This window comes from Bradyrhizobium barranii subsp. apii, from assembly GCF_011516635.5.
Classification (GTDB): Bacteria; Pseudomonadota; Alphaproteobacteria; order Rhizobiales; family Xanthobacteraceae; genus Bradyrhizobium; species Bradyrhizobium barranii.
This window is the reverse complement of record NZ_CP096256.1, coordinates 403,700-455,818: the sequence shown is the minus strand read 5'-3', so window position 1 is coordinate 455,818 and position 52,119 is coordinate 403,700. Positions and strand designations below refer to the sequence as shown.

The window sequence follows — 52,119 nt, the reverse complement described above, 5'->3', positions numbered from 1 at the left end:
CGTGGCTATCTGAACCGGCCGGAGCTAACGGCAGAGCGGTTCATCACCAGTCCCTTTGTGGACGGCGATCGGCTGTACAGGACCGGCGACCTGGCGCGCTATTTGCCGGACGGCAATCTGGAGTTCCTGGGCCGCAATGACGACCAGGTGAAGATCCGCGGCTTCCGCATCGAGCCGGGCGAGATCGCGGCACGGCTGGTCGAGCACGCCTGGGTGGGCGATGCGGTGGTGGTGGCGCGCGAGGATCACACTGGCGAGAAGCAGCTTGTGGCCTATGTGGTGACTGCGTCCGAGCCTGGATCGGACAAGGCAGATGGCGACGCACTGGCCGGCACCTTGCGCGCGCATGTGAGTGCGCAGCTGCCGGACTACATGGTGCCGTCGGCGTTCGTGCGGCTATCGGCACTGCCGCTGACGGTGAACGGCAAGCTCGATCGCCAGGCGCTGCCGGCGCCCGCTGACGATGCCTATGCGCGGGCCGCCTATGAGGCGCCGCGCGGCGCGACCGAGACGGCGCTGGCAGAGATCTGGGCGGAGCTTCTCGGGGTCGAGCGGGTCGGACGCCACGACAACTTCTTCGAGCTCGGCGGCCACTCGCTCCTGGCAGTGCAGCTCTTGAGCCGGCTGCGGCGGCTGTCGCTCGGGGTGGAGGTGCGCACCCTGTTCGCCACGCCGGTGCTGGCCGATCTTGCCGCAAGCCTTGGCCGTCCTCATGAGGTGGCGGTGCCTGCCAACCTGATCAGCGAGCAGAGTACGGCGATCACGCCAGAGATGCTGCCGCTGATCGAGGTTACGCAGGGCGAGATCGACCGGATCGTCGCCACGGTGCCGGGTGGCGTCCGCAACATCCAGGACATTTATGCGCTGTCGCCGCTGCAGGAGGGCATCCTGTTCCATCATCTGCTGGCCAGCCGGGGCGATCCCTATCTGCTGGTGTCGCAGATGGCGTTTGCCGACCGGAGCCTGTTGGAGCGCTATCTTGGTGCGGTTCAGCAAGTGGTGGACCGGCACGACATCCTGCGCACGGCCTTTGTCTGGGAAGGACTGTCGAGCCCGGCCCAGGTGGTGTGGCGTCGTGCGTCGCTGGAGGTGAGCGAGGTCGAGCTGGATGGCTGTGATGGCTCCGGTGCCGATGAGCTCCGGCGGCGGTTTGATCCGCGCCGGCAGCGCATCGATCTTGGCCGGGCCCCCTTGTTGCGGTTTGTGACCGCGCGCGATCCCGGCAGCGGGCGCTGGCTGCTGCTGGAGCTGCAGCATCATTTGATCGGGGATCACACGACGCTGGCAGTGATGCATGCCGAGGTGCGGGCCATACTGGCAGGGCGGGCCTATGAACTGGCCGCGCCGCTGCCGTTCCGTAATCTGGTGGCGCAGGCGCGTCTTGCCGTTGATGCCAAGGCGCATGAAGAGTTCTTCCGAGGGCTGCTGGCCGACATCGACGAGCCGACCATGCCGTTCGGGCTAAGCGAGGTCTACGGCGACGGCAGCGGCGTCAGCGAGGCGCATCGGATGTTGCCGCAGGCGCTCAACGCGCGGCTGCGCGAACAGGCGCGGCGGCTCGGGGTGAGCCTGGCCAGCCTGTGCCATCTCGCCTGGGGGCAGGTAGTGGCGCGCAGCAGCGGGCGAGAGCAGGTGGTGTTCGGCACGGTGCTGTTCGGCCGGATGCATGCGGGTGCGGGTGCCGACCGCACAATGGGCCTGTTCATCAACACCTTGCCTGTGCGGCTTGCCCTGGACGAGACCGGGGTTGCGGCGAGCGTGCGCAGCACCCACGCGCAGCTTTCCGAACTGCTGGCGCACGAGCATGCCTCGCTGGCGCTGGCGCAACGCTGCAGCGGCGTTGCGGCGCCGGCGCCGTTGTTCAGCGCGCTGTTGAACTATCGCCATAACAAGCCGGCGGCCACGTCCAGCTCCGGAACGGATGATGTCCTGTCGGGCGTGGAATGGCTCGGCGGCGAGGAGCGCACCAACTATCCCATGACCCTGTCGATCGAGGATTATGGCGAGGCGCTCGGCCTGACGGCGCAGGTGGCGGAGCCTGTCTCTGCGGATCGGGTCTGCGGCTATATGCAGCGGGCGCTCGAGCAATTGGCGGAGGCGCTGGAGCATGCCCCCAACACGCCGGTGCGCGAACTCGACATCCTGCCGGCCGACGAACGCAGCTATTTGCTGGAGGAGTTGAACCGGACGGCGGCGCCGTATCCGTCAGACAAGTGCATCCACGAGCTGTTCGAGCAACAGGTCCGGCGCGCACCCGAAGCGGTCGCGCTCGTCCATGAGGACGAGCGCCTGAGCTATGGCGAGCTCAATGCGCAGGCCAACCGGCTGGCGCATCATCTGATCGCGCTCGGGGTCAGGCCGGATCAGCCGGTGGCGATCTGCCTTGCGCGCAGCCCGGCGATGGTGGTGGGGCTCTTGGCGATCCTGAAGGCGGGCGGCGCCTATCTGCCGCTGGATCCGGCCTATCCGTCTCAGCGGCTGCGTCAGGTGCTGGGCGATGCCGCGCCGCAGCTGCTGCTTTGTGATGCGGCCGGCCGCGCCGCGCTCGGGACCGAGGCGCTGGCCGATGTGACGGCGCTCGATCTGGATGCGGCCACCCCGCCCTGGGCCGCGCTGGCTGTCTCTGATCCCGAGCCGCGCGCCCTCGGCCTCACATCGCGCCATCTCGCCTACATCATCTACACCTCTGGCTCAACCGGTACCCCCAAGGGCGTCATGGTCGAGCATGCTCAAATTGCTCGTCTGTTCGAGGCGACCCAGGACCGGTATCGCTTCACCGAACACGACGTATGGTGCCTATTCCATTCCATCTCGTTCGACTTCTCGGTGTGGGAATTATGGGGTGCACTGCGCTATGGCGGACGTTTGATTCTCGTGCCAAGTCATGCCGCCCGTTCTGCTCCCGAGTTTCATGAACTAATCTGCAAGTCTGGCGTCACGGTTCTCAACCAGACCCCGTCGGCTTTCAAAGCTTTCATCGAAGTAGAAGGTAAGAATGGAGCTGAAAATCGCCTTCGCTATGTGATTTTTGGTGGGGAGGCTCTCGAGCCATCCATTCTAAAGCCGTGGTACGCAAGGCATTCAGACAGCGTTCCGCAATTGATCAACATGTACGGCATCACGGAAGCTACCGTGCATGTAACCTATCGACCTCTTAATCAATCTGACACCTCCAAGTCGGCCAGTCCGATCGGAGAGCCCATCCCCGATCTTCGGTTGTACTTGTTGGATCAGTTCGGCCAGCCTGTGCCGTTTGGTGCGGTGGGTGAGCTTTACATCGGCGGAGCGGGGGTTGCGCGTGGCTATCTGAACCGGCCGGAGCTAACGGCAGAGCGGTTCATCACCAGTCCCTTTGTGGACGGCGATCGGCTGTACAGGACCGGCGACCTGGCGCGCTATTTGCCGGACGGCAATCTGGAGTTCCTGGGCCGCAATGACGACCAGGTGAAGATCCGCGGCTTCCGCATCGAGCCGGGCGAGATCGCGGCACGGCTGGTCGAGCACGCCTGGGTGGGCGATGCGGTGGTGGTGGCGCGCGAGGATCACACTGGCGAGAAGCAGCTTGTGGCCTATGTGGTGACTGCGTCCGAGCCTGGATCGGACAAGGCAGATGGCGACGCACTGGCCGGCACCTTGCGCGCGCATGTGAGTGCGCAGCTGCCGGACTACATGGTGCCGTCGGCGTTCGTGCGGCTATCGGCACTGCCGCTGACGGTGAACGGCAAGCTCGATCGCCAGGCGCTGCCGGCGCCCGCTGACGATGCCTATGCGCGGGCCGCCTATGAGGCGCCGCGCGGCGCGACCGAGACGGCGCTGGCAGAGATCTGGGCGGAGCTTCTCGGGGTCGAGCGGGTCGGACGCCACGACAACTTCTTCGAGCTCGGCGGCCACTCGCTCCTGGCAGTGCAGCTCTTGAGCCGGCTGCGGCGGCTGTCGCTCGGGGTGGAGGTGCGCACCCTGTTCGCCACGCCGGTGCTGGCCGATCTTGCCGCAAGCCTTGGCCGTCCTCATGAGGTGGCGGTGCCTGCCAACCTGATCAGCGAGCAGAGTACGGCGATCACGCCAGAGATGCTGCCGCTGATCGAGGTTACGCAGGGCGAGATCGACCGGATCGTCGCCACGGTGCCGGGTGGCGTCCGCAACATCCAGGACATTTATGCGCTGTCGCCGCTGCAGGAGGGCATCCTGTTCCATCATCTGCTGGCCAGCCGGGGCGATCCCTATCTGCTGGTGTCGCAGATGGCGTTTGCCGACCGGAGCCTGTTGGAGCGCTATCTTGGTGCGGTTCAGCAAGTGGTGGACCGGCACGACATCCTGCGCACGGCCTTTGTCTGGGAAGGACTGTCGAGCCCGGCCCAGGTGGTGTGGCGTCGTGCGTCGCTGGAGGTGAGCGAGGTCGAGCTGGATGGCTGTGATGGCTCCGGTGCCGATGAGCTCCGGCGGCGGTTTGATCCGCGCCGGCAGCGCATCGATCTTGGCCGGGCCCCCTTGTTGCGGTTTGTGACCGCGCGCGATCCCGGCAGCGGGCGCTGGCTGCTGCTGGAGCTGCAGCATCATTTGATCGGGGATCACACGACGCTGGCAGTGATGCATGCCGAGGTGCGGGCCATACTGGCAGGGCGGGCCTATGAACTGGCCGCGCCGCTGCCGTTCCGTAATCTGGTGGCGCAGGCGCGTCTTGCCGTTGATGCCAAGGCGCATGAAGAGTTCTTCCGAGGGCTGCTGGCCGACATCGACGAGCCGACCATGCCGTTCGGGCTAAGCGAGGTCTACGGCGACGGCAGCGGCGTCAGCGAGGCGCATCGGATGTTGCCGCAGGCGCTCAACGCGCGGCTGCGCGAACAGGCGCGGCGGCTCGGGGTGAGCCTGGCCAGCCTGTGCCATCTCGCCTGGGGGCAGGTAGTGGCGCGCAGCAGCGGGCGAGAGCAGGTGGTGTTCGGCACGGTGCTGTTCGGCCGGATGCATGCGGGTGCGGGTGCCGACCGCACAATGGGCCTGTTCATCAACACCTTGCCTGTGCGGCTTGCCCTGGACGAGACCGGGGTTGCGGCGAGCGTGCGCAGCACCCACGCGCAGCTTTCCGAACTGCTGGCGCACGAGCATGCCTCGCTGGCGCTGGCGCAACGCTGCAGCGGCGTTGCGGCGCCGGCGCCGTTGTTCAGCGCGCTGTTGAACTATCGCCATAACAAGCCGGCGGCCACGTCCAGCTCCGGAACGGATGATGTCCTGTCGGGCGTGGAATGGCTCGGCGGCGAGGAGCGCACCAACTATCCCATGACCCTGTCGATCGAGGATTATGGCGAGGCGCTCGGCCTGACGGCGCAGGTGGCGGAGCCTGTCTCTGCGGATCGGGTCTGCGGCTATATGCAGCGGGCGCTCGAGCAATTGGCGGAGGCGCTGGAGCATGCCCCCAACACGCCGGTGCGCGAACTCGACATCCTGCCGGCCGACGAACGCAGCTATTTGCTGGAGGAGTTGAACCGGACGGCGGCGCCGTATCCGTCAGACAAGTGCATCCACGAGCTGTTCGAGCAACAGGTCCGGCGCGCACCCGAAGCGGTCGCGCTCGTCCATGAGGACGAGCGCCTGAGCTATGGCGAGCTCAATGCGCAGGCCAACCGGCTGGCGCATCATCTGATCGCGCTCGGGGTCAGGCCGGATCAGCCGGTGGCGATCTGCCTTGCGCGCAGCCCGGCGATGGTGGTGGGGCTCTTGGCGATCCTGAAGGCGGGCGGCGCCTATCTGCCGCTGGATCCGGCCTATCCGTCTCAGCGGCTGCGTCAGGTGCTGGGCGATGCCGCGCCGCAGCTGCTGCTTTGTGATGCGGCCGGCCGCGCCGCGCTCGGGACCGAGGCGCTGGCCGATGTGACGGCGCTCGATCTGGATGCGGCCACCCCGCCCTGGGCCGCGCTGGCTGTCTCTGATCCCGAGCCGCGCGCCCTCGGCCTCACATCGCGCCATCTCGCCTACATCATCTACACCTCTGGCTCAACCGGTACCCCCAAGGGCGTCATGGTCGAGCATGCAAACGTATTGAATTTCCTATATGCTCTTTCGGACATATTAAGGATCACGGAGCAGGATGTATTCCTAGCCACTACGTCCATCTCATTTGATATCGCAGGACTGGAGCTATTTCTTCCATCGTGCACGGGAGCCACAATCGTCCTAGCCAGCCGTAAAGCTGTTACGGATGCTACGGCGTTGCATCACCTTCTGAATCAGCGCAAAATTTCTATGATGCAGGCCACGCCAGCAACGTGGGGTTTGCTGTTGGATGCCGGTTGGCAAGGAAAACCGGGCTTAAATGTATTGTGCGGAGGTGAAGCGCTACCTGCGAGTCAGTCGTCGCGGCTTAGGAGAGGGGTGGCGTCTCTAAGAAATCTCTACGGTCCGACCGAAACAACGATCTGGTCGTCCAGTTTTGTTATTGACGCGAGGCTCGGTGTTTCTCATCACAACATCCCGATTGGCCGTCCGATTGCCAACACGCGTGTGTATCTGCTGGACGGCCATGGCGCGCCTGTGCCGTTTGGTGCGGTGGGTGAGCTTTACATCGGCGGAGCGGGGGTTGCGCGTGGCTATCTGAACCGGCCGGAGCTAACGGCAGAGCGGTTCATCACCAGTCCCTTTGTGGACGGCGATCGGCTGTACAGGACCGGCGACCTGGCGCGCTATTTGCCGGACGGCAATCTGGAGTTCCTGGGCCGCAATGACGACCAGGTGAAGATCCGCGGCTTCCGCATCGAGCCGGGCGAGATCGCGGCACGGCTGGTCGAGCACGCCTGGGTGGGCGATGCGGTGGTGGTGGCGCGCGAGGATCACACTGGCGAGAAGCAGCTTGTGGCCTATGTGGTGACTGCGTCCGAGCCTGGATCGGACAAGGCAGATGGCGACGCACTGGCCGGCACCTTGCGCGCGCATGTGAGTGCGCAGCTGCCGGACTACATGGTGCCGTCGGCGTTCGTGCGGCTATCGGCACTGCCGCTGACGGTGAACGGCAAGCTCGATCGCCAGGCGCTGCCGGCGCCCGCTGACGATGCCTATGCGCGGGCCGCCTATGAGGCGCCGCGCGGCGCGACCGAGACGGCGCTGGCAGAGATCTGGGCGGAGCTTCTCGGGGTCGAGCGGGTCGGACGCCACGACAACTTCTTCGAGCTCGGCGGCCACTCGCTCCTGGCAGTGCAGCTGCTCAGTCGAGCGCTTAATCTTGGAATGAAGTTTAATGCCGCCGATCTCTTCCAGGCTCCTGCCCTGAAGCACCTTGCATCGAGGATTGAGTTGGACCCGCAAGGTCATACAGCTGGAGTACTACCCGTTCGGCCGACGGGAACGCAACCGCCACTCTTCTTTGTTCCGACAGGTTACGGAGATTATTCGTATGTCCTCACTTTGGCAAAAGAAATGGATGTGAACTGCCCGATCTATGCTTTGCCATGGCCATCTTTCATTGAACTTCGTCAACCAACTCTCGATGCGATCGCCGCGGAGGTAATCGTCGCGATTAGAAAGATCCAGCCGCAAGGTCCGTATCGCTTCGCTGGTTACTCCTCAGGGGCAATCTTGGCTTATGCGATTGCCAAACACCTGCTAAGTCGCGGGGAAGCTGTCTCGTTTATGGCGTTCATCGATGTCACGCTACCTGCAAATGCATCGAGTAGGTCCGATGCCCAAGTAGCATTGGATATGATATTCGAGCCCCTCGAGTCTTTAGATGATGAGCGGTTCAAATTGCTGGAGAAAACTTCTGAAAACAGTTCGGTTGCTGAGTTGTTTGAAAAGGCGCAGCAAATTGGGGCCATAGCTTCAGATCGCGATCTCTATGACAAAGCCTTGAGGTATGTCTATTTTCACAGGGCACTACGATGCTATCGAGCCCCGACCCTGCCAATTGAGATCCATCAGTTTTATGCAGCTGATGCTTTCCCAAATCGTCGTGTGCGGGGCAAGAACTCAATCGATCCAGAGGCAAGCTCGATCATGCGCGGCTGGGACCGCGTTTTGAGTGGGGCGGCCATTCATGCAGTTTCAATTCCAGGCAATCACGTAACGATGATGAGCAGCCCAGAAAACCGCGATGTTCTGGCACACATGTTATCAACAGCCTTGAATGATTCGCCAGCAAACACGCCGAACTGCACCTCGTTTTTACCGGACACCCGCGTTAGCCGGAGGAGCTAGGTCTGGCCTAGGCATACGCCTATGTCTGAGATGTTTTCGAAGGTGGAAGTCAACGCTGGCGTTGCCGTACTTGCGTCGGTTTACGATGGCCCACACCGAACTTTTATCCAGCCGAGTGTCGGAGATTGGTACGGCAAGTGACGCGGGCGGAGCAACGGAGATCGGCGGAGCTGGTCGATCCCGTGGCGATTTCGCAATCGACGCGAAGAACGAACCAACATATGGTCACGTCGTTGCGCGGAGTTTCCATTTCAGCTTTCTTGGGACCGATCGCGTGGATGCGATTGTATAGACCATGAGCCGTTTCCATATTGGCCCGCCGGTCGACGGTTTTCTCAACGTTCTCGCCTTCACCGGCCGCCACTGGAGCTGGCAGCCGGCCCGGGTCGCGACCATCATGATCTCGATGTTCGCCTGCACGTTGGCTGACGTGCTGACGCCGCTCTATACGGGCCGGCTGGTCGACGCAGTTGCCGACGGAGCTGCAACGCAGGACGTCGCATGGCAGGCCGCGCTTGCCGCCTTCTCTATGCTGATTGGCCTCGCACTTGGCGCCATCGTTATGCGTCACGTTGCCTTCACCTGCATCATCGAACTGACGCTGAAGATGTTGTGCGACATCTCGAGCGAAGCATTCGATCGGGTCCAGCGCTTTTCGACCGACTGGCATGCCAACAGTTTCGCCGGCTCGACGGTACGCCAGATCACGCGCGGCATGGGCGCGCTCGACCTATTGAACAGCACGATCCTTATCGCGTTGTTCCCCTCGCTCATCATGCTCATCGGTTCGGCCGTGCTGCTCGGCTGGCACTGGCCGATGATGGGCCTGATCACTGCCTGCGGCTCTCTCGCCTATGTCGGATTGACGATCACGCTAACACTCGAATATATCGCGCCGCCGGCGAGCCTTGCGAACAGCTGGGATAGCAGGCTTGGCGGCGCGCTCGCCGACGCGATCAGTTGCAACCCGGTGGTCAAAGGCTTCGCAGCCGAACAACGGGAAAACGAGCGCCTCGCGAAGACGCGATGCGGCCTGGCGCTCGAGTCCTCCCAATCCCGAAAGAACCGTAGCTCCCGAGGCACGTAGTCGAACCAGTCCGGGACCGCCTCGAGAAACGGGGTTTCGCGCGTCCCCCAAGGTCCGAGTTCGCGAATGACACGCCCCTCCATCTCGGGCCGCTTGGCTTCGCGTTTCTCGCGTTCGATGCGGCCGCAACGATCGAGAAAACTGCGAACGTGGATCACCGCGCCGCCAGCTCGGCCGAGAAGGCGATAGACCGTAAGCGTAGCGCCGAGGCCCGTCTGATTGTTTGTGCGGAGTCTTGAGAGCACCGTTAGAAGAGTCATCTTCTGGAAGGGTGCTCACAATGGACGACCATTCTGACGACATAAGACGACCGTTGTCACCGCGTATTGAAGTGTTCGCTGGCGCAGGTCGAAAGCGCTGGCCGGATGATTTGAAGGCGCAGATTGCGGCGGAAAGCCTCGAACCGGGGGCGGTTGTAACAGACGTCGCTCGTCGCCATGGCTGCCGGCCCCAGCAGGTGCATGATTGGCGGCGCCGGGCGCGTTTGGGCCAGTTGGTATTGCCGGCGTCGGCGGACACGCTGTCGTTCGTGCCGGTGGTGTCGGAATTAGCGTTGCCTGCGGCCGCAGAGCCCTCCGGTTCGCCGGAAGCAGCCATTGTTACGGTTGAGTTCCAGGGCGCGCGCGTGGAGGTGCGCGGGGCGCCTGGCCTTGCTGCGTTGAGCGATGTGTTCATTGCGCTGCGACGGACACGTTCATGCTGACGATGCCGGCGAGCCTCATGATCTACGTGGCGACGCAACCTGTGGACTTCAGGAAGGGTGCAGAGGGCTTGGCGCTGCTGGCGAAGGATACGCTGGGCCATGACCCGATGAAGGGCGTGGCGGTGGTGTTCCGTGCGAAGCGCGCCGATCGGGTGAAGATCGTCGTCTGGGATGGCAGCGGCCTTGTGATGTACTGGAAGCGGCTCGATGGCAGCGGCTTCAAATGGCCACCCATCGTGGCCGGTGTGATGCGGATGAATGGGGCCCAGCTGTCAGCACTGCTGGCCGGCATGGATTGGACGCGCATGCACGCGCCTCGGATCCCGCAGCCGAAAGCGCTTGCGTAAAAATGCAAATCATCGCTGCATCGTGACGCGAAGCATGGCAAGCTCGGGCCAATGAGTGATTTGCCTGATGAGCTACCGAGCGATCCAGCCGAGTTGCGTGCCTTTGCCGCGGCTCTGCTGGATCGCTGCGCCCGGCTCGAGCGGTTGCTCAAGCTTGCGAAAGATGCGCAGTTCGGTCGGTCCTCGGAAAAGCTGGACGCTGATCAGCTGCAGCTTGTTCTGGAGGATATCGATCAGGCCGTTGCGGCTCTCGAAGCCGCCGAGAATCGTGCCAATCCCAAAACAGGCGAGAAGAGAGCTGCCGCGCGCAGAGCCAACCGTGGTCAGCTGCCGGAGCATTTGCCGCGCGTCATCGAGACTATGATGCCGGCCGAGAGCTGCTGCCCGTCTTGTAAGGGCAACCTCTTCGAGATTGGTCAGGATGAGAGCCAGAGGCTCGACGTCGTTCCGGCGCAGTATCGCGTCATCATCACCCGCCGTCCCAAGCTGGCCTGCCGCGCCTGTCATGGCGTCGTCCTGCAGCACGCGGCTCCCGAGCGATTGATCAGGGGAGGATTGCCCACCGAGCGGCTGGTCGCGCATGTGATCGATGCCAAGTATCACTGGCATTTGCCGCTTTACCGCCAGGCGCAGATGCTGGCGACGCACGGAATAGCGCTGGATCGTTCCACGCTCGCCTTCTGGGTCGGCTATGCCGCCCAGGAATTGAAGCCCGTGTGGCATCGTCTGCGCCAGCTTCTGCTCGCCTCCTCGAAGCTCTGTGTCGATGAGACCCCGGCGCCGGTGCTGGATCCGGGGCGCGGCAGAACAAAAACCGGCTACTTCTGGGCGCTGTCACGCGATGACAGGCCTTGGGCCGGACCTGATCCGCCTGGGGTAGTCTATGCCTATGCACCGGGCCGCGGCGCCGTTCATGGCTTGCGGCTGCTGGAGGGCTATCGCGGCATCATCCACTGCGACGGCTATCAGGCTTACAAGACCATGACCCGAGAGACGCGTGCGGACGCCCTGTCCGGGACGCTCGCCTTCTGCTGGTCGCATCTGCGGCGCCAGTTTGTGAAGATCGAGCGGGAGGCTGCGCCTGCGCCAGCTCCGGTTGCCCGCGAGGCTCTTGAGCGCATCGCCCAGCTTTACGCGGTCGAGAAGGCCCTCCGCGGCCGATCTGCGGACGAGCGCCGTGCTGGCCGACAAGCGCATACCCGGCCTCTGGTTGCAGCCTTGAAGCAGTGGTTTGAGGCCAAGCTCGATCACCTTGCGCAGAAGAGCGACACGGCGAAGGCTTTGCGCTATGCACTACGTCATTGGGACGGCCTGACGCTCTATCTTGATGATGGGCGCATCGAAATGGACACGAATGCTGTCGAGCGTGCGATGCGACCGATCAAGCTCAACGCCAAGAACTCTCTTTTTGCCGGTTGCGACGAAGGCGCCGGGAATTGGGCATTGCTGGCTTCGCTCATTGAGACCTGTAAGCTCAATGGCGTCAGTGCCGAGCACTGGCTCGCTGACGTTCTCGCCAAGCTCGTCAATGGTTGGCCTGCAGCGCGACTGGACGAACTGCTTCCCTGGGCGTCGACCTATACGATGCATACACGCGATCCGAGGCTGGCGGCATGAGCCTGAACACGACCGCGGTCCGGATCAAGGTGACCCTCAAGGATGTGAAGCCGGAGGTGATGCGTCGCCTTGTCGTACCCGTCACCCTGCGCCTTGATCGGCTGCATCTGACGCTTCAGGAGGCATTCGGCTGGACGAACAGTCACCTCTTCGAGTTCTTTGCTGGTGAGGCACATTGGGGGATTCCCGACCCCGACAATGATTACGGTCACCAGCCCATGGATGCCCGCAAAGCGCGGCTGTGCGATATCGTTCGCGAGACCGGCGCCAAGACGATCCACTATCTCTATGACTTCGGCGACAGCTGGGACCATGTGATCAAGCTCGAAAAATGGTTCGAGAACACCACGACGGAGGGGCTTCCCTTCCTGCTCGAGGCCGCCGGTCGTTGTCCTCCGGAAGACGTCGGCGGTGCGCCAGGCTATGCCGAATACCTCGCCGCCATCAGCGACCCCGCCCATCCCGAGCACGGACACATGCGCCTCTGGGGCCCGGAGCGGTTCGATCCCAACGTCGTCGACCGGAAGGCACTCGAAGCCGCCGTCAACGCGTTGTCCGACACAAGGAAGCCGCGGCGACGCGCCACGCGAACAAAATAGGCGTCAAGCGCCATTCAAAAGGGCCGCAGAGCTACGCTTACGATAGACCGGACCGGCCAGGCGATCCAACTGAGGCGGCTGATCAGTGCGGGGCCAGCTCGGATCGAGCAGTTCCTCTTGGCCAAACGGGCGGTAGTTCGGATTGACGATCGGGCCGGCTCGCCATTCGATTTCTCGCCCGAGCGAGATCTGAACATAGTCGGCTGCGCCTGGCCCGGTCGGTGCGAAGACAAACGCGCTGGTGCCGCGCCACTCGGTGATCTGCAGGTCCGTCTCTTTCAGGCGGCGCCAAAGCGCATCGATGGCGCCGCCGTCCTTGGCGAACTCCGCCGTCATCCAGGGCCGCAGTTCGCCAATCCGCGTGCCATCCGGTCGAAATACCGAACGGGTGTCGCGCCAGTAGTCATCGTCGATGCGCGCGACGCTGAACTAAAAACCTTCGAAGGCGTGGGCGAGCGCTGGGACGAGGTTGTCGTCAGCCGAGGCCGGATCGAGGTCTGCGAGGACGGCCTCGATTGAACCAGCGTCAGGGAGACGGAGAGGGGAGGCGTTCATCGACTATTGACCATAAAAGCCGCCTCACACGCCGCGAGGGCCGCGCGCTTTTAGCGGGATTGCCGCGATTTCTGCATATTTCAGTGATCGTGAGCAGCGATTTCGCGCGATCATGAGCGCCGAATTCAGACGATCGTGAGCAGCCTCGCTCCGGCCGAGGCGGTGATAGGGTCAGCGTTCTGGCTGCTCGTCAAGGGTGATGGTTTTGGCGTTGCGTTTTCGCATGCTTTCGCCAGCAAGCTGGAGGCGGTGAGCGTTGTGGACGAGGCGATCCAGAATCGCGTCGCCTAGCGTGGGATCTCCGATAACTTCGTGCCATGTGTCCACAGGGAGTTGGCTGGTTACGATGGTGGAGGAGCGGCCATGGCGATCGTCAAGGATTTCCAGTAGATCGCGCCGCTCGGCAGCGGTGAGCACCGACAATCCCCAATCATCCAAAATCAGAACCTGGGCGCGGCCAAGGGTTTTGAGCAAGCGGGCATAACGTCCATCGCCCCGCGCGAGCCCCAACGCTTCGAACAATCTTGGGACGCGGTGATAGAGGACCGAGCGATTATCTCGGCAGGCCTTGTGGCCGAGGGCACAGGCTAACCAACTTTTGCCCAATCCGGTCGCCCCGGTTATGAGCAAATTCTCGTGGCGATCGATCCAGTCGCCGCTGGCGAGCTTGGCGAAGACGGCCCGGTCGATACCCCGCGGCGTGCGCAAATCGACGTCCTCCACGCAGGCATTCTGGCGGAGCGAGGCCAGCTTGAGGCGCGTGGTGAGCCGCCTGGTGTCGCGTTCCGCCGCTTCCCGGTCGACCAGCAGGCCGATGCGATCTTCGAACGGCAAGGCTTCGAGATCAGGCGATCGTCGCTGCTCCTCGAAGGCCTTGGCCATGCCGCTCAAGCCGAGCTCGATCAGGCGTTCGTGGGTGGGATGGTTGAGCATACAGGTCTCCTTGGCTTCAGTGAAAATAATCGCGGCCGCGGATGTTGCCGTGGCGCAGGGGTTGGTGTTCGGAGGGCTCGTCGAGAAAGGTACGATCCAGACCGTTCTGGAGGATGGAGCGGATCGAGGCGACGGATCGCGCCTTGATCAGAATGCCGCGCCGGCAGGCCGCTTCGACGCGCTCCGCGCTGTAGCTTTTGACCAGTGACAGAATGCCGAGGCAGGTGCGAAAGCCTTGCTCGGGATGCGGCCGGGCCGCGATCACGGCCTGGAAGAAGGCGGCGGTCGACGGACCGATCCGCTCGCCGGCGACGATCACTCCGGCGGGCGTCCATTGACCGTAGCGCCGATGGGCGCTGGGCATATGGTCGGCGATGGTGGTGTGGCCCCGCCGGTTGGGCGCGCGGGCGTGGCTGGCGATCCTGCGGCCGTTGTGGAAGATCTCGACCGTTCTGTCATCGATGCGTGCGTCGACAAGCTCACGGATGAGCCGATACGGCGCGGAATACCAGTGTCCATCGATCTCGATATGATAGTCGGGGCCGATCCGGCATCGCTTCCAGCGTGCGAAAGCGTAAGCCTGGTCCGGCAGCTTTGTAAGCTTGGGCTTGTCGAGCTCGGCGAACAGTTCGGCGCGACTGGCGCCAAAGTCGCGCATCTGCCTTGCATTGAGTTCGACGACGAGTGTTTTGATGGCTGCGTTCAGCTCCGCCAACGAAAAGAAGCGTTGGTTGCGCAGCCGCGCCAGAATCCATCGCTGGGCGACTTGCACCGCAACTTCGACCTTTGCCTTATCTTTTGGGCGCCGCGGCCGGGCTGCGAGAATGGCCGTGCCGTAATGGCTCGCCATCTCGGCATAGGTTCGGTTGAGGCCGGGATCGTGGCGGTCGGGATTGGTGACGGCGGCCTTGAGATTGTCGCAGACTACGAATGTCGGCACGCCGCCGAGGAAGGCGAAAAGATTGATGTGGACCCGGATCCAGTCGGCGAGCCCCTCGCTTGGACAGGCCTCGGCATAGGTATAGTTGGAGGCGCCCATCGCCGCGACGAACAGCTTCATCGACTGCACTTCCCCGTTTGAGGGATCGATGACGTCGATGGTGTCGCCGGCGAAATCCACGAAAACCTTCTCGCCGCCCAGATGCGTCTGCCGCATCGAAGGCCGGGCTCGCCCCTTCCAGGCCTCGTACGTCGTGCAGAACCAGGTGTAGCCGAAGCCATCGGGATGGGTGGCGCGATACTCGTCCCACAGCAGCCGACGGGTCACGTTGCGTCGGCGCAGCTCCTTGTCGACATAGCCCCAGTCGGGAACGGCCCGCTGGGGGCTCTGCGACGCAGGCCTCGGCGCCGGGAAAAGCAGCAGCTCCAGGTCCTCGTCGCTCATTCCGGCCGGCAACGGCCACTTCAGCCCGGCAGCCCCGGCTCGGCGTAGATAGCTGTGCACGGCGCCGTTGCTGATGCCCAAGGTGCGCGCGATGGCTCGCTCCGGCAAGCCTTGAACATGTTTTAAGCGGAGAACCTCTTTGATCCGGCGCATCGACAATCTCTGGGTGGGCATCGGCCTTCCTCGTTCACTGACGAGGCAGTTCCTAAGCCGGTTGAGTTGTCGGCCGAAGCGGGCTGAGTTGCTGAAAAGCTGCTCACGATCCCGCGAAATCCGTGCTCACGATCGTCTGAAATCTCTGCTCACGATCCCCTGAAATCCGTGCTCACGATCCCGCGAAACATGCAGACAAGCGCCGGATCTTTGATCTGGAACTCCAGCAAGCCCGGTACGATGCCACGCTTGCTGAGCGTCGCTACGCCGCCTGTGACCCCGATAATCGCCTGATCGCTGCGCAGTTGGAGAAGAACTGGGAGTACGCTTTGCGCCGTGTGCGTGAGCTGGAAAATCGCCAGAATGACCATCAGTCATCCGGCCACGCGGTCGATCCCGGCACCTTTGCCGATCTGGCGGATAACCTGTCCGTAGCCTGGAAATCCCCTGATGTGACGATGCGCGCGCGCCAGCAGCTGCTGCGAGCCTTGATTGTCGACATCATCGCGGACGTCGACGATGCGGTACGCGACGTTGTGCTCACGATCCATTGGCAGGGTGGGCAGCACTCCGAGCTTCGGATCCGCAAGCCGCGCTCCGGTGAACACGGTTCCTCCACGGCGGAAGATGCCTTGGCTGTTATCCGCAGCATGGCCGGGCGCTGGTCTGACGAGCACATCGCCGCCACGCTCAATCGGATGGGCTTGCCCACCGGCATGGGTAAGACCTGGACAGCACATCGGGTCAGCTCTATTCGCCGTGTGCGTGGCATCCATGCCTACCGTTCAGCGGAAAAAAACGGCGAATGGCTTACGCAGATCGAGGCCGCAAAAGCGCTCGGTGTCTCAAGTCATATGATCCGCCGCCTTGTCTCCAGCGGCGTTCTTCCTGCTGTGCAGGTTGTTCCGCGAGCGCCTTGTCAGATTCGAGCTGCCGATTTGGCGTCCGAGACGGTCAAAACAGCGATTGCCCGAAAGGGTCGCCCGTCTCGCGAAATTGACGCGGACACGCTTCCAATGTTTACAAGCACTTAAAGAAGGGGCGCACAATGACTCAAGGCTTGCCACGGCGCGCAGCTCGCGTTCGGCGGCGTTGTTGGTCATGCACAGCCGGCCATCGTCGATGAAGCGCGTGAACACGTCCCAGCGCTTGAGGCTGTAGTCGATCGCCTTGGCGGTCTCGCTCTTGCCGGAGAGCTTGGCGCGGCGCTCGCGCAGGAAGGTATGAAGCTCATCGACCAGCGGGCGGCTGCGCGCATGGCGCGCGGCTTTGCGCTCGTGCGGCGGCAGACCATTGATCTCGCGCTCGATCGCGAACAGCGCATCGATCTGCTTGACGGCCTCGATCGCGATCGGCGCCTTCTTCAGCCGCGCGATCTCGAAGAACTTGCGCCGTGCATGCGCCCAGCAGCCGACCTCGATGACCGGGCCAGGCTTGCGCGACGTCTCGTAAAGACGGTTGAAGCCGGCATAGGCATCCGCCTGCATCGGTCCGGCATAGGTCGCAAGATGCGCCTCTGGATGGGTGCCGGAGCGGTCGGGCGAGTAGAAGAACACGGCGGCCGGCGGCGCGTGGCCAGCGAAGGGACGATCGTCCCGCACATAGACCCATACGCGCCCCGTGCGCGCCTTGCCCTTGGCCAGAACCGGCACCGTGGTGTCGTCGGCATGGATGCGCTCGGCAGCGAGGACATGCGCCTTGATCGCCTCGACCAGCGGCATCAATGTCGCCGCCGCCGCGCCGACCCAGTCGGCCAGCGTGGAGACGTCCAGCATCACACCTTCATGCGCATACGTCGTGCTCTGCCGGTTGAGGGGCAGGTGCAATCCGTATTTGGCGAACAGGATGTGCGCGAGCAGACGCGGTCCAGCGCGCCCGCGCGAGATCGGATGGAACGGCGCAGGCGGCTGGCTGATCGCCTCGCAGGCGCGGCAGGAGAACTTCTCACGGACATGCTGGATCACCTTCCACTGCCGCGGTACGAGTTCCAGCGTCTCGGTCACGTCCTCGCCGATCTTGCGCAGCCTGTCGCCGCCGCAACACGGGCAATGGGCCGATGCAGGATGCACGATGCGCTCCCGCGGCAGGTCCTCGGGCAGCGGCCGCCGCGCCGGACGCCGCCGCTCGAATGGCTGCACGTCTATCTTCGCGGCCTTGGCGCGTTCGGCTGCCAGCTGCGCATCGGCTTCGGCTTCCGATGCATCCTCCTCGAGGTCGGCAAGTTCGAGCTCGAGCTGCTCGAGCACCGAGGCGCGCTCGGAGGATTGACCGTGCTGTTCGTGCTTGAGCTTGGCGATCGTGAACTTCATCTGCTCGATCAGCAGCGTGCGGGCGCGGACCTCGGCTTCGAGATTGCGTGCCTTGGATTCCGCTGCGAGCTGCGCCGCCTGGCCGGCGAGCACCAGCGCCTTCAGCGTCGCGACATCATCAGGGAGCGAATCGGCTGTGATCATCGTCAAGGATGGAATCACAGCTCCGCCCGGCACGCATCAGTGCCGTTACGTTCAAGCGCTCAACCAACAGCTTCCGGGCGCCACGTCCGCTGCGGATGCCGCCAGTCGATGCCTTCGAGCAGATAGCCGAGCTGTGCCGGCGTGATCGTCACCGCTCCGTCCACAGCCTGTGGCCAGATGAAGCGGCCGCGCTCCAGCCGCTTGGCGAACAGGCACATGCCCTGGCGAACACGAACAAATGGCCGCCATGCGGATCGCGCTTCAGCGTCACCTGGACCAGCAGCGCCAGACCATCGAAGCCCTTGCGCATATCGGTATGGCCGGTCGCCAGCCAGACCTGGGTGCCGGAGGGGATCGGGATCGTCATCGCGAGCCCGCCCGGAGTGCAGCGATCAACGCCGTCACTATCGCGGGATCCGCCGAGCCGCTGATCCGGATCTTCGTCTCGGCCCCGATCTCGACCTCGATCAGCCCTTGCGTGCGGGCGGTTGCCACGTGCGGATCGGCGGCGATCGTGACCGCGGCAAAGCCGGGCGACGGCGTCTCCTTCCCGCACAGCTGCTGGCGCCAGCGGAACACCTGGCTGGAATGCACCCCGAACGCACGCGCCACACCCAGGATCGTCGCGCCTGGCTGCAACGCTGCAGCGACGATCCGCTCCTTGTCAGCCCGCGACCAATGCCGCCGTCGCCGCTCCGACGTGATCACTTCCACTTCCGCTTTGGCCATAGGACTAGCTCCAGGACTAGTCCTATGGCTTCGCGAAGCCTCACTGCCGACGCAAGGCGGCCGTCACCGGGGGCTTACTGCGCACCAGGCGATGCCGTGGAGCAGGAGCTCGCCATTGCTAGGCGCGACGCAGGACTTGGGTTGTCGATCTGGATCGCGACGCAGCCGATCGATTTCCGTCGGGGGATGGACCGCCACCATCGATCGCCTGCTCGTCGATGTGAAGATCGCGGCGAGCGGCGTTCAGGCGGCGCCGTGCCGGATTCTATTCGGCAATCAGGCGCGAGGTCCCGATCCGCACGTTCGCTGACTGGAACAGCCCGGTGCCCGGCTTCGGCGAGGTCGACATGGTCGCCCATGGCGGCACGTCGGTGGCTGGCTCGTTCATCCAGACCCTCACGATGGTCGATGTCGCCACCGGCTGGACGGAGTGCCTGCCGTTGCTGACGCGGGAAGGTTCGCTCGTCGTCGAGGCGATCAACCGCGCACAGAGCCTATTCCCCTGGCTGTTGCGCGGCGTGGACTTCGACAACGACAGCGCCTTCATGAACGATGTCGTCGTGCCATGGTGTCGCGAACAGAAGCTCGAAGTAACTCGCTCGCGCGCCTACAAGAAGAATGATCAGGCGTTTGTCGAGCAGAAGAGTGGTGCCGTCGTCCGCGGGGATGTCCCGATCGCTGTTGAACTACGTCGGGTCGACGTTGCCGGAATGAATATTACGCAGCCCTCGTGACGTGGGCAACGGACTTGATTGTCATGCGATCGTGGTGAGCTTGAAGGGCCGCACGCAGAACCGACAATTGCTTATGCGCCTTCAATCGTCGGAAGCCCTTGTTGGCCTCGATCATACCGGCCGCGACCCATCGCAAGGCCATACCGGCATCCCGCCAGCGTTTAACGTTGCGCGTGACGCGGCGAATGGTGCCCATCATGTTCTCGGCGATATTGGTACAGGCGAGCGATCGGCGAAGCTCCTTCGGCAACTTCAACCGGACGACAGTCAGGATTTCGTCGAGGCCTTCGAGGATACTGGCCGCAACGCCGGGCCATTGCTGGTCGAGTCGACGCGCGAGATTGCGGATCAATTTTTCAGCCTTGTCGGCGTCATCGAGCTCCCAGGCCTGGCGCAGCACCCGGCGGGTGGCCGCATGATGCTCTTTCGGCAGGCGTTCCATGATGTTGCGCGCCTTGTGGATCTGGCAGCGCTGGATCGCAGCGGCCGAACCGAAGGTGCGGCGGATCGCCTTCGACAACGCCTTCGCGCCGTCGGCGATGAACAGTCTTGGCACCGTCGGGTCGAGCCCGCGCGAGACCAGGTTGTCCAGCAGGGCCTGAACCGTTGCTGCATTCTCGGTCGCCCCTTCCACCAGCGCCAGCGGATGCTTGTTGCCTTCGCCGTCAACCCCGATCGCGGCCACCAGCACGAGATCGTCGTCGAGATGCAGCCCGTCGATTTGGACCACCAGAAGGTCGAGCGCGGACAGATCGGCAGCCATGAAGTCGGCCAGCCGCGCCGCCGACAGAGCCACGAACCTCCGCGAGGCCGCCGACTTCGAAATCCCCGATCCGGGCGGTGCCGGCACGTCACCCTCGGGCAGCCGGACGGCGCGGCCGAACCGGCGCGTCGACACATTGATCAGCATCAGGTTCATCGCCCAGCGACCGAGCCAGTCCTCCTGCGCCGCCGTTTCCCAGCTCGGGATCGTGACCTCGCGGCCGTCCATGCCCCGGACCCGCGGGCGATCGACCTCGATCTTGCCGCCGTGGAAACCGATCCGCCCCCGCGTTCGGCCCCAACGGTGCGCCCGCCGCGCCGCATCACGACCGTGGCGCGGCCCGCAGGCCGCTGTCACATCCGCCTCCATCATCGTGCCGAGCGCCTCGATTCCTGCCGCAAGGCAGAACCGATCGAAGCTCGCTCGCACTTCCGCAAATGATTTCTCCACAGCCCCGGTCGCCGGCCAACCAGCCGGTGTGATATCTCTCGTCATGGCGTTGCTCTCCTTTGTGGAATCAGCACCCCGAGCCTACCGGCTCAAGGTGGGCAACGCCGACCTCTTCAGAAATTCAACAGAACCCGGGACATCCCCTCGTCCGCCGCCTCATGGGCTATGGCCGCTTCGATGGCGTCGAGACGGCGCGTATGATGGGCGACATCAACTTCTTCCAACCGTCGTTCAAGCTGAAGGAGAAGCGTCGCGAAGGAGCTAAAGTGATCAAGCGCTATCATCTCCCATCGACGCCCTAAGAGCGTGCCTTAGCGCATCCCAAGGTGACCGCGGCCGTGAAGAAACGGCTACGCGATCAGTATCGCTCGCTCGATCCGGTCGCGCTGTTGGCAGAGATTCGCGCGATCCAAGAGGAACTAGGCAATCGCGTCGATCGTCGTGCCGGACAGGCGCGCGGCCCGCAACCCGCTCACACTAGCATCCTGCCAGCGACCGCAGCGACGTTCGCGAAGACGCTCGGCAAGAGCGTGACGGTCGGCGAGCCGCGTGCTACACACCGGCGAACTCGTCGACCCTATAAGACCAGAGTTCGCATGCCGTCCAAGCTCGACCCGCATATTGCCGCGATCGAAGCGTGGCTCGCAGAGCAGCCGCAGCTGACGGCACTCGCAATTGTCGGCCGGCTGCGCGAGAAACACCCCGAGGAGTTCGGAAAGAGACAGCATTCGATTGTGCAACGTCTGCTGAGGGCGCTCAGACGAAGGGCTGCCGAACGGTTGGTCGCCCAGGGCCCGCTCGACGACGCCACAACCGCTGCCCCATGGCCCGGGGCTGTGGACGGCCCGGGCTATGTAGGGCCCGACCCGCCCACAGCCCCTCTCGTCGAGCAAGCCGGTCGTCGAGCAAGCCGGAAAAGCCACTTGGCGCGGCCAATCCTTCAAGGTCGTATCGACCAGTACGATGGCGCCATGAGGGTAACATTCGCTAATGCGGCAATACGCGAGCCAAAATTGGACACGATGACGTAATTGCGGTCGGCGCCCGCGGCTCGAAAGGTCCGCTATCTTCAAGCCTTCCCGCAATCTCGCGAATCGGAGGGGGCTATGAAGCAATATGTTGGGCTGGATGTCTCGCAAAGAGAAACGTCAGTATGTGTGGTCGACGAAGTGGGTCAGGTCTTGTTCGAGGGAAAGGCCAAGTCCGACCCGGGGGCGCTCACGGCACTGCTTCGCAAGCGGGCGCCACAGGCGGAGCGCATCGGATTTGAGACCGGGGCGATGGCGAGTTGGCTATGGCATGAACTTCGTAGGGTTGATCTTCCGGTGGTCTGCATCGACGCGCGGCATGCCCACGCGGCTTTGTCCGTACGCATGAACAAGAGCGATCGGAATGATGCTCGAGGTCTGGCCGAATTGGTGCGGGTTGGCTGGTATCGAGAAGTCAAAGTCAAGAGTGAGGAAAGTCAGAAGATCCGCGCGATACTCATCGCGAGATCTCGGCTCGTGGCCATTCGTCGAGATATCGAGAACCAGGTCCGCAGTCTAATCAAAGAATACGGCTTGCTCTTCCCACGCGCGATCGGACTGAAGTTTCGCAATCAGGTCTGCGAGCTATTGGGCGAAGATCATCAACTCCTCGGTGTGATCGCGCCGCTTCTGTCGATCCATGAGCAGATCTGCAAGCAGCAAAGCAAGTTCGACGACGAAGTCCGCCAGTTGGCGAAGTCGGATGAGACGACGCGCCGCCTGATGACGGTTCCTGGTGTCGGCGTGGTGACCGCCTTGGCCTTCCGCCATACGATCGACGACCCATCGCGCTTCCGATCGGCATCAAGCGTCGGCGCCTATCTGGGTCTTACGCCCCGACGAAACCAGTCTGGTGAAACTGACATCAATGGCAAGATATCACGATGGGGCGACCGTCTTCTCCGAACGTACCTGTACGAGGCGGCGACCGTCCTGCTTTATCGAACGAAGAAATGGTCCTCTCTCAAGGCTTGGGGCATGAAGCTCGCCAATCGGATTGGCATGCGAAAGGCAAAGGTCGCCATCGCGCGCAAAATCGCCATCGTTCTTCACTGTATCTGGGTCGACGGCACATCGTTCGACTGGGGCCAGGCGAAGGAAGCCTGATCCGATCTTGTAAAGTTCCTGGTCCGGGCTGCCGGACTGGCGATGTCCCGCTGGGACGGTGTTGTGGCGACCTCGGTCAATCGGCTGGTGGCGGCTCGTCCGCACTCCGCTGCAAACGTTGAGGCGCCCGACCCGGACATCATCATGAGGCGCTGCGCGACCTCGGAAAGGACCGTGACCCCAGCGAAGACATCAACCAGCCCCGGCGATCCAATGCCTGGCCGGCAAAGCACGTATCAGCCGCGCCCGCGCCGTCTCCGCAACCCGGACCAGCTCCGACGGCGCGAGCACTACCTCCGTGCCGTGGGCGAGTTCAGAAATGTAAGCTTGACAACAAACCGCAATTAAAGGGCCGATTGACATTCCTACGACAATGCTCTCGCCGAAACCATCAACGGTCTCTACAAGGCCGAGGTGATCCATCGGCGCGGACCGTGGCGAAGCTTCGAGGCCGTCGAGTTCGCAACCCTGGAATGGGTCGATTGGTTCAACAACCGAAGGCTCCTGGAGCCTCAGCTCGGACCGCGGCTCTGGCAGTGCCTTGTCGCTGTCCCGCTGGAGACCAATCCAATGGAGCCGGTCGGGCCTCTCATGTCGCCATGCAGTTGCGGTTGCCGAGAGCGGGCGCAACGGCGACCCGCATAGCTCTTTCAGGAGAGTCGCACCCGACAAGGCGGTGGGGCCGGGCCGGAAAAATCACTTTGACGTTCCAGGCTCCGCTTTTCTTTGCCCGGAACACATCAGGCGAGCTTCCAGAAGCCTTGTGCCGATTGTGTACGATATCCGGCGAGGTCGAATAAGTGACATAGCAGTGTTGGGGTTCAGACTCAATTGATCCAATAAGCGACGATGGCGGCAAGGTGGACGGCAGCCAAGAAATTTCTGGCAAGTTTGTCGTAGCGAGTTGCGACAAGCCTGAAACCTTTGACCAGACAGAAACAGCGCTCGATAACGTTGCGCCCTTTGTAGACGCGCTTGCTGAAGCTGTGGAGGGTTACCCTGTTGGATTTGTTTGGAATGACTGGCTTCGCGCCGCGATTGACGATTTCGGCGATCGCCTCTTCCTCGATGGAAAGGACAGTCGACTTGACTTCCTTGGGGCCTGTCGAACGATCGGCGACGGTCTCGCGCTGCTTCCACTTCGCGACAGTCTTCTGATTGATCCCGTAGCGCTTGGCGAGACCTCTCAGGTTCTCTTGACTATTTGTATTGCTCGACGGACTGCCTCCGTCGTACTGGCGCAGCCATGTAAAACTTATCCCATAGCGCATCCTTCGAATCGTGCGACAAAAATGCACCATCAAAGCGTGGGACTAAACAGCTAGGGCTAGCATACTGACAGAGAACGATTTCTCCTTTGGCACGATACATGCCTAGTCTCCTCTATAAAGGCGCATTGACTGAGGAGAAGTCGTCCGATGATCTCGCTCACCGGAAACTCAGACCAGGTTAAGGTGGGAGCTGCGATTCTGCCGGAGACGATATCTGAAGGCGCGGGGTCTGCCCGCGACGTGGAAGATCTGCGCGGCGGGCAAGAATTTCGGCACCGCCAATACCTCCCCCATACTGCGCAAGCGACTGTGGGCGCGGTTATCCCGAGCAAATTCGAACCAATGTGGCTGGTTTGAGTCACTACGTGGCGCGACTGGTGGGAATGCCCAGCTGATGGATGGACTGCAGGAGCGGTGAAGATGACATATCGGGCATCTCCGGCGCGCGGGAGCGCCTGCCAACCAGGCGATCAGAACAGGCCACCTGAAGCGCGATCGATCTCCCCTACCGTCATTGTCGGCAGTGGTACGCTCGCTATCAGATGCGCGCAGCTGGCAATTGAGATGGGCCACGTCATTGGTGCGACGTTGTGTGCCGGCGGCGTATTCCGCGATTGGGCCGTTCGCTCGAACATCCCGTCTGTAGCAAGCGTTGAAGAGCTCTCTTCTTTTTTGAAGGCTGAGCCGATGGATTGGATTTTCTCCGTTGCCAATCCGTTCATACTGCCACCGGACGTGTTTGGGCGAGTGCATCGAGGTGCTTTCAATTACCACGACGGACCATTGCCACGATACGCGGGAACGCACGCGACGTCTTGGGCGCTGCTGGCGCAAGAGACCGAATATGCCATCACGTGGCATCGGATCGATGATGGTGTTGATACCGGCGACGTCGTGGTTCAGCGCCAAGTGCTGATTGCGCCCACCGATACGGCACTGACCCTGAACCTTAAATGCTATGAAGCCGCGATTGAGGGCTTCCGCGAGCTCTTAACTGGCCTCGAAAACGGGAAGCTTACTGCCTACCCGCAGGCGCTGGTGGGCCGGAGCTACTTTCCGAGACGTCGACGCCCAGATGCGGCAGGCTGTCTGCGATGGGATCAATCCGCGCAAGAGTTGTCGGCGATGACGCGGGCCCTAGGCTTTGGGCCATATCATCCCAATCCATTGTGTCTGCCCAAGGCGCTCGTAGGCGATGAGGCTGTCACAGTCAGGCGCGTGGAGGTGTTGCCTCAACAATCGGGCGTTCCGGCAGGTTCCCTGCTTGAAGTCCACTCCAGCCATTGGCGTGTGGCCACGGGTACGCAGGATGTTGATGTTTGCTTTGGCAACTCCGATGGTCAGGTGTTGGACGCGCGCGCCCTCGCTAGGCACTCCAATCTGGAAGAAGGTGGTCGCCTTCCGATCTTGAGCGATGAGGAGGCGCGGAGCATAACTGCCACCCATGAGTTGCTGGCGCCTTGGGAGGATTTTTGGCGACAGCGGCTCGGGCAGTTTAGAGTATTGCATCCTCCTTTCGTGTCGTCGTTCCTAGCTACGGCGCCGCACCAATGGCAGTCGAGTTCGTGGTTCAGTCCAAGTGCTTTGGCTAAACTGTCCCCACTCGATCGCTCGGAATCCTTGGTAACGGCTTGGCTTATCTATTTCGCCCGCATCACCGGGGAAACAGAGCTTCAACTGGGATGGATGCGTGAACCGGATGGATGGCGAACCGGCTCGAAAGCGATCGAGGTGTTGATCGCCTCTGTCGTTCCGATGGAAGTGACCATTGATCTTGCACATGACTTTGAAGACGTGCGCAAAACCGTAGCGGCCGAATGCGCCCAGCTGAGGGCACACGCTAGCTTTGCCCGGGATATTGTCGCGCGCTGCCCGACATTGCGAGGTGTGGAGGCTCTACGGTCGCACCAGCCCTGGCCGGTTGGCATCAGAATCATGACACAGAGCTGTTCCGTCGCTGGCGATCTGATGACGAGCCACAGAGCTGGCCTATGCGGCGATTTGCTGACCTTTGAGGTTTGCGCTTTGGATGGGAGCTTCCGCTGGCATTTTGATGCCAGTCGATTAGCGCCGAAGCAGATCGACCGCATGACGCAGCATTTGCAAACTTTGTTGCATGGCGTGATGGCCGATGCGGGGCGGCCGGTCGGCCGCATCGACATTCTGCCGGCGGCTGAACGCAGCTATCTGCTGGAGGAGCTGAACCGGACGGCGGCGGCCTATCCGTCGCAGCGGTGCATCCACGAACTGTTCGAGCAGCAGGTGCAAAAGGCGCCGGAGGCGGTGGCGGTGGTCTGCGCGGACGAGCGGTTGAGCTATGGCGAGCTCAATGCGCGGGCCAACCGCCTGGCGCATCATCTGATCGCCTTCGGGGTCAAGCCGGACCTGCCGGTGGCGATCTGCCTGGAGCGCAGCCCGGCGATGGTGGTGGGCGTCTTGGCGATCCTCAAGGCGGGAGGGGCCTATCTGCCGCTGGACCCGGCCTATCCCAGCGCGCGGCTGCGGCAGGTGCTCGAGGATGCGGCGCCGCCGCTGCTGCTGGCCGATGCGGCCGGACGCGCCGCGCTGGGCGGCGACGGGCTCACCGGCGTGACGGTGCTGGATCTGGAGACGGCGACGCCGGCCTGGGCGGAGCTGCCGGCCACCGATCCGGACCCGCGCGCGCTCGGCCTCACCTCACGCCATCTCGCCTATGTCATCTACACCTCCGGCTCAACCGGCACACCAAAGGGCGTCATGGTCGAGCATGGAAGTTTGGTGAACTATTTGTATTGGTCGGATCGCAGCCATTACGAAGGAGCGTTGAACGGTTCGCCGATGCTGCTGTCGTTCAGCTTTGACGGCACCATTACGACCGTGTTCGGTCCACTGCTGGCCGGTACCCAGCTCCGCATTCTAAACCAGGCTTTCCCAATAGATTGGTGTGCGGCCGTCGGGCAGGCTCAGACCTATGATCTGATTAAGCTGACGCCTTCGCATTTAAGCACGCTGACCAATCGGTTTGACGGCTATAAAGGACCAGCTCCAACACGAGTGCTCATGCTTGGAGGCGAAGCCTTAATCCCGGCGGATATACAGTTTTGGCAAGAGCGTTTTCCGACCGTGCGTCTGATCAATCATTACGGTCCGACAGAAGCGACGGTTGGAAGTACCACATTCGCAATATCTGAGGCCGTCGATAAGTTGAGCTCGATCCCGATCGGTCGCCCGATCGCGAACGCGCGGGTGTACTTGCTGGACGCTTATGGTGCGCCGGTTCCGTTCGGAGCGGCGGGTGAGCTTTACATCGGCGGGGCGGGGGTGGCGCGCGGCTATCTGAACCGGCCGGAGCTGACGGCGGAGCGGTTCATCGCCAGCCCGTTTGTGGACGGCGACCGGCTGTACCGGACCGGCGACCTGGGGCGTTATCTTCCGGACGGCAATCTGGAGTTTTTGGGCCGCAACGACGAGCAGGTGAAGATCCGCGGCTTCCGGATCGAGCCGGGCGAGATCGCGGCACGGCTTTGCGAGCACGCCTGGGTGCGCGAGGCGGTGGTGGTGGCGCAGCAGGATGGCGCCGGCGAGAAGCGGCTGGTGGCCTATGTGGTGTGTGCGTCCGAGGCAGGATCGGACGAGGACGATGGAGGCGGGCTTGCCGGCGCCCTGCGGGCGCATCTGAGCGCGCGGCTGCCGGACTACATGGTGCCGGCGGCGTTCGTGCGGCTGGCGGCGCTGCCGCTGACGGTGAACGGCAAGCTCGACCGCAAGGCACTGCCGGGGCCGGCCGATGCGGCCTATGCGCTGGCGGCCTATGAGGCGCCGCGCGGCGAGGTCGAGACGATGCTGGCCGGGATCTGGGCCGAGCTTCTCGGTGTCGAGCGCATCGGGCGTCACGACAACTTCTTCGAACTCGGTGGCCACTCGCTGCTGGCGGTGCAGCTGATGGAGCGGCTGCGGCGGCTGTCGCTCGGGGTGGAGGTGCGCACCCTGTTCGCCAGACCGGTGCTTTGCGATCTGGCCGCAAGCCTTGGCAGCCATCGCGAGGTGGCGGTGCCCGCCAACCTGATCGACGAGCACAGCACGGCGATCACGCCGCGGATGCTGCCGCTGATCGAGCTGACGCAGGAAGAGATCGACCGGGTCGTCGCCACGGTGCCGGGCAGGGTCGCCAACATCCAGGACATCTATGGCCTGTCGCCGCTGCAGGACGGCATTCTGTTCCATCATCTTCTGGCCAGCCGGGGCGATCCCTATCTGCTGGTCAGTCAAATGGCGTTTGCCAAGCGTGGGCTGCTGGATGGCTATCTTGGTGCGGTTCAAGAGGTGGTGGACCGCCACGACATTCTGCGCACGGCCTTTGTCTGGGAGGGCCTGTCGAGCCCGGCGCAGGTGGTGTGGCGCAAGGCGGCCTTGGATGTGCTCGAGGTCGAGCTGGACGAGAATGGCGGTTCCGGTCGCGAGCAGCTGAAGCGGCGGTTCGATCCGCGTCAGTACCGCATCGATCTTGGCCGGGCGCCCTTGATGCGCTTCGTGATCGCGCGCGAGCCGGGCAGCGGGCGCTGGCTGCTGCTGCAGTTGCTGCATCATCTGACAGGGGATCACACGACGCTGGAAGTGATGCATGCCGAGGTGCGGGCCGTGCTGGCGGGACGCGGGCATGAGCTTGCTGTACCGCAGCCGTTCCGCAATCTGGTGGCGCAGGCGCGGCTTGGCATCGATGCCAAGGCGCATGAAGCGTTCTTCCAGGAGATGCTGGGCGACATCGACGAGCCGACGCTGCCGTTCGGGCTTCGCGAGGTGCATGGCGACGGCAGCGGGATCGGCGAGGCGCATCGGATGCTTCCGCAGGCGCTCAACGATCGACTGCGCGCTCAGGCGCGGCGGCTCAGGGTGAGCCTTGCGAGCCTGTGCCATCTGGCCTGGGGGCAAGTGGTGGCGCTGAGCAGCGGCCGAGAGCAGGCGGTGTTCGGCACGGTGCTGTTCGGCCGCATGCATGCGGGTGCGGGCGCCGACCGTGCGATGGGCCTGTTCATCAACACCCTGCCTGTGCGGCTCGACCTTGACGGAGCCGGTGTCGAGGCGAGCGTGCAGGCCACGCATGCGCGGCTTTCCGAGCTGCTGGCGCATGAGCATGCCTCGCTGGCGCTGGCGCAACGCTGCAGCGGCGTTGCGGCGCCGGCGCCGCTGTTCAGCGCGCTGCTGAACTACCGCCACAACACGCCGGCGGCCAAGTCCGGCTCAGGAACGGATGATGTCCTGGCCGGCATCGAACGGCTGGGCGGGGAAGAGCGCACCAACTATCCGTTGACGCTATCGGTGGAGGATTTTGGCGAGGCGCTCGGCCTGACGGCGCAGGTGGCGGAGCCAATCTCTGCGGATCGGGTCTGCGGCTACATGCAGCACACGCTCGAGCAGCTAGCAGATGCATTGGAGCAGGCTCCCGACAGGCCGGTGCGGGAGCTGGACATCTTGCCGGCGGCTGAACGCAGCTATCTGCTGGAGGAGCTGAACCGGACGGCGGCGGCCTATCCGTCGCAGCGGTGCATCCACGAACTGTTCGAGCAGCAGGTGCAAAAGGCGCCGGAGGCGGTGGCGGTGGTCTGCGCGGACGAGCGGTTGAGCTATGGCGAGCTCAATGCGCGGGCCAACCGCCTGGCGCATCATCTGATCGCCTTCGGGGTCAAGCCGGACCTGCCGGTGGCGATCTGCCTGGAGCGCAGCCCGGCGATGGTGGTGGGCGTCTTGGCGATCCTCAAGGCGGGAGGGGCCTATCTGCCGCTGGACCCGGCCTATCCCAGCGCGCGGCTGCGGCAGGTGCTCGAGGATGCGGCGCCGCCGCGCTGCTGGCCGATGCGGCCGGACGCGCCGCGCTGGGCGGCGACGGGCTCACCGGCGTGACGGTGCTGGATCTGGAGACGGCGACGCCGGCCTGGGCGGAGCTGCCGGCCACCGATCCGGACCCGCGCGCGCTCGGCCTCACCTCACGCCATCTCGCCTATGTCATCTACACCTCCGGCTCAACCGGCACACCAAAGGGCGTCATGGTCGAGCATCGGGGATTGGTCAATCTTGTCACATGGCATGTGCAAACGTTTTGTCCGCAACCAGAGGCCTGCTGCGCACTCGCGGCTGGAGTGGCATTCGATGCCAGCACTTGGGAGCTATGGTCTGCGTTATGTAACCGCAGCACATTGCAGCTGCCGCCCAGAGCGGCAGCTGCAGATTCCTTACATCTGCTGCAATGGTGGCGAGATCAATCGCTGGACGTTGCCTTCTTGAGCACGCCACTGGCTACACTCGCGCTGGACGATAAGCTCATCAATTCCAGATTGGAGTACTTGCTTGTTGGCGGGGATCGTCTTCAGCGTGTGCCTGGGCCTCTGTCGCCTCTGAAGCTAATCAACAACTATGGGCCTACTGAAGCTACGGTCGTGGCGACCTCAGGACGGCTCTTCAGCGACAACGCTGTGCCACATGTCGGTCGCCCGATCGCGAACGCGCGGGTGTACTTGCTGGACGCTTATGGTGCGCCGGTTCCGTTCGGAGCGGCGGGTGAGCTTTACATCGGCGGGGCAGGGGTGGCGCGCGGCTATCTGAACCGTCCGGAGCTGACGGCGGAGCGGTTCATCGCCAGCCCGTTTGTGGACGGCGACCGGCTGTACCGGACCGGCGACCTGGGGCGTTATCTTCCGGACGGCAATCTGGAGTTTTTGGGCCGCAACGACGAGCAGGTGAAGATCCGCGGCTTCCGGATCGAGCCGGGCGAGATTGCGGCGCGGCTTTGCGAGCACGCCTGGGTGCGCGAGGCGGTGGTGGTGGCGCAGCAGGATGGCGCCGGCGAGAAGCGGCTGGTGGCCTATGTGGTATGTGCGTCCGAGGCAGGATCGGACGAGGACGATGGAGGCGGGCTTGCCGGCGCCCTGCGGGCGCATCTGAGCGCGCGGCTGCCGGACTACATGGTGCCGGCGGCGTTCGTGCGGCTGGCGGCGCTGCCGCTGACGGTGAACGGCAAGCTCGACCGCAAGGCACTGCCGGGGCCGGCCGATGCGGCCTATGCGCTGGCGGCCTATGAGGCGCCGCGCGGCGAGGTCGAGACGATGCTGGCCGGGATCTGGGCCGAGCTTCTCGGTGTCGAGCGCATCGGGCGTCACGACAACTTCTTCGAACTCGGTGGCCACTCGCTGCTGGCGGTGCAGCTGATGGAGCGGCTGCGGCGGCTGTCGCTCGGGGTGGAGGTGCGCACCCTGTTCGCCAGACCGGTGCTTTGCGATCTGGCCGCAAGCCTTGGCAGCCATCGCGAGGTGGCGGTGCCCGCCAACCTGATCGACGAGCACAGCACGGCGATCACGCCGCGGATGCTGCCGCTGATCGAGCTGACGCAGGAAGAGATCGACCGGGTCGTCGCCACGGTGCCGGGCAGGGTCGCCAACATCCAGGACATCTATGGCCTGTCGCCGCTGCAGGACGGCATTCTGTTCCATCATCTTCTGGCCAGCCGGGGCGATCCCTATCTGCTGGTCAGTCAAATGGCGTTTGCCAAGCGTGGGCTGCTGGATGGCTATCTTGGTGCGGTTCAAGAGGTGGTGGACCGCCACGACATTCTGCGCACGGCCTTTGTCTGGGAGGGCCTGTCGAGCCCGGCGCAGGTGGTGTGGCGCAAGGCGGCCTTGGATGTGCTCGAGGTCGAGCTGGACGAGAATGGCGGTTCCGGTCGCGAGCAGCTGAAGCGGCGGTTCGATCCGCGTCAGTACCGCATCGATCTTGGCCGGGCGCCCTTGATGCGCTTCGTGATCGCGCGCGAGCCGGGCAGCGGGCGCTGGCTGCTGCTGCAGTTGCTGCATCATCTGACAGGGGATCACACGACGCTGGAAGTGATGCATGCCGAGGTGCGGGCCGTGCTGGCGGGACGCGGGCATGAGCTTGCTGTACCGCAGCCGTTCCGCAATCTGGTGGCGCAGGCGCGGCTTGGCATCGATGCCAAGGCGCATGAAGCGTTCTTCCAGGAGATGCTGGGCGACATCGACGAGCCGACGCTGCCGTTCGGGCTTCGCGAGGTGCATGGCGACGGCAGCGGGATCGGCGAGGCGCATCGGATGCTTCCGCAGGCGCTCAACGATCGACTGCGCGCTCAGGCGCGGCGGCTCAGGGTGAGCCTTGCGAGCCTGTGCCATCTGGCCTGGGGGCAAGTGGTGGCGCTGAGCAGCGGCCGAGAGCAGGCGGTGTTCGGCACGGTGCTGTTCGGCCGCATGCATGCGGGTGCGGGCGCCGACCGTGCGATGGGCCTGTTCATCAACACCCTGCCTGTGCGGCTCGACCTTGACGGAGCCGGTGTCGAGGCGAGCGTGCAGGCCACGCATGCGCGGCTTTCCGAGCTGCTGGCGCATGAGCATGCCTCGCTGGCGCTGGCGCAACGCTGCAGCGGCGTTGCGGCGCCGGCGCCGCTGTTCAGCGCGCTGCTGAACTACCGCCACAACACGCCGGCGGCCAAGTCCGGCTCAGGAACGGATGATGTCCTGGCCGGCATCGAACGGCTGGGCGGGGAAGAGCGCACCAACTATCCGTTGACGCTATCGGTGGAGGATTTTGGCGAGGCGCTCGGCCTGACGGCGCAGGTGGCGGAGCCAATCTCTGCGGATCGGGTCTGCGGCTACATGCAGCACACGCTCGAGCAGCTAGCAGATGCATTGGAGCAGGCTCCCGACAGGCCGGTGCGGGAGCTGGACATCTTGCCGGCGGCTGAACGCAGCTATCTGCTGGAGGAGCTGAACCGGACGGCGGCGGCCTATCCGTCGCAGCAGTGCATCCACGAACTGTTCGAGCAGCAGGTGCAAAAGGCGCCGGAGGCGGTGGCGGTGGTCTGCGCGGACGAGCGGTTGAGCTATGGCGAGCTCAATGCGCGGGCCAACCGCCTGGCGCATCATCTGATCGCCTTCGGGGTCAAGCCGGACCTGCCGGTGGCGATCTGCCTGGAGCGCAGCCCGGCGATGGTGGTGGGCGTCTTGGCGATCCTCAAGGCGGGAGGGGCCTATCTGCCGCTGGACCCGGCCTATCCCAGCGCGCGGCTGCGGCAGGTGCTCGAGGATGCGGCGCCGCCGCTGCTGCTGGCCGATGCGGCCGGACGCGCCGCGCTGGGCGGCGACGGGCTCACCGGCGTGACGGTGCTGGATCTGGAGACGGCGACGCCGGCCTGGGCGGAGCTGCCGGCCACCGATCCGGACCCGCGCGCGCTCGGCCTCACCTCACGCCATCTCGCCTATGTCATCTACACCTCCGGCTCAACCGGCACACCAAAGGGCGTCATGGTCGAGCATGGAAGTTTGGTGAACTATTTGTATTGGTCGGATCGCAGCCATTACGAAGGAGCGTTGAACGGTTCGCCGATGCTGCTGTCGTTCAGCTTTGACGGCACCATTACGACCGTGTTCGGTCCACTGCTGGCCGGTACCCAGCTCCGCATTCTAAACCAGGCTTTCCCAATAGATTGGTGTGCGGCCGTCGGGCAGGCTCAGACCTATGATCTGATTAAGCTGACGCCTTCGCATTTAAGCACGCTGACCAATCGGTTTGACGGCTATAAAGGACCAGCTCCAACACGAGTGCTCATGCTTGGAGGCGAAGCCTTAATCCCGGCGGATATACAGTTTTGGCAAGAGCGTTTTCCGACCGTGCGTCTGATCAATCATTACGGTCCGACAGAAGCGACGGTTGGAAGTACCACATTCGCAATATCTGAGGCCGTCGATAAGTTGAGCTCGATCCCGATCGGTCGCCCGATCGCGAACGCGCGGGTGTACTTGCTGGACGCTTATGGTGCGCCGGTTCCGTTCGGAGCGGCGGGTGAGCTTTACATCGGCGGGGCGGGGGTGGCGCGCGGCTATCTGAACCGGCCGGAGCTGACGGCGGAGCGGTTCATCGCCAGCCCGTTTGTGGACGGCGACCGGCTGTACCGGACCGGCGACCTGGGGCGTTATCTTCCGGACGGCAATCTGGAGTTTTTGGGCCGCAACGACGAGCAGGTGAAGATCCGCGGCTTCCGGATCGAGCCGGGCGAGATCGCGGCGCGGCTTTGCGAGCACGCCTGGGTGCGCGAGGCGGTGGTGGTGGCGCAGCAGGATGGCGCCGGCGAGAAGCGGCTGGTGGCCTATGTGGTGTGTGCGTCCGAGGCAGGATCGGACGAGGACGATGGAGGCGGGCTTGCCGGCGCCCTGCGGGCGCATCTGAGCGCGCGGCTGCCGGACTACATGGTGCCGGCGGCGTTCGTGCGGCTGGCGGCGCTGCCGCTGACGGTGAACGGCAAGCTCGACCGCAAGGCACTGCCGGGGCCGGCCGATGCGGCCTATGCGCTGGCGGCCTATGAGGCGCCGCGCGGCGAGGTCGAGACGATGCTGGCCGGGATCTGGGCCGAGCTTCTCGGTGTCGAGCGCATCGGGCGTCACGACAACTTCTTCGAACTCGGTGGCCACTCGCTGCTGGCGGTGCAGCTGATGGAGCGGCTGCGGCGGCTGTCGCTCGGGGTGGAGGTGCGCACCCTGTTCGCCAGACCGGTGCTTTGCGATCTGGCCGCAAGCCTTGGCAGCCATCGCGAGGTGGCGGTGCCCGCCAACCTGATCGACGAGCACAGCACGGCGATCACGCCGCGGATGCTGCCGCTGATCGAGCTGACGCAGGAAGAGATCGACCGGGTCGTCGCCACGGTGCCGGGCAGGGTCGCCAACATCCAGGACATCTATGGCCTGTCGCCGCTGCAGGACGGCATTCTGTTCCATCATCTTCTGGCCAGCCGGGGCGATCCCTATCTGCTGGTCAGTCAAATGGCGTTTGCCAAGCGTGGGCTGCTGGATGGCTATCTTGGTGCGGTTCAAGAGGTGGTGGACCGCCACGACATTCTGCGCACGGCCTTTGTCTGGGAGGGCCTGTCGAGCCCGGCGCAGGTGGTGTGGCGCAAGGCGGCCTTGGATGTGCTCGAGGTCGAGCTGGACGAGAATGGCGGTTCCGGTCGCGAGCAGCTGAAGCGGCGGTTCGATCCGCGTCAGTACCGCATCGATCTTGGCCGGGCGCCCTTGATGCGCTTCGTGATCGCGCGCGTGCCGGGCAGCGGGCGCTGGCTGCTGCTGCAGTTGCTGCATCATCTGACAGGGGATCACACGACGCTGGAAGTGATGCATGCCGAGGTGCGGGCCGTGCTGGCGGGACGCGGGCATGAGCTTGCTGTACCGCAGCCGTTCCGCAATCTGGTGGCGCAGGCGCGGCTTGGCATCGATGCCAAGGCGCATGAAGCGTTCTTCCAGGAGATGCTGGGCGACATCGACGAGCCGACGCTGCCGTTCGGGCTTCGCGAGGTGCATGGCGACGGCAGCGGGATCGGCGAGGCGCATCGGATGCTTCCGCAGGCGCTCAACGATCGACTGCGCGCTCAGGCGCGGCGGCTCAGGGTGAGCCTTGCGAGCCTGTGCCATCTGGCCTGGGGGCAAGTGGTGGCGCTGAGCAGCGGCCGAGAGCAGGCGGTGTTCGGCACGGTGCTGTTCGGCCGCATGCATGCGGGTGCGGGCGCCGACCGTGCGATGGGCCTGTTCATCAACACCCTGCCTGTGCGGCTCGACCTTGACGGAGCCGGTGTCGAGGCGAGCGTGCAGGCCACGCATGCGCGGCTTTCCGAGCTGCTGGCGCATGAGCATGCCTCGCTGGCGCTGGCGCAACGCTGCAGCGGCGTTGCGGCGCCGGCGCCGCTGTTCAGCGCGCTGCTGAACTACCGCCACAACACGCCGGCGGCCAAGTCCGGCTCAGGAACGGATGATGTCCTGGCCGGCATCGAACGGCTGGGCGGGGAAGAGCGCACCAACTATCCGTTGACGCTATCGGTGGAGGATTTTGGCGAGGCGCTCGGCCTGACGGCGCAGGTGGCGGAGCCAATCTCTGCGGATCGGGTCTGCGGCTACATGCAGCACACGCTCGAGCAGCTAGCAGATGCATTGGAGCAGGCTCCCGACAGGCCGGTGCGGGAGCTGGACATCTTGCCGGCGGCTGAACGCAGCTATCTGCTGGAGGAGCTGAACCGGACGGCGGCGGCCTATCCGTCGCAGCGGTGCATCCACGAACTGTTCGAGCAGCAGGTGCAAAAGGCGCCGGAGGCGGTGGCGGTGGTCTGCGCGGACGAGCGGTTGAGCTATGGCGAGCTCAATGCGCGGGCCAACCGCCTGGCGCATCATCTGATCGCCTTCGGGGTCAAGCCGGACCTGCCGGTGGCGATCTGCCTGGAGCGCAGCCCGGCGATGGTGGTGGGCGTCTTGGCGATCCTCAAGGCGGGAGGGGCCTATCTGCCGCTGGACCCGGCCTATCCCAGCGCGCGGCTGCGGCAGGTGCTCGAGGATGCGGCGCCGCCGCTGCTGCTGGCCGATGCGGCCGGACGCGCCGCGCTGGGCGGCGACGGGCTCACCGGCGTGACGGTGCTGGATCTGGAGACGGCGACGCCGGCCTGGGCGGAGCTGCCGGCCACCGATCCGGACCCGCGCGCGCTCGGCCTCACCTCACGCCATCTCGCCTATGTCATCTACACCTCCGGCTCAACCGGCACACCAAAGGGCGTCATGGTCGAGCATCGGGGATTGGTCAATCTTGTCACATGGCATGTGCAAACGTTTTGTCCGCAACCAGAGGCCTGCTGCGCACTCGCGGCTGGAGTGGCATTCGATGCCAGCACTTGGGAGCTATGGTCTGCGTTATGTAACCGCAGCACATTGCAGCTGCCGCCCAGAGCGGCAGCTGCAGATTCCTTACATCTGCTGCAATGGTGGCGAGATCAATCGCTGGACGTTGCCTTCTTGAGCACGCCACTGGCTACACTCGCGCTGGACGATAAGCTCATCAATTCCAGATTGGAGTACTTGCTTGTTGGCGGGGATCGTCTTCAGCGTGTGCCTGGGCCTCTGTCGCCTCTGAAGCTAATCAACAACTATGGGCCTACTGAAGCTACGGTCGTGGCGACCTCAGGACGGCTCTTCAGCGACAACGCTGTGCCACATGTCGGTCGCCCGATCGCGAACGCGCGGGTGTACTTGCTGGACGCTTATGGTGCGCCGGTTCCGTTCGGAGCGGCGGGTGAGCTTTACATCGGCGGGGCAGGGGTGGCGCGCGGCTATCTGAACCGTCCGGAGCTGACGGCGGAGCGGTTCATCGCCAGCCCGTTTGTGGACGGCGACCGGCTGTACCGGACCGGCGACCTGGGGCGTTATCTTCCGGACGGCAATCTGGAGTTTTTGGGCCGCAACGACGAGCAGGTGAAGATCCGCGGCTTCCGGATCGAGCCGGGCGAGATTGCGGCGCGGCTTTGCGAGCACGCCTGGGTGCGCGAGGCGGTGGTGGTGGCGCAGCAGGATGGCGCCGGCGAGAAGCGGCTGGTGGCCTATGTGGTATGTGCGTCCGAGGCAGGATCGGACGAGGACGATGGAGGCGGGCTTGCCGGCGCCCTGCGGGCGCATCTGAGCGCGCGGCTGCCGGACTACATGGTGCCGGCGGCGTTCGTGCGGCTGGCGGCGCTGCCGCTGACGGTGAACGGCAAGCTCGACCGCAAGGCACTGCCGGGGCCGGCCGATGCGGCCTATGCGCTGGCGGCCTATGAGGCGCCGCGCGGCGAGGTCGAGACGATGCTGGCCGGGATCTGGGCCGAGCTTCTCGGTGTCGAGCGCATCGGGCGTCACGACAACTTCTTCGAACTCGGTGGCCACTCGCTGCTGGCGGTGCAGCTGATGGAGCGGCTGCGGCGGCTGTCGCTCGGGGTGGAGGTGCGCACCCTGTTCGCCAGACCGGTGCTTTGCGATCTGGCCGCAAGCCTTGGCAGCCATCGCGAGGTGGCGGTGCCCGCCAACCTGATCGACGAGCACAGCACGGCGATCACGCCGCGGATGCTGCCGCTGATCGAGCTGACGCAGGAAGAGATCGACCGGGTCGTCGCCACGGTGCCGGGCAGGGTCGCCAACATCCAGGACATCTATGGCCTGTCGCCGCTGCAGGACGGCATTCTGTTCCATCATCTTCTGGCCAGCCGGGGCGATCCCTATCTGCTGGTCAGTCAAATGGCGTTTGCCAAGCGTGGGCTGCTGGATGGCTATCTTGGTGCGGTTCAAGAGGTGGTGGACCGCCACGACATTCTGCGCACGGCCTTTGTCTGGGAGGGCCTGTCGAGCCCGGCGCAGGTGGTGTGGCGCAAGGCGGCCTTGGATGTGCTCGAGGTCGAGCTGGACGAGAATGGCGGTTCCGGTCGCGAGCAGCTGAAGCGGCGGTTCGATCCGCGTCAGTACCGCATCGATCTTGGCCGGGCGCCCTTGATGCGCTTCGTGATCGCGCGCGAGCCGGGCAGCGGGCGCTGGCTGCTGCTGCAGTTGCTGCATCATCTGACAGGGGATCACACGACGCTGGAAGTGATGCATGCCGAGGTGCGGGCCGTGCTGGCGGGACGCGGGCATGAGCTTGCTGTACCGCAGCCGTTCCGCAATCTGGTGGCGCAGGCGCGGCTTGGCATCGATGCCAAGGCGCATGAAGCGTTCTTCCAGGAGATGCTGGGCGACATCGACGAGCCGACGCTGCCGTTCGGGCTTCGCGAGGTGCATGGCGACGGCAGCGGGATCGGCGAGGCGCATCGGATGCTTCCGCAGGCGCTCAACGATCGACTGCGCGCTCAGGCGCGGCGGCTCAGGGTGAGCCTTGCGAGCCTGTGCCATCTGGCCTGGGGGCAAGTGGTGGCGCTGAGCAGCGGCCGAGAGCAGGCGGTGTTCGGCACGGTGCTGTTCGGCCGCATGCATGCGGGTGCGGGCGCCGACCGTGCGATGGGCCTGTTCATCAACACCCTGCCTGTGCGGCTCGACCTTGACGGAGCCGGTGTCGAGGCGAGCGTGCAGGCCACGCATGCGCGGCTTTCCGAGCTGCTGGCGCATGAGCATGCCTCGCTGGCGCTGGCGCAACGCTGCAGCGGCGTTGCGGCGCCGGCGCCGCTGTTCAGCGCGCTGCTGAACTACCGCCACAACACGCCGGCGGCCAAGTCCGGCTCAGGAACGGATGATGTCCTGGCCGGCATCGAACGGCTGGGCGGGGAAGAGCGCACCAACTATCCGTTGACGCTATCGGTGGAGGATTTTGGCGAGGCGCTCGGCCTGACGGCGCAGGTGGCGGAGCCAATCTCTGCGGATCGGGTCTGCGGCTACATGCAGCACACGCTCGAGCAGCTAGCAGATGCATTGGAGCAGGCTCCCGACAGGCCGGTGCGGGAGCTGGACATCTTGCCGGCGGCTGAACGCAGCTATCTGCTGGAGGAGCTGAACCGGACGGCGGCGGCCTATCCGTCGCAGCAGTGCATCCACGAACTGTTCGAGCAGCAGGTGCAAAAGGCGCCGGAGGCGGTGGCGGTGGTCTGCGCGGACGAGCGGTTGAGCTATGGCGAGCTCAATGCGCGGGCCAACCGCCTGGCGCATCATCTGATCGCCTTCGGGGTCAAGCCGGACCTGCCGGTGGCGATCTGCCTGGAGCGCAGCCCGGCGATGGTGGTGGGCGTCTTGGCGATCCTCAAGGCGGGAGGGGCCTATCTGCCGCTGGACCCGGCCTATCCCAGCGCGCGGCTGCGGCAGGTGCTCGAGGATGCGGCGCCGCCGCTGCTGCTGGCCGATGCGGCCGGACGCGCCGCGCTGGGCGGCGACGGGCTCACCGGCGTGACGGTGCTGGATCTGGAGACGGCGACGCCGGCCTGGGCGGAGCTGCCGGCCACCGATCCGGACCCGCGCGCGCTCGGCCTCACCTCACGCCATCTCGCCTATGTCATCTACACCTCCGGCTCAACCGGCACACCAAAGGGCGTCATGGTCGAGCATGGAAGTTTGGTGAACTATTTGTATTGGTCGGATCGCAGCCATTACGAAGGAGCGTTGAACGGTTCGCCGATGCTGCTGTCGTTCAGCTTTGACGGCACCATTACGACCGTGTTCGGTCCACTGCTGGCCGGTACCCAGCTCCGCATTCTAAACCAGGCTTTCCCAATAGATTGGTGTGCGGCCGTCGGGCAGGCTCAGACCTATGATCTGATTAAGCTGACGCCTTCGCATTTAAGCACGCTGACCAATCGGTTTGACGGCTATAAAGGACCAGCTCCAACACGAGTGCTCATGCTTGGAGGCGAAGCCTTAATCCCGGCGGATATACAGTTTTGGCAAGAGCGTTTTCCGACCGTGCGTCTGATCAATCATTACGGTCCGACAGAAGCGACGGTTGGAAGTACCACATTCGCAATATCTGAGGCCGTCGATAAGTTGAGCTCGATCCCGATCGGTCGCCCGATCGCGAACGCGCGGGTGTACTTGCTGGACGCTTATGGTGCGCCGGTTCCGTTCGGAGCGGCGGGTGAGCTTTACATCGGCGGGGCGGGGGTGGCGCGCGGCTATCTGAACCGGCCGGAGCTGACGGCGGAGCGGTTCATCGCCAGCCCGTTTGTGGACGGCGACCGGCTGTACCGGACCGGCGACCTGGGGCGTTATCTTCCGGACGGCAATCTGGAGTTTTTGGGCCGCAACGACGAGCAGGTGAAGATCCGCGGCTTCCGGATCGAGCCGGGCGAGATCGCGGCGCGGCTTTGCGAGCACGCCTGGGTGCGCGAGGCGGTGGTGGTGGCGCAGCAGGATGGCGCCGGCGAGAAGCGGCTGGTGGCCTATGTGGTGTGTGCGTCCGAGGCAGGATCGGACGAGGACGATGGAGGCGGGCTTGCCGGCGCCCTGCGGGCGCATCTGAGCGCGCGGCTGCCGGACTACATGGTGCCGGCGGCGTTCGTGCGGCTGGCGGCGCTGCCGCTGACGGTGAACGGCAAGCTCGACCGCAAGGCACTGCCGGGGCCGGCCGATGCGGCCTATGCGCTGGCGGCCTATGAGGCGCCGCGCGGCGAGGTCGAGACGATGCTGGCCGGGATCTGGGCCGAGCTTCTCGGTGTCGAGCGCATCGGGCGTCACGACAACTTCTTCGAACTCGGTGGCCACTCGCTGCTGGCGGTGCAGCTGATGGAGCGGCTGCGGCGGCTGTCGCTCGGGGTGGAGGTGCGCACCCTGTTCGCCAGACCGGTGCTTTGCGATCTGGCCGCAAGCCTTGGCAGCCATCGCGAGGTGGCGGTGCCCGCCAACCTGATCGACGAGCACAGCACGGCGATCACGCCGCGGATGCTGCCGCTGATCGAGCTGACGCAGGAAGAGATCGACCGGGTCGTCGCCACGGTGCCGGGCAGGGTCGCCAACATCCAGGACATCTATGGCCTGTCGCCGCTGCAGGACGGCATTCTGTTCCATCATCTTCTGGCCAGCCGGGGCGATCCCTATCTGCTGGTCAGTCAAATGGCGTTTGCCAAGCGTGGGCTGCTGGATGGCTATCTTGGTGCGGTTCAAGAGGTGGTGGACCGCCACGACATTCTGCGCACGGCCTTTGTCTGGGAGGGCCTGTCGAGCCCGGCGCAGGTGGTGTGGCGCAAGGCGGCCTTGGATGTGCTCGAGGTCGAGCTGGACGAGAATGGCGGTTCCGGTCGCGAGCAGCTGAAGCGGCGGTTCGATCCGCGTCAGTACCGCATCGATCTTGGCCGGGCGCCCTTGATGCGCTTCGTGATCGCGCGCGAGCCGGGCAGCGGGCGCTGGCTGCTGCTGCAGTTGCTGCATCATCTGACAGGGGATCACACGACGCTGGAAGTGATGCATGCCGAGGTGCGGGCCGTGCTGGCGGGACGCGGGCATGAGCTTGCTGTACCGCAGCCGTTCCGCAATCTGGTGGCGCAGGCGCGGCTTGGCATCGATGCCAAGGCGCATGAAGCGTTCTTCCAGGAGATGCTGGGCGACATCGACGAGCCGACGCTGCCGTTCGGGCTTCGCGAGGTGCATGGCGACGGCAGCGGGATCGGCGAGGCGCATCGGATGCTTCCGCAGGCGCTCAACGATCGACTGCGCGCTCAGGCGCGGCGGCTCAGGGTGAGCCTTGCGAGCCTGTGCCATCTGGCCTGGGGGCAAGTGGTGGCGCTGAGCAGCGGCCGAGAGCAGGCGGTGTTCGGCACGGTGCTGTTCGGCCGCATGCATGCGGGTGCGGGCGCCGACCGTGCGATGGGCCTGTTCATCAACACCCTGCCTGTGCGGCTCGACCTTGACGGAGCCGGTGTCGAGGCGAGCGTGCAGGCCACGCATGCGCGGCTTTCCGAGCTGCTGGCGCATGAGCATGCCTCGCTGGCGCTGGCGCAACGCTGCAGCGGCGTTGCGGCGCCGGCGCCGCTGTTCAGCGCGCTGCTGAACTACCGCCACAACACGCCGGCGGCCAAGTCCGGCTCAGGAACGGATGATGTCCTGGCCGGCATCGAACGGCTGGGCGGGGAAGAGCGCACCAACTATCCGTTGACGCTATCGGTGGAGGATTTTGGCGAGGCGCTCGGCCTGACGGCGCAGGTGGCGGAGCCAATCTCTGCGGATCGGGTCTGCGGCTACATGCAGCACACGCTCGAGCAGCTAGCAGATGCATTGGAGCAGGCTCCCGACAGGCCGGTGCGGGAGCTGGACATCTTGCCGGCGGCTGAACGCAGCTATCTGCTGGAGGAGCTGAACCGGACGGCGGCGGCCTATCCGTCGCAGCGGTGCATCCACGAACTGTTCGAGCAGCAGGTGCAAAAGGCGCCGGAGGCGGTGGCGGTGGTCTGCGCGGACGAGCGGTTGAGCTATGGCGAGCTCAATGCGCGGGCCAACCGCCTGGCGCATCATCTGATCGCCTTCGGGGTCAAGCCGGACCTGCCGGTGGCGATCTGCCTGGAGCGCAGCCCGGCGATGGTGGTGGGCGTCTTGGCGATCCTCAAGGCGGGAGGGGCCTATCTGCCGCTGGACCCGGCCTATCCCAGCGCGCGGCTGCGGCAGGTGCTCGAGGATGCGGCGCCGCCGCTGCTGCTGGCCGATGCGGCCGGACGCGCCGCGCTGGGCGGCGACGGGCTCACCGGCGTGACGGTGCTGGATCTGGAGACGGCGACGCCGGCCTGGGCGGAGCTGCCGGCCACCGATCCGGACCCGCGCGCGCTCGGCCTCACCTCACGCCATCTCGCCTATGTCATCTACACCTCCGGCTCAACCGGCACACCAAAGGGCGTCATGGTCGAGCATCGGGGATTGGTCAACTATCTGTCCTGGGCCTGCGACGTTTATGATCCCCGGTCCTCTTCCATGGTGTCCTCATCACTCGCCTTCGATTCAACGATTACGAGCCTATTTGCGCCTCTGATCTGTGGTGGCCACACACAGCTTGTGATGGAGGAAGACAACGTCGAGGGACTAAGGATAACGATCAGTTCCCACTGCGGCGTAATCAAGATCACGCCGAGCCATCTGGATGCCCTTGGGCAACAGATGCTGGCACAGAAGGTGTCAAGCCAGGTCGACACTTTTATTATCGGCGGGGAACCGCTTTCGCATTCAACGGTCTCGTTGTGGCGCAGCATCCAGCCTATGGCCAGGATGGTGAATGAATATGGCCCGACCGAAGCTGTCGTCGGCTGCGTCTTCTTTGACATTCCGACCGGGCTCGCCACCTCCACAAACGTCCCGATCGGTCGCCCGATCGCGAACGCGCGGGTGTACTTGCTGGACGCTTATGGTGCGCCGGTTCCGTTCGGAGCGGCGGGTGAGCTTTACATCGGCGGGGCAGGGGTGGCGCGCGGCTATCTGAACCGGCCGGAGCTGACGGCGGAGCGGTTCATCGCCAGCCCGTTTGTGGACGGCGACCGGCTGTACCGGACCGGCGACCTGGGGCGTTATCTTCCGGACGGCAATCTGGAGTTTTTGGGCCGCAACGACGAGCAGGTGAAGATCCGCGGCTTCCGGATCGAGCCGGGCGAGATCGCGGCGCGGCTTTGCGAGCACGCCTGGGTGCGCGAGGCGGTGGTGGTGGCGCAGCAGGATGGCGCCGGCGAGAAGCGGCTGGTGGCCTATGTGGTGTGTGCGTCCGAGGCAGGATCGGACGAGGACGATGGAGGCGGGCTTGCCGGCGCCCTGCGGGCGCATCTGAGCGCGCGGCTGCCGGACTACATGGTGCCGGCGGCGTTCGTGCGGCTGGCGGCGCTGCCGCTGACGGTGAACGGCAAGCTCGACCGCAAGGCACTGCCGGGGCCGGCCGATGCGGCCTATGCGCTGGCGGCCTATGAGGCGCCGCGCGGCGAGGTCGAGACGATGCTGGCCGGGATCTGGGCCGAGCTTCTCGGTGTCGAGCGCATCGGGCGTCACGACAACTTCTTCGAACTCGGTGGCCACTCGCTGCTGGCGGTGCAGCTGATGGAGCGGCTGCGGCGGCTGTCGCTCGGGGTGGAGGTGCGCACCCTGTTCGCCAGACCGGTGCTTTGCGATCTGGCCGCAAGCCTTGGCAGCCATCGCGAGGTGGCGGTGCCCGCCAACCTGATCGACGAGCACAGCACGGCGATCACGCCGCGGATGCTGCCGCTGATCGAGCTGACGCAGGAAGAGATCGACCGGGTCGTCGCCACGGTGCCGGGCAGGGTCGCCAACATCCAGGACATCTATGGCCTGTCGCCGCTGCAGGACGGCATTCTGTTCCATCATCTTCTGGCCAGCCGGGGCGATCCCTATCTGCTGGTCAGTCAAATGGCGTTTGCCAAGCGTGGGCTGCTGGATGGCTATCTTGGTGCGGTTCAAGAGGTGGTGGACCGCCACGACATTCTGCGCACGGCCTTTGTCTGGGAGGGCCTGTCGAGCCCGGCGCAGGTGGTGTGGCGCAAGGCGGCCTTGGATGTGCTCGAGGTCGAGCTGGACGAGAATGGCGGTTCCGGTCGCGAGCAGCTGAAGCGGCGGTTCGATCCGCGTCAGTACCGCATCGATCTTGGCCGGGCGCCCTTGATGCGCTTCGTGATCGCGCGCGAGCCGGGCAGCGGGCGCTGGCTGCTGCTGCAGTTGCTGCATCATCTGACAGGGGATCACACGACGCTGGAAGTGATGCATGCCGAGGTGCGGGCCGTGCTGGCGGGACGCGGGCATGAGCTTGCTGTACCGCAGCCGTTCCGCAATCTGGTGGCGCAGGCGCGGCTTGGCATCGATGCCAAGGCGCATGAAGCGTTCTTCCAGGAGATGCTGGGCGACATCGACGAGCCGACGCTGCCGTTCGGGCTTCGCGAGGTGCATGGCGACGGCAGCGGGATCGGCGAGGCGCATCGGATGCTTCCGCAGGCGCTCAACGATCGACTGCGCGCTCAGGCGCGGCGGCTCAGGGTGAGCCTTGCGAGCCTGTGCCATCTGGCCTGGGGGCAAGTGGTGGCGCTGAGCAGCGGCCGAGAGCAGGCGGTGTTCGGCACGGTGCTGTTCGGCCGCATGCATGCGGGTGCGGGCGCCGACCGTGCGATGGGCCTGTTCATCAACACCCTGCCTGTGCGGCTCGACCTTGACGGAGCCGGTGTCGAGGCGAGCGTGCAGGCCACGCATGCGCGGCTTTCCGAGCTGCTGGCGCATGAGCATGCCTCGCTGGCGCTGGCGCAACGCTGCAGCGGCGTTGCGGCGCCGGCGCCGCTGTTCAGCGCGCTGCTGAACTACCGCCACAACACGCCGGCGGCCAAGTCCGGCTCAGGAACGGATGATGTCCTGGCCGGCATCGAACGGCTGGGCGGGGAAGAGCGCACCAACTATCCGTTGACGCTATCGGTGGAGGATTTTGGCGAGGCGCTCGGCCTGACGGCGCAGGTGGCGGAGCCAATCTCTGCGGATCGGGTCTGCGGCTACATGCAGCACACGCTCGAGCAGCTAGCAGATGCATTGGAGCAGGCTCCCGACAGGCCGGTGCGGGAGCTGGACATCTTGCCGGCGGCTGAACGCAGCTATCTGCTGGAGGAGCTGAACCGGACGGCGGCGGCCTATCCGTCGCAGCGGTGCATCCACGAACTGTTCGAGCAGCAGGTGCAAAAGGCGCCGGAGGCGGTGGCGGTGGTCTGCGCGGACGAGCGGTTGAGCTATGGCGAGCTCAATGCGCGGGCCAACCGCCTGGCGCATCATCTGATCGCCTTCGGGGTCAAGCCGGACCTGCCGGTGGCGATCTGCCTGGAGCGCAGCCCGGCGATGGTGGTGGGCGTCTTGGCGATCCTCAAGGCGGGAGGGGCCTATCTGCCGCTGGACCCGGCCTATCCCAGCGCGCGGCTGCGGCAGGTGCTCGAGGATGCGGCGCCGCCGCTGCTGCTGGCCGATGCGGCCGGACGCGCCGCGCTGGGCGGCGACGGGCTCACCGGCGTGACGGTGCTGGATCTGGAGACGGCGACGCCGGCCTGGGCGGAGCTGCCGGCCACCGATCCGGACCCGCGCGCGCTCGGCCTCACCTCACGCCATCTCGCCTATGTCATCTACACCTCCGGCTCAACCGGCACACCAAAGGGCGTCATGGTCGAGCATCGGGGATTGGTCAACTATCTGTCCTGGGCCTGCGACGTTTATGATCCCCGGTCCTCTTCCATGGTGTCCTCATCACTCGCCTTCGATTCAACCATAAACAGCCTGTTTACACCTTTACTTCATGGTGACCATGCTTCCCTTTTAAAGAAAGGAGATGAGGTCGAAGGACTAAAGACAAGGATCGGCTCGGCATGTGGGCTGGTCAATATCACGCCGAGCCATCTGGATGCCCTTGGGCAACAGATGCTGGCACAGAAGGTGTCAAGCCAGGTCGACACTTTTATTATCGGCGGGGAACCGCTTTCGCATTCAACGGTCTCGTTGTGGCGCAGCATCCAGCCTATGGCCAGGATGGTGAATGAATATGGCCCGACCGAAGCTGTCGTCGGCTGCGTCTTCTTTGACATTCCGACCGGGCTCGCCACCTCCACAAACGTCCCGATCGGTCGCCCGATCGCGAACGCGCGGGTGTACTTGCTGGACGCTTATGGTGCGCCGGTTCCGTTCGGAGCGGCGGGTGAGCTTTACATCGGCGGGGCAGGGGTGGCGCGCGGCTATCTGAACCGTCCGGAGCTGACGGCGGAGCGGTTCATCGCCAGCCCGTTTGTGGACGGCGACCGGCTGTACCGGACCGGCGACCTGGGGCGTTATCTTCCGGACGGCAATCTGGAGTTTTTGGGCCGCAACGACGAGCAGGTGAAGATCCGCGGCTTCCGGATCGAGCCGGGCGAGATTGCGGCGCGGCTTTGCGAGCACGCCTGGGTGCGCGAGGCGGTGGTGGTGGCGCAGCAGGATGGCGCCGGCGAGAAGCGGCTGGTGGCCTATGTGGTATGTGCGTCCGAGGCAGGATCGGACGAGGACGATGGAGGCGGGCTTGCCGGCGCCCTGCGGGCGCATCTGAGCGCGCGGCTGCCGGACTACATGGTGCCGGCGGCGTTCGTGCGGTTGGCGGCGCTGCCGCTGACGGTGAACGGCAAGCTCGACCGCAAGGCACTGCCGGGGCCGGCCGATGCGGCCTATGCGCTGGCGGCCTATGAGGCGCCGCGCGGCGAGGTCGAGACGATGCTGGCCGGGATCTGGGCCGAGCTTCTCGGTGTCGAGCGCATCGGGCGTCACGACAACTTCTTCGAACTCGGTGGCCACTCGCTGCTGGCGGTGCAGCTGATGGAGCGGCTGCGGCGGCTGTCGCTCGGGGTGGAGGTGCGCACCCTGTTCGCCAGACCGGTGCTTTGCGATCTGGCCGCAAGCCTTGGCAGCCATCGCGAGGTGGCGGTGCCCGCCAACCTGATCGACGAGCACAGCACGGCGATCACGCCGCGGATGCTGCCGCTGATCGAGCTGACGCAGGAAGAGATCGACCGGGTCGTCGCCACGGTGCCGGGCAGGGTCGCCAACATCCAGGACATCTATGGCCTGTCGCCGCTGCAGGACGGCATTCTGTTCCATCATCTTCTGGCCAGCCGGGGCGATCCCTATCTGCTGGTCAGTCAAATGGCGTTTGCCAAGCGTGGGCTGCTGGATGGCTATCTTGGTGCGGTTCAAGAGGTGGTGGACCGCCACGACATTCTGCGCACGGCCTTTGTCTGGGAGGGCCTGTCGAGCCCGGCGCAGGTGGTGTGGCGCAAGGCGGCCTTGGATGTGCTCGAGGTCGAACTGGACGAGAATGGCGGTTCCGGTCGCGAGCAGCTGAAGCGGCGGTTCGATCCGCGTCAGTACCGCATCGATCTTGGCCGGGCGCCCTTGATGCGCTTCGTGATCGCGCGCGAGCCGGGCAGCGGGCGCTGGCTGCTGCTGCAGTTGCTGCATCATCTGACAGGGGATCACACGACGCTGGAAGTGATGCATGCCGAGGTGCGGGCCGTGCTGGCGGGACGCGGGCATGAGCTTGCTGTACCGCAGCCGTTCCGCAATCTGGTGGCGCAGGCGCGGCTTGGCATCGATGCCAAGGCGCATGAAGCGTTCTTCCAGGAGATGCTGGGCGACATCGACGAGCCGACGCTGCCGTTCGGGCTTCGCGAGGTGCATGGCGACGGCAGCGGGATCGGCGAGGCGCATCGGATGCTTCCGCAGGCGCTCAACGATCGACTGCGCGCTCAGGCGCGGCGGCTCAGGGTGAGCCTTGCGAGCCTGTGCCATCTGGCCTGGGGGCAAGTGGTGGCGCTGAGCAGCGGCCGAGAGCAGGCGGTGTTCGGCACGGTGCTGTTCGGCCGCATGCATGCGGGTGCGGGCGCCGACCGTGCGATGGGCCTGTTCATCAACACCCTGCCTGTGCGGCTCGACCTTGACGGAGCCGGTGTCGAGGCGAGCGTGCAGGCCACGCATGCGCGGCTTTCCGAGCTGCTGGCGCATGAGCATGCCTCGCTGGCGCTGGCGCAACGCTGCAGCGGCGTTGCGGCGCCGGCGCCGCTGTTCAGCGCGCTGCTGAACTACCGCCACAACACGCCGGCGGCCAAGTCCGGCTCAGGAACGGATGATGTCCTGGCCGGCATCGAACGGCTGGGCGGGGAAGAGCGCACCAACTATCCGTTGACGCTATCGGTGGAGGATTTTGGCGAGGCGCTCGGCCTGACGGCGCAGGTGGCGGAGCCAATCTCTGCGGATCGGGTCTGCGGCTACATGCAGCACACGCTCGAGCAGCTAGCAGATGCATTGGAGCAGGCTCCCGACAGGCCGGTGCGGGAGCTGGACATCTTGCCGGCGGCTGAACGCAGCTATCTGCTGGAGGAGCTGAACCGGACGGCGGCGGCCTATCCGTCGCAGCGGTGCATCCACGAACTGTTCGAGCAGCAGGTGCAAAAGGCGCCGGAGGCGGTGGCGGTGGTCTGCGCGGACGAGCGGTTGAGCTATGGCGAGCTCAATGCGCGGGCCAACCGCCTGGCGCATCATCTGATCGCCTTCGGGGTCAAGCCGGACCTGCCGGTGGCGATCTGCCTGGAGCGCAGCCCGGCGATGGTGGTGGGCGTCTTGGCGATCCTCAAGGCGGGAGGGGCCTATCTGCCGCTGGACCCGGCCTATCCCAGCGCGCGGCTGCGGCAGGTGCTCGAGGATGCGGCGCCGCCGCTGCTGCTGGCCGATGCGGCCGGACGCGCCGCGCTGGGCGGCGACGGGCTCACCGGCGTGACGGTGCTGGATCTGGAGACGGCGACGCCGGCCTGGGCGGAGCTGCCGGCCACCGATCCGGACCCGCGCGCGCTCGGCCTCACCTCACGCCATCTCGCCTATGTCATCTACACCTCCGGCTCAACCGGCACACCAAAGGGCGTCATGGTCGAGCATGGAAGTTTGGTGAACTATTTGTATTGGTCGGATCGCAGCCATTACGAAGGAGCGTTGAACGGTTCGCCGATGCTGCTGTCGTTCAGCTTTGACGGCACCATTACGACCGTGTTCGGTCCACTGCTGGCCGGTACCCAGCTCCGCATTCTAAACCAGGCTTTCCCAATAGATTGGTGTGCGGCCGTCGGGCAGGCTCAGACCTATGATCTGATTAAGCTGACGCCTTCGCATTTAAGCACGCTGACCAATCGGTTTGACGGCTATAAAGGACCAGCTCCAACACGAGTGCTCATGCTTGGAGGCGAAGCCTTAATCCCGGCGGATATACAGTTTTGGCAAGAGCGTTTTCCGACCGTGCGTCTGATCAATCATTACGGTCCGACAGAAGCGACGGTTGGAAGTACCACATTCGCAATATCTGAGGCCGTCGATAAGTTGAGCTCGATCCCGATCGGTCGCCCGATCGCGAACGCGCGGGTGTACTTGCTGGACGCTTATGGTGCGCCGGTTCCGTTCGGAGCGGCGGGTGAGCTTTACATCGGCGGGGCGGGGGTAGCGCGCGGCTATCTGAACCGGCCGGAGCTGACGGCGGAGCGGTTCATCGCCAGCCCGTTTGTGGACGGCGACCGGCTGTACCGGACCGGCGACCTGGGGCGTTATCTTCCGGACGGCAATCTGGAGTTTTTGGGCCGCAACGACGAGCAGGTGAAGATCCGCGGCTTCCGGATCGAGCCGGGCGAGATCGCGGCACGGCTTTGCGAGCACGCCTGGGTGCGCGAGGCGGTGGTGGTGGCGCAGCAGGATGGCGCCGGCGAGAAGCGGCTGGTGGCCTATGTGGTGTGTGCGTCCGAGGCAGGATCGGACGAGGACGATGGAGGCGGGCTTGCCGGCGCCCTGCGGGCGCATCTGAGCGCGCGGCTGCCGGACTACATGGTGCCGGCGGCGTTCGTGCGGCTGGCGGCGCTGCCGCTGACGGTGAACGGCAAGCTCGACCGCAAGGCACTGCCGGGGCCGGCCGATGCGGCCTATGCGCTGGCGGCCTATGAGGCGCCGCGCGGCGAGGTCGAGACGATGCTGGCCGGGATCTGGGCCGAGCTTCTCGGTGTCGAGCGCATCGGGCGTCACGACAACTTCTTCGAACTCGGTGGCCACTCGCTGCTGGCGGTGCAGCTGATCAGCCAAGCACTAAACCGAGGATTAATGTTGGGTGCTGCCGATCTTTTCCAGGCCCCGGTCCTGAAGCTGCTTGCGTCGAAAGTTCACTTGGACCACCTCCGTCACACAGCTGGAGTGCTGCCGGTACGGACGAACGGATCTCAATCACCACTATTCTACGTTCCGACAGGCTATGGAGATTGCTCATACGTCCTATCGTTGGTGAAGGATATGGAAATAGACTGCCCTGTCTACGCTCTGCCATGGCCATCGTTCAACGAAAATGATCGGCCAACGCTCGAAGCGATAGCCGCGCAAGTCGTTTTGGCCGTGAAGAAAACCCAGCCGCGTGGCCCCTACCGTCTTGCTGGATATTCCTCGGGGGCAATCTTGGCTTATGCGATTGCCCAGCACTTACTGAGCATCGATGACGCCGTATCGTTCGTTGCTTTCATCGATGTCACCCTTTCCGCAACTCCATCGAACATGTCGGATGCGCAAATAGCGCTAGAAATGATTTTCGAGCCTCTCGATACTCTAGATGATAAACGCTTCCAACTCTTGGAGCGTCTTGCCAAGGAATGCTCAATTACTGAGTTGCTTCAGAAGGCACAGCAGATCGGCGCAATAATAGTAGACGAAGAACTCTACGCTACGGCTTCGATGTACGCACACTTTCACCAGGCGCTGCAGTCATATGAAATTCCAGCCCTGCCATTGGAAATACATCAATTTTATGCCGCCGAACCTTCCGGGGGGCGGCGTGTGCGAGCCGACGCTTCGATGCGTACAGAACAGAGGTCACCTATGCGCGGTTGGGACCGGATCCTGGATGTCGCGGCCATTCATGCCGTGCCGATTCCCGGTGATCATTTAACACTGATGAGCGTTTGGGAAAATCGTCGGGTTCTGGCCGCTGTTCTATCGAAGGCCTTAGCAACTGATCCACCCCCTAGAATCTTCGATCAACACGGCAGCGGTTGGCGGCAATGAGAAGCTGATGACGTCACGGCACCGACAATTTGAGAACCAACTGAGACGCGACAACGCGTTGCCTCACCTGAGGTTGGACCAAATACGTGGATTGCGGGGCCCACAGCACCGGCGCGCGTGGAAGGCATAGCCCTCGAATAGCCAGGGAACTGAGCGGCGTCGACATCCGCTATGCTGTCCAATTCGAGGGCGGCCACTCGGGCAGCG

At 64.5% G+C, this 52,119-nt stretch carries 15 protein-coding genes and 10 pseudogenes; 15 read left to right on the top strand and 10 right to left on the bottom strand.

Features of this window, described 5'->3' with window-relative positions; genetic code table 11:
- The first annotated feature begins 57 nt into the window (after window positions 1-57).
- Both HAP41_RS49045 and HAP41_RS49040 read left to right on the top strand, forming a co-directional pair.
- A complete protein-coding gene (locus tag HAP41_RS49045) occupies window positions 58-8,181 on the top strand; it encodes a non-ribosomal peptide synthetase (protein ID WP_248577266.1) in 8,124 nt (2,707 codons plus the stop codon).
- 295 nt (window positions 8,182-8,476) lie between these two features.
- A pseudogene (locus HAP41_RS49040) lies at window positions 8,477-9,265 on the top strand (ABC transporter transmembrane domain-containing protein); the annotation flags it as partial.
- On the opposite strand, the pseudogene HAP41_RS49035 reads toward HAP41_RS49040, so the two are convergent.
- Window positions 9,196-9,459, bottom strand: a pseudogene (locus tag HAP41_RS49035) (hypothetical protein); the annotation flags it as partial. The pseudogenes HAP41_RS49040 and HAP41_RS49035 sit on opposite strands and share 70 nt — an antisense overlap.
- Before the next feature lie 89 nt (window positions 9,460-9,548).
- On the opposite strand from HAP41_RS49035, the gene tnpA (HAP41_RS49030) reads away from it, so the two are divergent.
- Genes tnpA (HAP41_RS49030) through HAP41_RS49015 form a run of 4 tightly spaced genes read left to right on the top strand, consistent with a single transcriptional unit; the run spans window position 9,549 to window position 12,534 of the window.
- Entirely contained in the window at window positions 9,549-9,971 is a 423-nt protein-coding gene (gene tnpA, locus HAP41_RS49030; RefSeq protein WP_166055731.1) for an IS66-like element accessory protein TnpA, read from the top strand.
- Complete coding sequence (tnpB, locus tag HAP41_RS49025) at window positions 9,965-10,318, top strand: IS66 family insertion sequence element accessory protein TnpB (RefSeq protein ID WP_166065968.1); 354 nt, start codon at window positions 9,965-9,967, stop codon at window positions 10,316-10,318. Before tnpA (HAP41_RS49030) ends, tnpB (HAP41_RS49025) begins: the two co-directional genes overlap by 7 nt.
- Window positions 10,319-10,369: 51 nt before the next feature.
- Entirely contained in the window at window positions 10,370-11,935 is a 1,566-nt protein-coding gene (gene tnpC, locus HAP41_RS49020; RefSeq protein WP_166055670.1) for an IS66 family transposase, read from the top strand.
- Entirely contained in the window at window positions 11,932-12,534 is a 603-nt protein-coding gene (locus tag HAP41_RS49015) for a plasmid pRiA4b ORF-3 family protein (protein ID WP_166055583.1), read from the top strand. Before tnpC (HAP41_RS49020) ends, HAP41_RS49015 begins: the two co-directional genes overlap by 4 nt.
- A gap of 39 nt (window positions 12,535-12,573) precedes the next feature.
- Here HAP41_RS49015 and HAP41_RS49010 read toward each other — a convergent pair.
- The 3 genes and pseudogenes from HAP41_RS49010 to istA form a co-directional block, all read right to left on the bottom strand.
- Window positions 12,574-13,089 (bottom strand): annotated as a pseudogene (locus HAP41_RS49010) (hypothetical protein); the annotation flags it as partial.
- Window positions 13,090-13,260: 171 nt separating this feature from the next.
- The gene (gene istB, locus HAP41_RS49005) at window positions 13,261-14,022 is read right to left on the bottom strand and encodes an IS21-like element helper ATPase IstB (protein WP_166063422.1); all 762 of its coding nucleotides are present in this window, start codon (window positions 14,020-14,022) and stop codon (window positions 13,261-13,263) included.
- A 16-nt stretch (window positions 14,023-14,038) separates the two neighbouring features.
- The gene (istA, locus tag HAP41_RS49000) at window positions 14,039-15,580 is read right to left on the bottom strand and encodes an IS21 family transposase (protein WP_166063394.1); all 1,542 of its coding nucleotides are present in this window, start codon (window positions 15,578-15,580) and stop codon (window positions 14,039-14,041) included.
- A 173-nt stretch (window positions 15,581-15,753) separates the two neighbouring features.
- Between istA and HAP41_RS50985 the strand changes: the two are divergent.
- A pseudogene (locus HAP41_RS50985) lies at window positions 15,754-16,593 on the top strand (recombinase family protein); the annotation flags it as partial.
- A gap of 30 nt (window positions 16,594-16,623) precedes the next feature.
- Here HAP41_RS50985 and tnpC (HAP41_RS48990) read toward each other — a convergent pair.
- The 3 genes and pseudogenes from tnpC (HAP41_RS48990) to tnpA (HAP41_RS48980) all read right to left on the bottom strand — a co-directional run.
- Window positions 16,624-18,012 (bottom strand): annotated as a pseudogene (gene tnpC, locus HAP41_RS48990) (IS66 family transposase); the annotation flags it as partial.
- A 59-nt stretch (window positions 18,013-18,071) separates the two neighbouring features.
- A pseudogene (gene tnpB / locus HAP41_RS48985) lies at window positions 18,072-18,379 on the bottom strand (IS66 family insertion sequence element accessory protein TnpB).
- Window positions 18,376-18,741 (bottom strand): IS66-like element accessory protein TnpA, encoded by a 366-nt coding sequence (gene tnpA / locus HAP41_RS48980; RefSeq protein ID WP_166106938.1) that lies wholly within the window; start codon window positions 18,739-18,741, stop codon window positions 18,376-18,378. The pseudogene tnpB (HAP41_RS48985) and the gene tnpA (HAP41_RS48980) overlap by 4 nt, the downstream one beginning before the upstream one ends.
- Before the next feature lie 323 nt (window positions 18,742-19,064).
- On the opposite strand from tnpA (HAP41_RS48980), the gene HAP41_RS48975 reads away from it, so the two are divergent.
- The gene (locus HAP41_RS48975) at window positions 19,065-19,475 is read left to right on the top strand and encodes an integrase catalytic domain-containing protein (protein WP_166106936.1); all 411 of its coding nucleotides are present in this window, start codon (window positions 19,065-19,067) and stop codon (window positions 19,473-19,475) included.
- Here HAP41_RS48975 and HAP41_RS48970 read toward each other — a convergent pair.
- Window positions 19,459-20,733 (bottom strand): IS256 family transposase, encoded by a 1,275-nt coding sequence (locus HAP41_RS48970; RefSeq protein WP_166064748.1) that lies wholly within the window; start codon window positions 20,731-20,733, stop codon window positions 19,459-19,461. The two genes, HAP41_RS48975 and HAP41_RS48970, sit on opposite strands and share 17 nt — an antisense overlap.
- Before the next feature lie 14 nt (window positions 20,734-20,747).
- Here HAP41_RS48970 and HAP41_RS48965 point away from each other — a divergent pair, with 14 nt between their 5' ends.
- The 4 genes and pseudogenes from HAP41_RS48965 to HAP41_RS48950 form a co-directional block, all read left to right on the top strand.
- Complete coding sequence (locus HAP41_RS48965) at window positions 20,748-20,990, top strand: hypothetical protein (protein WP_166106934.1); 243 nt, start codon at window positions 20,748-20,750, stop codon at window positions 20,988-20,990.
- A 24-nt stretch (window positions 20,991-21,014) separates the two neighbouring features.
- On the top strand, window positions 21,015-21,719 hold the full coding sequence (locus HAP41_RS48960; protein WP_166106932.1) for a hypothetical protein: 705 nt from the start codon (window positions 21,015-21,017) through the stop codon (window positions 21,717-21,719).
- 75 nt (window positions 21,720-21,794) lie between these two features.
- Window positions 21,795-22,823 carry an IS110 family RNA-guided transposase gene (locus HAP41_RS48955; protein WP_166106930.1) on the top strand — a complete coding sequence of 343 codons (1,029 nt, stop codon included), beginning with the start codon at window positions 21,795-21,797 and terminating at the stop codon, window positions 22,821-22,823.
- Window positions 22,824-23,186: 363 nt separating this feature from the next.
- Window positions 23,187-23,336: pseudogene (locus tag HAP41_RS48950) on the top strand (integrase core domain-containing protein); the annotation flags it as partial.
- Between the two features lie 314 nt (window positions 23,337-23,650).
- Here HAP41_RS48950 and HAP41_RS48945 read toward each other — a convergent pair.
- Both HAP41_RS48945 and HAP41_RS48940 read right to left on the bottom strand, forming a co-directional pair.
- Window positions 23,651-23,869, bottom strand: a pseudogene (locus HAP41_RS48945) (IS5/IS1182 family transposase); the annotation flags it as partial.
- 6 nt (window positions 23,870-23,875) lie between these two features.
- Window positions 23,876-24,033: pseudogene (locus HAP41_RS48940) on the bottom strand (IS481 family transposase); the annotation flags it as partial.
- A gap of 208 nt (window positions 24,034-24,241) precedes the next feature.
- On the opposite strand from HAP41_RS48940, the gene HAP41_RS48935 reads away from it, so the two are divergent.
- From HAP41_RS48935 to HAP41_RS48925, 3 genes and pseudogenes are all read left to right on the top strand, one after another.
- On the top strand, window positions 24,242-24,451 hold the full coding sequence (locus tag HAP41_RS48935; RefSeq protein ID WP_166106928.1) for a hypothetical protein: 210 nt from the start codon (window positions 24,242-24,244) through the stop codon (window positions 24,449-24,451).
- A gap of 63 nt (window positions 24,452-24,514) precedes the next feature.
- Window positions 24,515-31,393, top strand: a pseudogene (locus tag HAP41_RS50490) (AMP-binding protein); the annotation flags it as partial.
- A gap of 35 nt (window positions 31,394-31,428) precedes the next feature.
- A complete protein-coding gene (locus tag HAP41_RS48925; protein WP_414643410.1) occupies window positions 31,429-51,912 on the top strand; it encodes an amino acid adenylation domain-containing protein in 20,484 nt (6,827 codons plus the stop codon).
- Window positions 51,913-52,119 lie beyond the last annotated feature (207 nt).

Coding starts and splice junctions, on each gene's coding strand:
- tnpA (WP_166055731.1), top strand. CDS start 9,549: ATGGACGACCATTCTGACGACATAAGACGACCGTTGTCACCGCGTATT.
- tnpB (WP_166065968.1), top strand. CDS start 9,965: ATGCTGACGATGCCGGCGAGCCTCATGATCTACGTGGCGACGCAACCT.
- tnpC (WP_166055670.1), top strand. CDS start 10,370: ATGAGTGATTTGCCTGATGAGCTACCGAGCGATCCAGCCGAGTTGCGT.
- HAP41_RS49015 (WP_166055583.1), top strand. CDS start 11,932: ATGAGCCTGAACACGACCGCGGTCCGGATCAAGGTGACCCTCAAGGAT.
- istB (WP_166063422.1), bottom strand. CDS start 14,022: ATGCTCAACCATCCCACCCACGAACGCCTGATCGAGCTCGGCTTGAGC.
- istA (WP_166063394.1), bottom strand. CDS start 15,580: ATGCCCACCCAGAGATTGTCGATGCGCCGGATCAAAGAGGTTCTCCGC.
- tnpA (WP_166106938.1), bottom strand. CDS start 18,741: ATGGCCAAAGCGGAAGTGGAAGTGATCACGTCGGAGCGGCGACGGCGG.
- HAP41_RS48970 (WP_166064748.1), bottom strand. CDS start 20,733: ATGACGAGAGATATCACACCGGCTGGTTGGCCGGCGACCGGGGCTGTG.
- HAP41_RS48955 (WP_166106930.1), top strand. CDS start 21,795: ATGAAGCAATATGTTGGGCTGGATGTCTCGCAAAGAGAAACGTCAGTA.
- HAP41_RS48935 (WP_166106928.1), top strand. CDS start 24,242: ATGATCTCGCTCACCGGAAACTCAGACCAGGTTAAGGTGGGAGCTGCG.
- HAP41_RS48925 (WP_414643410.1), top strand. CDS start 31,429: ATGCTGCCGCTGATCGAGCTGACGCAGGAAGAGATCGACCGGGTCGTC.